Source organism: Crateriforma conspicua (genome assembly GCF_007752935.1).
Classification (GTDB): Bacteria; Planctomycetota; Planctomycetia; order Pirellulales; family Pirellulaceae; genus Crateriforma; species Crateriforma conspicua.
The window spans coordinates 115,343-173,013 of the sequence record NZ_CP036319.1 but is presented as its reverse complement, the minus strand read 5'-3'; the positions used below and the strand labels follow the sequence as shown (position 1 = coordinate 173,013).

Genomic DNA, 57,671 nt, shown 5'->3' with positions numbered 1-57,671 from the left:
CCGGTGTGGCCGTAGCGCCGCAATCAATGCCGCTTGGTTGCTGTTGCGAATCTGCCATGGCTGCAGCGGCGCCGAGGATACCTGGGACGCAATGACCAATTCGTCGCCCGTGGTGATCACGGTGACACGGACACGACGATAAACCGTGGGGCGATCGACGCCAAAGTTTTCCAAGGCGGCCCGCTGTGGCGACCGAATCAACTGGCCGCGGGACAACACAGGTCCACCACGAGGAACGTTTTCACCGGCGCGTCGAATGTTTGCCCCCACGGGGCACGCCATCGCCGCATCCGCCAGCACGATTGAATGCTCGGATTCGATCACATCTTCGCGGCGAATGACCAAGTCCGCTTCGTCGGGTACCACCGCGCCGGTGAAGATCTTTGCGACGCACCCGGGCGCGATGCGGGGCGGCGGACTTCCGGGCAGGGCGTGACCCGAAATCTCCAGTGCAACGCCTTGTTTCCGATCTTCTTCGCGAAGGGCGTAACCATCCATCGCAGACACATCGGCCGCCGGGCTGTCACGATCGGCCGTCACATCGGACGCCAACACACGACCGCAGACGTCATCGACGGCTGAGTCCACCGCAACGACCGACAAGCGATCGGCGACGGCATCAATGGCTTGGCCGGGTGTTTGAAAGCGGAGGTTTGCGTTCATGTCGGATCGGAAGGATTGAAGAAAAGCTTGCCAGTCCTGTGGCCGGTTGATGTTGATCATTCGATCGGCGGGCAGCACCAACGAATCGAAGGAACGCTGGTTCAGCCAGCGAGACAGACTGCGGTGCGGCGTGTGAAGCAAGGCCTGCAGCTGGTCGATAGCAGCAACCGGATAAACACCGACCAGCGGTTGTACCCGTTCGTCGTCGGCATGCACCAGACACGCCGGGTGTGACGCGTTTCGTTCCCAAAGGCCCAACAACGCGGCCAGATCGGCGACCGTCAAACCGGGCATGTCCACCGGCGTGACGAGACAACCCACGGCGTTTTGTGACTTGGCCCAGCGAAGCGCCGCGACGATGCCCGCAACCGGACCTTGATCATCAGCAGCATCGGGCAACGCCAGGAAATCGGGATCAACGTCGCCACCACCCACGACGGCGACCGATGAAGTCAACGCCGCCAATCGCCCGCAAGCATGCTGTAACAGCGTGGACCCATTGGGATGACGCAAGGCAAACTTGTCCGTTCCCAAACGCGACGACCGCCCACCACACAGCACGGCACCCACGATCGGAAACAAATCATCCGAATCCTGGGCCTGGGAACACGAGTCCGTCGTGGCCATCAGCCTCATACGCCTAGGAGGTGGACTTGGGTGAATCACCATCGCTTGCGGACAGCGATTCGTGCTTTGCCAAGACGTCTTCGACCCAAGACTTGGCACGCATCATGGTGGGGAAACCGATCGTCGGTGCGGACAGCATTGCCACATGCCGAAGATCATCCGGGCGGCATCCCGCTTCCAGCGCCTTTCGACAATGGGAATGCGCGGCGCCTTCCAATCCGGCGCCCAAGGAAATGGCCAGCTTGACCAATGCGACTTCGCGATCGGAAAGTGGACCGGCCTCCCGCGAGGCTTTGCCCAACGATTCGTAGGCACGCATGAACTCGGGATGGTCCTCGTGCATCTGCTTATAGCGTTTGGGAATCATTCAGCCGTCCACGTTGGTGTCGCCGGTGACACGGTCCTTGTAGATCGCCAAGCGAGCAAGCGCCAGATCGATATCGACCCTCTCAATCCCATGGGCTTCCATCGCATCGGCAAAGTGGCCGCAAAACTTGGCAAAGTGATAAGCCATGATGCCACGACCGGCGTGCACCTTGGTCAATTCGGCGCCGGTGTATTCGACCGGTCCGTCGAACGCGGACGCCAAGAACTGGAACTGCATCTTCTTCAGCCGTTCCATCGACGTGTCAGCAAAAAAGTGCGCCAGTTCCGGATCGGTCAACACACGAGCGTACATGTCGTCGACGATCGCCTTCATCTGATCGGGGCCGCCGATCCGTTCAAACAGTTGTTGGTTAGTTTCGCCGTTCATCGGATTCCCCTGATGGTTGATCGGACCCCGCGTCCATTTTAGCCGAGACGTTGGTTTCGAAGTGTGCGATTGCGTCCGCAAGCGCGTCCATCGTGTATGGATCGGCCACCACATCGGGGCGCACCCCCAACTGCGACAACGTGTCCGCCGTCACGGGGCTGAGAGCCGCCACTTTGACGTGACCCCAGCGGTGGCCGAGCAATCGATCCACCGAACGCGCCGTCGCGCTGCTGGTGACCGTCACCCAGTCGATCCGACCACCGTGGACATCATCGCACACCGACGACGGCCAATCTTGCACATCTTCGTTGCGGTACGCAGCCACCTGCGACACATTGACCCCCATTTCGCACAGCCGTTGAACCCATGCGTCGTTGCCACGGCTGGCGCGGACGACCAGCCCACGGGCCAGCTTCGAGTCGACCAATAAGTCCACCAACGCGTCGCCGGTGTAATCGTTGGGAACCAGATCGGTATGGATTCGGTGCCCACGAAGTGCCTGGGCCGTTTTTCTTCCGACCGCGGCAATCCGCAGCCCCGCAAGCTTGCGAACGTCGTGCTGCTGACAGAACCGATCCAAAAAGTAGTTCACCCCGTGGACGCTGCAGAAGACCAGAAAATCTTGTCGGTCCAACTGGTCGATCGCCTGATCCAGCTCCGTCATGTCATCCAACGCGCCGACCGCGATCGCGGGTTGGTGACGAACGTCGGCTCCCAACGCCGATAACCGTTGCACCAGCGTGTCGTTGTCGCTTTCGGGCCGCGTCACCAGCACGCGTTTTCCAAACAAAGGGCGTCGATCGAACCAAGACATCGTTTCGGCCAGACGCGTGACATCGCCCACGATCGAAATCACCGGCGGGCGGATTCGTTGCCCGGGCGCCAGACGGTCGGCGACTTCGTCCAAGCGACAATGGATCACCTGTTGATCGGCCAAGCTGCAACGCCGCACGATCGCCACCGGAGTCTCGGCCGACTTTCCGCCGGCGATCAAAGATTCGGACCAGACCTTTGCCGTGGTCACGCCCATGTAAATCACCAAGGTGCCCGGAAAACGGGCCAAGGCAGGCCAATCCAATGCCGACTGTGGCTTCCCCGGTTCTTCGTGTCCCGTGACCAAGGCAACCGCCGACGCGACGCCGCGATGCGTGATCGGAATGCCGGCGTAGGATCCGGCCGCCAATGCGGCGGTGATCCCCGGAACGATCATGAACCGCAGCCCCGCCGATCGTACGGCTTGGATTTCTTCGCCGGTTCGAGCAAACACCGCCGGGTCGCCCCCCTTCAGCCGCACGACGCGCAGACCCGCCGCAGCATGTCGAACGATTTCGGCGTTGATTTCATCTTGGGACCAAATCCGCGACTGGCCGTGTTTGCCGACACAAATCCGGGTGGCCGATGGACGGACGTGACACAACAAATCCGCATTGGCCAGACCGTCGAACAGGACCACGTCACAGCAGGCCAGGGCATCGCGACCGCGAAGCGTCAGCAGTCCCGCATCCCCACATCCGGCGCCGACCAAGGCGACCTGCCAGTCGGCCGAATCCACGTCGCACCGCTGCCCATCATCGCAATTCGTGATCGGGCCGCCGGTGCCGAAGGCCGTATCCGGGCCAACGCCGGTGCGAACACCATCGGCGGCGGCCGGTGGCGGCGTTTCGGGTTGCGGTGGTCGGTTCCGATTCGGATCAGGGCTCATAACCGATAAGTTATGCGTTGTCAGGGTCGTCCCCACCAGTCGTGATTCGCTGGATCGTCACCCCGCCATCGTCCCGTGCCGTCTTCTTTGTCGGCGAATCGCGGAAGCTATGGACAGGTTGGCCGGCGATTGGCATACTTTGGGGCTTGCTCCGCCGATGTTGACCAAGAAAAACGTCAAACGCCTTCCTTCTTCCAACACAAATGCCAAATACCGCCAGCGCCAAGAAACGACTTCGTCAAAACGAGACCCGCCGTCTGCGAAACCGTGCGGCTCGCAGCACCGTGCGTACCTCGATCCGTAAAGTCCGCGAAGCGGTCAAGGCGGGCAACGGTGATGACGCTCAAACCGCCTACCGCGTTGCACAAAAGCAACTGGATCAGGCAGCCGCCAAAAATTTGATCCATCGCAACGCGGCGGCACGCACCAAGGCACGCCTGAACAAATTGGTGAAAACCGTCACCGCCGCCTAAGTTTCGGCATCCATCGCTCGCGACACCGGGAAGCTTTTCGGCTTCCTCTTTCAACCGCGAACGCCAGCAACGATCAGCCGACTCGAACGCTTCCTGCCCCTGGCGGACGCAAAAATGGGTCGGTTTTTTTGCTGCGCCGGCAAAATTTCTTCGCCGCCACATCGCGTGAAAAGTCCCGGCGGCAACCCGCCGGCACCGGTTGCCACGCAAAGGGGCGAACTGTCACGCGAGGCGACAGGCCGACCCCTGAAAAGCCTTGATCTATGATCAGAAAACCAGCGCCGCGTCGCTCAACCGTCGCTTGGTTTCCTGCATCAATGCATCTTCGTCGGCTTCCGTCTCCGCGACGTAGGTCACGCTGAATCTCAGATAGCTGCCCGCGTCGTCCCAAGGCACGGTGACGATCCCGAACTGTTCGATCAGGTGTCGTGTGGCGTCTTCGGCCTTGGCAAAGGTTTCGCCTGATTCCGTTCCGGTGGGCGCCTTGGTGTACAGGAAATAGGTTCCGCCCGGCATTTCGCATTCGAAGCCACAGTCCTTCAGCACGGCCACCAACTTTTCCATCCGGCGGCGATACTTTTCGCGAATCCGTTGGGGGATTGAATCGTCCTCCAAAGCCGCCGCGGCCGCCTTTTGGGTGGCGATGAATTGACCGCTGTCGCTGTTGTCTTTGACATCGGCGAAAGCGGAAACGATTCGCGGGTGCCCGGCGACGAATCCCATCCGCCAACCGATCATGTCGTATCCCTTGCTCATCGAATGAACTTCGATGCCGACGTCCATCGCCCCGGGGGTCTGCAGAAAGCTGCGTGGCGGGCCGTCAAAGGTCAACAGGATGTGGGCGGCATCGTGGACGACGACAAACTGTTTCTCTTTGGCCAGACGAACGACTTTCTCGAAAAACTCCGGCGGAGCGGTTCGCCCGGTCGGTGAATTGGGATAGTTGATCACCAACAGTTTCGCGCGACGATAAATGTCATCAGGCACCGCGTCCAAATCCGGCAGGAATCCGTTTTCGGGCAACAGCGGCAGCTTGAAAACATCGCCGCCATAGTACCGGGTGTGGGTCCCGGCGACCGGATACCCGGGGACGGTCATCAGCGTCACATCACCGGGGTTGATGAAAACCGCGGGCAACATCGCATACGCGGGCTTGCTGCCGATGCAGTGATTGATCTGGCTGGCCGGATCAAGTTCGACACCAAAGTTGCGTTGCATGAACCGCGCCGCGGCTTCCTTGTATTCGCCGACACCGTTGTCGGCATAGCCACGGTTTTCCGTTTTGTCGATTTCCTGGCGCATGACCTCGCGGACCGCCGAATCGGCCATCGAATCGTTTTCGCCGATCCCAAAGTCCAGCAACTTTCGGTCGGGATGGTCCGCCAGGGCTTTTCGCTTGGCACGTTTGATCTTTTCAAACTTGTAGATCTCGGTGTCTTTGCCGTACTTGTTTCCGCCGATGCGATCGGCAAACAGTTCCTGGAAATACGGGTCGGCGGCAACGGATTCGGAAGAAGCGGTCGACATGGCAGCCATGGTTTTGAATCGGGGGATGACACAAATCGGGGCAGGACCGACCCACGCGAGGCCGTCGATCGCCCGAGACGACGAGAGAAGCCCTCAGTCTATTGCGTGCCGAGCTTCCGCCCAGGGGATACTAGCCGCCGGTCAGTGGATTGCCCTCAGTCGACTCGGTCGGATCCAGGACGGGCAGCGGTCCGGTGGACACGTTCTGGTCACCCAATCGTTGCTGAATCGTCCGGATTCGACGAACTTTGCGTTCGCCCAAAATTCCCGTTACGACGGCACCGACAGCAGCAGGCACCAGCGAAACGACCGCGAACCAGCCTTCGAATCCGGACATCACGGTCAGCGACAACCAGCCCGCAAGTGCACCGGTCCCGATGTACTGGGCGCGAATCGATGCGGCGGTCCAGCGTCCGACTGTCGACCGCAGCGGACGCGTCAGCCCCCAACAACAGAGCATCGCGGGTAACGCACCCAAACAGGCGATCAGGCCACCGATGACGATCGCGATCATTCCGTAGACGACGAAGATCGCTAATTCACCGGGGTCATTTTGGACCAAGGCAAAGCCGATCGTGACCATGGCCAGAAGCGCGCCGAACAGCGCCCCCGCGGTGGTCGTCGCACCGATCGCACCCAACAACACGCCTGTCGTACTGACCACCTGTGGATCGAAAGAACCGTCATCCGGGACCGCCAAATGCTGGCCGATCTGATCCGCGTCATCGACGTTGGACACGGCATACGGATTCAGCGGCGTGTCGGGAACAGACATCGAACGGCACCAGAAACCGACGCGAACCGGACTGACGAAACAGCGCCCACCAGCATTCGGTTGACGACCGGCCACCACCTTACTCGAATTGACACTCCGACGCTCGCCCCACCATTCATTCCAGGCACGCAGCGACCATGGCCCCGTCCGATCCGCAGACCTCGACCGATCAACTGCGCAGCCAGTACGAAGAACTTGCCGAGCTGGCCGGATCGCTGGCCCATGAAATCAAGAATCCGCTGTCGATCATCCACATGAACATCGACTTGCTAAGCGAAGACTTGGCAGAACTGGATGGCGCCGAATCCAGACGCTGCCAAGACCGTGTCGACATGGTGCGCGATCAATGCGAGCGAATGGAGGCGTTGCTGCGGGACTTTCTGCGCTACGCTCGTCTGCGCGACATCGACTTGGTCCCCGGCAGCCTGAACGACCAAGTGATCCGTGTGCTGAAGGCCTACCAGGCTCAAGCCGACGCCGGCCACATCCGCATCCACGAGTATTTGGATCCGGACCTTCCCGCGATCTTGCTGCACAGCGATTCGCTTCAATCCGCATTGATCAACTTGGTCAAAAATGCGCTGGAAGCGATGGACGAAGGCGGCGAACTGTGGGCCCGCACCTACACCACTCGCGGCGGCGTCGCGTTGGATTTGATCGACAACGGATGCGGCTTGGAAGACAACACTGTCATGCACATGTTCGAACCGTTCTACAGCACCAAGGAAGGCGGCAGTGGCCTGGGGCTGCCCACAGCACGGAAGATCATCGAAGCGCATGGTGGCCGAATCAGTGTGCAAAGTGAGATCGGACGCGGCACCAAGTTCACGCTGGAATTCCCCGTGCCACCACGCCTGAGCGGCACCGCTTCGTAACGTCCCCGCTGTCGTCTGGACGTCAAGTTCCGCGTGCCCCCGGGCGTGACAACCGTCACAACCGATGCTTTCCGAGACGGGCAAGGTGAAATCCATCCTTTTTCGGCCGGGATGATTTGCCTGCACCGCTCGGTACAAAACGTCGCACCGGAGCCGATGCGGTCACCGCAAACTCGGCACATTCGTTTGCTTCGGATCGATTGGTCGGTGTAATCCCGATGCCGCTGTCAGATTGCTGACACCCAAGCGGTCCTCGTGATGGGGTTTCCGAGCGCACATTCCACGCATCGGACGCTTTGTGCGGATTGTTCGTGCTTGAAGGTGCCGAAACGATGGCGTTGCCGCGCGGATCGCCGCTGCCCGATACGGACAGCGAAAGACCAACCCGCACAACGCTCGCTCCATTGGAAGGCAAGCATGAACATGAAGTTCTTTGCCAGGATCCTGCCGGCACTGGCCGTCTTCGGCCTCGGTAGCCTGGCTTGCAGCGCGAACCATCCCGCCGCGCCCTCGGACTGGCAAACCTTTCTTGCCAACAGTCGCTCCGGATGCGGATGCAACACCGGGCCGTCGGTGATGACCTACGGCCCGACCTATTCCCAGCCATCACCTTACGTCACGTCACCACACGTTGTGTCGCCGGGGCCAGGCTGTTCGACCGGCGATTCGTCGATCGGTGCCTACGGTGGCAGCATCACCGCCACGCCGGGCATGATCAATGGCGGCGCGTCGGCCGGCGTCGGCCCCACGGTGACCGGACCCGCCATGGCCGGAAGCGTCATGGGTGGTTCGGAGGCGTGCGGATCGGCGGGCGTCGGCGGACCATACGGTGGCGGTGTTTATGGCGGCGGCTACGGTGGTTCCATCATCGCGGGCAACGCTTATTCGACCGGCGGTTATGGTTACGGCGCCGCGTGCGCCCCGGCACCCCAACCGATTTATCGCCCGCGGTTTTCGCTGTCCGGCTTTTACGGCGGCTTTGAATTCTTGTGGCTTCGCGCCCACTTCGACCAAAACGTGGCGATGATCATCGACCCGCCGGTGGGCAACCGATTGGTGCCGTTTGATTACAGCTATGACTTTTCACCCCGCGTCTGGCTGGGATGGGAAAACTGCCGGGGCAACGGATTCCGCGCCACGTATTTCCGCTATGAAGACGAAGCGGATATCGAGCAATTCACCGCCGCCGCCGGACAGGTTCCGGTTTACGTGGAAGTCTATGGTGCCGGCGGCAACTTGGCCCGTAACGCCTACGCCGACGCGATCGGCGAAACGCTGACGTCGTCACACCGCTTGGAACTGCAGTCGTTGGACTTGGAAGCAACGCACCTGTTTGAATGGTGTGCGATGCGTGCTCGCATGGGCTTCGGTCTGCGATTGGCGGAGATGGAACAAAATCTTCACGCCCGCGTTTACCTGCCCGATGGCACGCTGGAAGAAATCGTCACCAACGATTTGTCGTTCCGCGGTGTCGGACCGACCGTTTCGATGATGTTCACGCAACCGTTGTGGAAGTCACGATTCTCGCTGTACGGCAACTTGCGCGGTTCGCTGCTGATGGCGGAAACCGAGCAGTACATCTACGAGATGAAGGGCGCTTACACGACCGAGTTGGTCGACATCGCCGAACAACGCGAAATCCTGACGAACCTGGAAATGGGCATCGGCATCCAGTTCGGCCAATCGATTGGTCGCCGTGCAGGCATGTTCGTGCGTGCCGGGTATGAAACCCAAGTGTGGTTCGACGCTGGCGGACCGGTCGATTCGCACAGCACCATTGGGCTGGAAGGCATCACCCTGGGCGCCGGACTTAGCTTCTGATGCACCCGGAGGGTTGCAAGATCGGCAACGCGACGAATCACCGTCACATTGCCGATCAAAGATAACGTTCAAAAACGGCTCGGCGGCGGAACCCGCCCGAGCCGTTTTCTACATTTGGGCGACGGCCTTTTCGACCGGCTGATCCGCCGCTTGTTCGCACGTGGCGGCCAGTTCGAACTGAACCGCCCAACGCCCATCGGCATCGCCGGTCACGATCCAGTGCGGCTGAACACAGACGCTCTGGTGAACCAGTTCGAAACCACCTTCGCTTAGGCTGACCGTTTCGATCGGGAAGGCCCAGATGCCGGATTCACGACCAATCGCCAAATCGACATCCAGCCCCAACCAGCGGTCGGACAACTTCAAACCGCGGACGTTTTTCAGATCCAGCATTTCGCCGAGTTGCCCCAGACGATTGCCGTCGACATCGCTGAAGTAACGATCGTCCGCACCGGCGGGCATCCCGGCGAAATTCAATTCGATCGCGAAGTGCAGCGGGCGTCCCGGCGGCAAGTTTTCCAGCAAGTAAGTGACTTGCATCCGGTCGCTGTTTTCCGACAGCGTTACCGCCTTGGTCATCGTGATCGGAATGCCCCAGGCATTGCCGTCACGACGCATTTGAATCTGAACGCGATCCGACCCGCGCCGCAACTTGGCCTCGAATGGCAGTTCCACGAAATCACCACGCTCGGTCGCTTCGCCACGCATGACGGCTTCCAACGTTGCGTCTTCGTCATAGAAGTGATCCATCAGACTCTTGCGAGCATATCGATCGTACTGCAAACGTTTGTCCAAATCGGCTTGCTTGAAAACAACCCGATCATGGATGCTGGCGGCTTCATCGTCGCCGCCGGTGCTGGGGCCTGCCAAGACTTGGCGGTGATAACTTTCGGGACGCCGCTGGAGCGTGGCCAACAGGTTGTGGCAGATGTCGCGGACGTCCAGTTCGTACATTCGCCCGCCGCGACCCGGTGCAACCCAAGCGCACAGTCGGTTGTTGCTCAGACGCACTTCCTGTTGACCGTCAAAGTTGTAATCGGCCGCGTCGGCTTGAACGGCACCACCACCGACAATGCGATCCAGTTCGTTGTCCGCTGCAATCAAGTGTTGGAAGATCGCATTGCGCAGGTGCGGCAGGTAAACGCCGCCAAAAGCACCGTGCCAGTACGGGCAATTGCACTGGCCGCGATACAAGTCATCGCGGACGGTCGCCAATTCACCGCTGTCACGACCGGCGGCTTCGGCATCGGCCAAACGACCGCTGACGTGCATCATCCGCGAATACATCTCGTTGGTTTCGTCGTACTTGACTTTGAAGTTTCGCCAGTAGCCACCACGGATGAATTGCTGAAGCGATTTCCAGTGCGGGTCGTTCTCCATCTCGTGCTGCAGATCATGCAGCGTGTCCTGCGCGGCCACCGGCAGCGACCATTCGGTCATTTCGCGATAGCTGCAATCGGGCAGATAAGCTCGTCCGGCCGGCGGCGTGTTCTGAACCGCTTCCTGCAGCGTGACGGTGTGCAGCCAATGCGAATTTTCGGTCAACGCGTCAAAGAAGGAACGCAACCAACCCCGGTCGTACACGTGGACCTTGGTATCGGGCCAAGTCCCAAACTTTTCGCCGTCATCGCCAAACGTCAGCACGGCACCCGGGTGACGTGCGGCCACTTCGCGGCAATAGTCGATGGTTTCCGACGGCGGCCGAAACGGGATCGTGTAACGCAGTCGTTCCGAACCCGGGAAGATTCGCAGCACACGCCCTTGGTCTTCGACCAAGAAATAGCTAGTCAGTTCGTCGTCGGCCAGTCCGGCCGCTTTGAAGTGATAGTCGTCCAGCACGGTGTACTGGATGCCGGCATCGACCACATCGCTGGTCAGCGTCGATTCCCAGACCCGCTCGGGCGTCCACATCCCCATCGGTGTCGCCCCAAGATTCCGCTGCAGCCAGTGCGCGTACGCCTGAATTTGGCCCACGCGGTCCCGTGACGGCAACATCGTCAGGATCGGTTCGTACTGGGGACCGCCGACGATTTCGACTCGGCCGGCTTCGACCAACAAACGCAAGCGATCCAAGTACTCCGGATGATGCTCGGCCAACCACAGCATCAACGGGCCGGATGTGTGCAGGGAAATGTTCAGCCGATCATAGGGCTCAAACACATCCAAAAACGGCAGGTAACTGTCCTGATACGCCTGTTCAAAGACGCCATCAAAATTCCCGATCGGCTGGTGATTGTGCAGGACGAGGCAAAGAGATGCGTTCGGTGTCGACATGGCGTCAGGCAAGCACGGGTTGGAACGGGCCGGACAAAATGCCGACCAGAAGTTTCACGATGGACGGATCTGGGATGAACAAAGTCACCGCAACAGAACGAACGAATTGTAGGGCCCCAGCCGGCTGTATCGAACGGTCCAAATGTGGAAATCGATCGGATGAGACGGGTTTTTCCGCTGTCCGACACGACGCATCCGTTACCGACACGACGATCTACTTAACCGGCAAAGACGAACATCGAAGCTATCGGCCGGTGAAGGGTGGAAAATTCAACCTTTTGCCCCGGACCGATGACGATCGTCCGTCGCTAAGACCCTGAATCGATCGCCTACTCGATCTTTACAGTCGCGTTTACGGTCGGCTGTCCGCTACAGCAGGCCGGCAATCGAACAACGCGAAATTCGGCGATCCGAACCGGACAAACAAAGGGACGGACAGACAGTCGACTTCAAAAAACGGCCGAAGACATGCACTCCGATTTTTCTGCGACACCTCTAGAACCGCTAACCAGGCCTACCTAAGCCTCCCAAACCAGCGGTCTTCATGGCTGGTCACGCGGCGGGCTAGACCGATCGTAGGCTGTCGCGTTTGGCCAGACGCTGATAAACGCTGGCCGCTTCTTCGGGCAACATGGTGTTCATCATCGTGCCGCAACCCAGTTCCAAGCCGGCAATGAAACTGGTGCGGGGAATGATGTCCAACGCCCAGTGGAATGCTTCTTCGGCGCCATCCCAGTGGGGCGGGCGAGTGTGCAGCAGGTAGTTGTAAGCGATGCCGGGCCGCCACCGTTCCAGCCAGCTGGTGACACGCCGCGTCAGACGACCGACTTCCATCACCAACGCGTCGCTCAAGTTTTCGAAACGGTCGGCATGCTGGGTGGTGGTGATCCGCACCTGCATCGCAAATGCACTGGCGAAGGGACAGTAGGCGACCAAGTGATCGGTGCGTGCAATCACACGCTCCATTGATTTCATCTCGCTGCGGATCATGTCGCACTGAAGACAGCATCCGGTCTTCGCGTAGTGCGTCATCTTACGCCGCAGGGTGCGTGCGGTTTCGGTAGGCACCTGATTGAAGGCGATCAGCTGGCTGTGGCTATGGTGCAAAGATGCGCCCGCTTGGCGGCCGACGTTCTTGAAAACCAACATGTACCGGATCGCCGGATCCGCCCGCCAAGCCATGAACCGCTGCTTGGATGCCAAAAAGATCTGTCCGGCGTGCTCGGAATCCAGTTGGGTGATTGATTCGATGTGTCGCGGCGATTCGATGATGACTTCATGGCCACCGGCAATGGACACACCACATGCAGGCCAACTGACATCCGCTGCGGGCAACAAGTGTCGGACCTGGACCGAACTTTGATGGCGCCCGACCGCAGGGTATTTGTTCGGGACGACGCGTACGGCCCAATCCGCGGTGGGATCCGAATCCAACACATCATCATCCACCGGACCATCGATTCCCAAGTCAATGTCCGCCGCCGGAATCGAAAAAACTGACGGCGGTGTGGTCGATTCATTGCCCGCACAAAACGGGCATCCCGATGCATCGGCTAGTTCGTGCGGACGCTCGACAAAATCACAGGGCCGGTTTTGTCGGTCCGGTGCGAACAGGACCCACTGTCCCGACAACGCATCAAATCGCGAATGCGTGTCGACGCCACGAAAGGCGTAAGAGGTCGACGTAGAAGGGGGCACAGGAACGGCATCAACAACATCACCAACGGAAGTATCCAAAAGATCTGGTGATTGTTGCCGGCCCATGCCAAGCACCTCAATTAATTGCAGGTCCCCACTGTCTGTGCACCGCGACTGGAGGACTACGCCGCATCATTCCCCCCGCCGGACCCCGATCGTATCACACAATCTCGTCGCGAAAACCATAAAAAAACCGCATGAATTGTTGACAGACCGACTTGGCAATCCTGTTTTCACTGGCCTTTGCGGTTTAGGGAAATTAGGCGTTCGTAAAGCTCGACGTACCGGTCGGCACTCTTCCTCCAGGACCAATCCTGTTTCATCCCCGTCTCAACAATATTTTTCCAATTTTCTGGTTCGTGATAGCGCATATGCAGCGCGCGGCCGATCGCCTGATCAAGCGCCCAGGGTTCAAACGCGTCGACATGAAAACCCGTTGCGGTGCCATCACCCAGCGCTTCTTCGCTGGCGTCGACCACCGTGTCGGCCAGTCCGCCGGTCGGCGTAACGATGGGAACCGTGCCATAGCGCAGACTGTAAAGCTGATTCAGACCACATGGTTCATAGTGACTGGGCATCAAAAACAGATCTGAACCGGCTTCGATCCGGTGTGCCAATTCGTTGCTGAACCCGATGTGCAGTGCAAACCGCCCGGGGTAAGCCGCATGCAGCCGCTGCAGTTCGACTTCGATCGCCGGATCTCCGCTGCCCAAGACAATCCACTGGGTCGGTCGGTCTTCGGCCAAGTGTTGCTTCAACACCGGCAAGATCAGGTCCCAACCTTTCTGATCGGCCAAGCGTCCGACCAAGCCGATCAGCGGCAGATCGCGGTCTTCGAACAGCCCGAACTGCTGCTGCAACGACCATTTGTTTTGCCACTTGCCTTCGGCCCAATCATCGACGCCATAGTTGTGCGGGATCATCGGATCGGTCGTCGGTTCCCAAACGCGACCGTCGATACCGTTGATGATTCCTGAAACGCGATCGTCGATCCCGCGCAGAACCTCATCCAACCCGCGACCGTGCTCGGGCGTACGAATTTCTTTCGCGTACCGGGGGCTGACAGTGGTCACAGCGTCGGCGGTCACGATCCCGGCTTTCATAAAATTCAGCCGCCCAAAGAACTCGAATGACTCCGGCTGGAACTGGGCCCAATCCAAACCGGTGAACGGATACGCGTCGGCGTCAAAGCTGCCTTGGTAGGCCAAATTGTGAATCGTAAAGACCGTGGCGGTGCGTGACGTCCAGGGCATCGGTTCATGGCCGGCGGAGCCTTGTCCCGCCCGCATCAATGCGGGAACCAACCCGGTTTGCCAGTCGTTGCAGTGCACCACATCCAAGGACCAGCCGATGCGAGAGAGCGCGGCGAGTGCCGCGCGGCAAAAGAACGCGAACCGTTCGGCGTTGTCCGGATAATCACCGGCCGCGGTTCCGTACAGTGATTCGCGGTCGAAATACTTGGGCTGGTCGATGAACCAGACCGGGACGTCGGCGCCTGCGATTCCCGATCCAGGCAATTGGCTTTTCAGCAGACGTCCCCCCACCAGCGATTTCGGCCCCATCGGCAAGGCGAAGCTGATGTCGGTCGTTTCGATGGGCAATCCGCACTGACGGATCGACCGAAAGGCGGGCATCACGATCGCACAGCGGTGGCCTTTGGCGGCAACGCGGGAGGGTAGGGCACCGCACACGTCGGCCAGACCGCCGGTCTTGGCAAACGGCACGGCTTCGGTGGTCAGGTAGACAATGTTCAACTTGGATGTCCGTCAGTGATGTTGCGTCAGCGCCGCGTCGGCCTTAATCCTCTGATCGACTCTGGGTCGAAAATACTTCCGTGACACTGATTTTGGGCTCCAGACGCCTATGCCCGACTGTCAGTGTGATCGGATGGGTCAAGCCAGAACACCGGCACCGGTTGTAACGACCGACCCTGCAGACAACATAGTCGCCAAAGTTTACCGCCACCAACCGCAGACGACGTTGGGAATTGACGACGAGCGTGGCCGAAGGCTGGCGTCCGGAAGAATCGGCGGACCGACGCGCCATCGCCCTGCAAGCTAAATTGACTGGACGTGACCGCCGACACTCCAAATCGTGTTCCGGCCGTCTCGGCGAATGCCCCCTTCCATCGCCCATCGAACGGTTGCCGACTCGGAATGCCGACTGACCTGACCCAATATTGGACCGACAATGCCAGGCTGTACGCGCTGCGCAGCGGGTCCAAGGATGCGGACGCCGAACCGCTGGTCCGCCAGGTCCCCGATGGTCGCGTGCTGGCGGATGCCTTGGATCAACCCGATCGTTCTTTTGATCGAAAGACCCTGTTGCGACTGGCCCACACGGTCGCCCGCGGCTTGCAAACCGTCCACCGCTGGAATCGTCCCCATGGCGGGATCACTGCCCGCCGCGTATGGATGACGTCTGATGGCCGGTTTGCATTGCTGGTCGATGTCCGGCCTGACGATGAGCGGTCGATGCCGGATCATGCGGTCGATATTGGTTCGGCTGCGGTCGACACCGCGCCGGCCCCCACTGACGCATTGCCGCCGGATCTAAGGGACGCGTCGGCCTCGCGAGATTTTCTAGATCTGGGCCGTTTGATCGTCCGCCTCCGGTACCCTCAAGCTTGGCCCGGACTTGTCGACGGCCGCGACGTCCCGGAAATCGCGAAAGCCGTCCGGCTTGATGAACAGGGCGATCCGCTGGACCGAATCGTCGCCCATTTGCTGGCATCCAATCCAGACGCACGATTCACTTCCAGCGACGTATTAGTGCGAGCGATTCGTGCCGCCGCCAAAACAACCTCCGAAGGTACCAGCGACGCGCCACCGAAGCCGCCAAAGACGGTCGCCCCATCACCGCAGTTGGTGCCGCATACGGAAGCAACACGAATCTCGGTACCGGAAAGCCCCGCCGTCGTCGATGCCAGTCGCGACGCCCCCGAACCGACAAACCGAGATCCAGCGGCCCCGGCCGTCGTGGATCCAACGGAGGCGGTCACCCCGACGCCCCGCCGGTCCCCCACATCCTCCAATCGTCGTCGCGGCCGATCACGACGCCGGTCACCAATCCCGATTTTGTTGGGCATGTTGGCCATTCCGCTGTTATGCCTTTGCATCGTGCTGGTTTGGCAATCATCCCAGCCGGATCCCGGCGACCGCTCGGCCGCACGTCCACGCGTTTCCCCCGATTTCGTTCCGCCGGTCATCAACCGTTCGACGGCCCGATCCGGGAACGACTCCGATGCAACACCTGGAAACGAAGGCGCGGATTCGGAATTGTTTGCTCCACCGCAACCGACCGAAACCGCTTTCCGCTTGGATGGCCTGCCACCAGGACCGGGAATGTTGATCCATCTTCGCCCGTCCGATTGGATGGCCGACCAGGACGGCCAAGCGGTCATCAAGGCTTTGTCACCGGAATTGTCCGGTGCGATGGACGAATTGGCTGAGCGCACCGGTCGCGCTGCGGAAGAGATTGCTTCGCTGACGATTTCGCTTCATCCGGGCGATTCTGGTCGCCCGGAAATGACGTGGGCGGTCGACTTGGCCACTCCGGTGAACCGGCAAAATTGGGTCGAGCAACTTGGACTTTCGCTGTCGGTGACCGCGACAGGCAAGAAGATTTACAGCGGGGACGATCCCGATTCGGACGCCTATTTCATCCCGGAACACGATGATGTGTCGATGTTGTCACGGTTCACCGTGGGTTCGGTCCCGATGGTCAGCGAAGTCGCGGAGATTGATGGACTGGCGATCTCTTTGCCACGCAACCTTCAATCGGTGTGGCAACACTGCGACCAAACGCAAAGCCTGTCCGTTGTGTTGACACCAAACTTCTTGTTCACCGACGCACGACAGTGGGTCCGTCGCGTTGCACCGTCAGGTCTGACGGAACTGGCACGGTGGATGGTTCCATCGGTCAGCGGCGTGGCGGTCACGATCGATCTACGCGGGGACGACGTTTACTGGGTCACGCGCTGGTCGCCCGCCGGAGGCACGAACGAAGCGACTTTGCTGTCGCAGGTTCGTCGCCGCATGGATCAGTTACCCGCAACTGCGGAAGACTTTTTGATCCGTTCACAGCCGGAAGTCTCGTGGAAGGCGCTGGCCATTCGGCTGCCACGCATGTGGGATTTCGTGCTGCGACACACTCGTTTCGGTTTGGACGACCGACAGGCGGTGGCCGGCGGTTATTTTCCCAAGCACACGCTGGACCAAATCGTCTTGGCCAATTTGTTGGCCCTGCGCACTCCGGATTCGATGCCCGCTGTCGACCCCGCTTCGCCACCGGCGGAATCGCTCTCGCTGAGCGAGTTGCTACAGCGTCCGATGTCGATCGCGTTCGACCAGGAATCGTTGGAGTCGGCGATCGATGTGATTCGAGAGGAATTTACGCGGGATCTTCCACCGGGGACAGATGCGCCGGCGATCGAAATCAAAGGAAACGATCTACGGTTGATGGGCATCACCCAGAATCAACAGATTCGCGATTTCCAAATCGACCGTTTGCCGCTGGCCGACGTCCTGACTCAGTTGGTGTTGTCAGCCAATCCGGATCGAACGGCGACCGGGCCGACCGATCCGAAACAGACGTTGATCTGGATCGCCACTTCCGATTCGCAAAAGATCTTGATCACGACACGGGAATCAGCGGGAAATTACCAGCGGGTTCCCGACCAAACCTTCGGCGATCTGTAGACGACATCTCGGATGACCAACGCGGCGTCGGCGTTTCGGATGTCAGCGCCCACCATTCGTTACCGGCCGGCCGAACTGTCTTTGTGGTTGGGGTTGCTCTTGGCGTCGTCCCACACCAGTCCGACGGTGTGACGCAAAATCGGCAGAATGCACTGCTGTACACCCGTTTGAACGGCGCCGGTTGACCCCGGCAAACAGAAGATCATTGTCCGTCCGATGCGGCCGGCCGTGGCACGGCTGAGCATTGCCGAGGGGCCGATTTCGTCGATCGAAAGCCGACGAAAGTGCTCGCCAAAGCCGGGCAATTCCGCGTCCAGCATTCGCTGTATTGCATCGATCGTCTGGTCGCGTGCGGCCAATCCCGTTCCGCCCGTGGTGACCACCGCCTGGGCATCGCCCTTGGCGATGATTGCGTCCAACAATTCGATCAACTGTTGCGGTTCATCGCGAATCAATTCGCGTTGCACCAACTGATGGCCCGCTGATGTCAGCAAATCGACGATTCGATCCCCGCTGCGATCGTTGTCGCGACTTCGAGTGTCGCTCAGTGTGATGACCGCGACGCGGATCGGGCCGTCGACCGGGACACAACCACAATTTTCGTCGGCGGATCGTTTTTTGTCGCCAGACCCATTCATTCGATTTTTCCCTACCAGTTGGTTTAAGCTGCGTGAACCCACCTAAGCCGATGCATCGGTACAGGTTTCCCGCACGGGGGACTCGGACGACCGGGTCGGGGAATTAGAATCCGGCTTTGATCGGTCCATTGTCACCGATCAACTTCATGCACCTTGCCGGTCTGTTCAACCACGGGGTTTGTTGACGATCGGCTCATTCGAAAAACCGGGCAGCCTCGCCCAAGCACAGGAATCGAATCTTATGAAAATCGCGATGATCGGCACCGGCTATGTGGGGCTGGTAACCGGGACCTGTTTCGCCGACAGCGGCAATGATGTGATCTGCGTCGACATCGACGAGGCAAAGATTCAGGGTCTTCGGGAAGGCAAGATTCCGATCTACGAACCGGGCCTGAGTGACTTGGTTCTGCGAAGCAGCGAAGAAGGCTTGCTGACCTTCACCACCGATCTGGCGGCAGCGGTGCAAGCCTGCCGGATCGTCTATTTGGCCGTCGGTACGCCACCAGCAGCGGACGGCTCGGCCGATTTGACCGCGCTCAAAACGGTCGTCGATTCCATGGCCCCGCATTTGACCGATGACGCCATCGTGGTCACCAAGAGCACCGTTCCGGTGGGCACCAACGAATACATCTTCCGACGATTGAAGGAATTGCTGGGTCGCGAGGTGGATGTGGCCAGCAATCCCGAGTTTTTGAAAGAGGGTGCCGCGATCGAAGACTTCATGAAACCCGATCGCGTCGTCGTCGGTGTGCGGCGGCCAGAGGTCGGCGAAGTCTTGCATGAACTGTACCGACCGTTCCTGCGAACCGACAAACCGTTCCTGACGATGAGCCCCCAGTCGGCCGAACTGACCAAGTACGTTGCCAACGCACTGTTGTCGACCAAGATTTCGTTCATCAACGAAATGGCCAACTTGTGCGAAAAGATGGGTGGCGACATCAACGATGTCCGACGCGGCATCGGCCACGACCAACGCATCGGATTTGCGTTTCTGTTCCCCGGTGTGGGCTATGGCGGCAGCTGTTTTCCGAAAGACGTTCGCGCCTTGGCCAGCATGGCCCGCGACCACGGCTTGAATCCTCGCATCATGGATGCCGTCGATGAAGTCAATTCGGAACAGAAAAAGGTTCTGAAAGACAAAATCGATCAGCACTACGGTGGCAATCTAACTGGCAAGCGGATCGCCGTTTGGGGGTTGGCATTCAAGCCGCGGACCGATGATATCCGCGAAGCTCCCGCACTTACCCTGCTGGATTACCTGCTGGAACAAGGTGCAACGCCACAAGTCCACGACCCCGAAGCATCGGAGAATATTCGGGCGATCTACGGCGACAAGCTGATCTATTGCGAATCGGCAATGGACGCATTGAACGGTGCCGACGCTCTGGCGATCAACACCGAGTGGAAGAATTACCACAACCCGAACTTTTCCGAGATGCGGACCCGCATGAATGGTCACGTCATCTTCGACGGCCGAAACTTGTACGAGCCCGACCAGATGGTCGAACAAGGCTTCACCTATCACAGCATCGGACGAACCGTCGGCGCGGCCGAAAGCGAACCGCTGTCGGCATAACACCAATTGATCAGCCCAGCGCGGCGGCAGTGTCCGCCGCCGCGACCGCGGTCACATTGGCGGAATCTTGTCAACTTCGTGAAATCACTATGCGACGCCATCCGTCGCTATTCTCCTCTTCATCTTTCGAGCTTATTTGCAATGCGTGTCATCGTTACGGGGTCCAGCGGATTGATCGGTTCGGCGGCGGTGCGGCACTGGGATGCCGCCGGCGACGAAGTGATCGGCATCGACAACGATATGCGGTCGACGTTCTTCGGTCCCGACGGCAGCACGCGATGGAATCAAGAGCGTTTGGAATCGGAAACGTCAAACTTCCGCACCGCAGTGTTGGACATTCGCGATCGTGACGGCGTGATGGACCTGTTCAAAAACAGTCCGCCCGATTTGATCATTCACTGCGCGGCACAACCGTCGCACGACAAAGCGGCGGCAATTCCTTTTTTAGATTTCGAAGTCAACGCCGTCGGCACATTGAATCTGCTGGAAGCAACGCGCCAGCATGCACCGGAGGCCGTGTTCTGCCACATGAGCACGAACAAGGTCTATGGAGATGCACCCAATGAATTGCCGCTGAAAGAATTGGACACTCGTTGGGAATACGCTGACGAAAAAGACTACAACGGGATCGACGAATTTTGTCGGATTGACCAAACGATGCACAGCCTGTTCGGCGCCTCCAAAACCGCCGCCGATGTGCTGGCGCAGGAATACGGTCGATACTTTGGTCTGAAAACGGGCACCTTCCGTGGCGGTTGCCTGACCGGCGCCAGCCACAGTGGTGTCGAATTGCACGGGTTTCTTAGTTACCTGGTGCACGTCGCGGTCACCGGAAAGCCCTACACGATTTTCGGTTACAAGGGAAAACAGGTTCGCGATCAGATCGAATGCAGCGATGTGGTCAAAGCTTTTGAAGCATTCGCAAAGAACCCGCGTCCGGGCGAGGTCTACAACATCGGCGGTGGTCGCGACAACGCCGCCAGTGTGCTGGAATGCATCGCCATGATCGAGGATATCAGCGGTCACAAAGTCAATTACACCTTGGGAGAAGAGAATCGAAAGGGCGACCACATCTGTTACATCAGTAATTTGGCCAAGCTACGCCGCGACTATCCGGACTGGGATATTCGCGTCTCGCTGAAGGACATCATCAGCCAAATGATCGCTGCCGAAGAATCGAAGGCGTCTGCAGCAAATGCGACTGGCTAATTGCTGCTTTCAATCGAAATTTAATTTCGAACGCTTCGCGGACGACGGCGCCGCGAAGCGTTTTCTTTTGCGCCTCCCATGCATCGATCCGATCGCCATGTGACGGCCGATTCTGGGGTGGCCTGCACCGAAAAATGGGCCTGTCCTCCCGTTCTGGCATCCCCGGCATTGGTTAGCCAGACGCGATACCGCATTCGCGGAATGCCGGCGGACCAAACCGCCGATTCTGCGTTCATCATGATCACAACGGCCTGATAACCGGCACAACCATCTCGGTCGGTCGCCCTGATGCGGGCCATGATCTGCGGGTCATGCCGGTCGTGACACTCTGTAAGGAGGCGATCGAAATCCGGCAAGCGATTCGGCCGACATCTGTAGAGGGGCGAGATCTTCTGCAACCTAGTCTTGTCCAGTCATTCAGATGTTGGAAGATCCTTTATCGCCGTCGTAGCCGATGCTTTCCGCTGACAGCCTTATTCCGATTAGCGTCGCCACGCTGGTTCCATCGACCACGATGGGTCTGGACCTATTCCAGCGTGATGATGCTGATCGCTGTGTGCTGTACCGTGGCGCGGAATACCCACTGCAGCCCGACGACCTACAGCGGCTACGCGACAAAGGCATTCACCAGCTGTTCATCACCCGTGATTCGCGTAGCCAGTACCAGGAATACCTTCGCGAAATTGCCGCCGGTGGCGATGGTGACCCCGACCAGATTCAGGCCCGCACTTGTGCGATGAACGAGGTCGTTCTGGACGTTCTTGAGAACTCGTTTGCCGCTGGCGATACCAACGAAACCGTATCGGTCGTCCAACAACTCGGTGACATCACGGCACAGGTCGTTTCAACCGATGGGTTCAAAGCCAGTGACCTGTTTGCCGTGCTGCATCATGACTACGCCACCTTCACGCATTCGGCCAACGTCGCGTTCTATGCTGCGATGCTGGGATCCAAGCTGGGCTATGGCGAAGAAGCAGTGTCACAGATCGTTGTCGGCGGGCTGCTGCATGACTTGGGCAAGCTGGACATTGCCGAAAAGATCCTGTGCAAACCCGGTCGCTTGGATGAAGACGAGTTTCGTGTCATCAAACAGCACCCGACCGTAGGCTTTCGCAAACTGGCTCGTCGTGGCGATCTGTCTGAAGGCCAGCTGATGATGGTGTACCAACATCATGAGCGAAACGATGGTCGCGGTTACCCGGTCGGCGTGATGGGCAAAGAGATCCATCCGTGGGCCAAGATCTGTGCCGTGGTCGATGTGTTCGAAGCGCTGACCAGTCAGCGACCCTATCGAACGCCGATGCCTCGAACGAAAGCGTTTGAACTGATCGAACGTGATTCCGGAACCGCTTTTGAAGAGGAGATGGTGAGATGCTGGAAAGCGATTATCTCGCACGGTTCCGACAGCTGACTCGATCGGTTTCCTGGGGAATCGAACTGCCAAGTTCTTGGAAAAACTACTTCCAAGAAAAGGGGCCATCCCCTTCCTATCCGGGTGACGGACGAATGCACCCCAGAATCCGTCTGCGAACGCATGGTGTCGTCTTCTTCGATAATCCGTTGCCGTCGGTCCCGCGGTCCAGTCGCCCGATGGGCGTCTATACCAAAGATTTCTCGCGACAGGGTTGTGGATTTCTGATCAACGAACAACTGTTTCCGGAAGAAGAAATCCGCTTGGTCTTGCCGTCGTTTTGGACCAGGTTGACCGTCGTTCGCGCCCGCCGAATCACGTCGCATTGCTACGAGATCGGTGCAACATTGAATCAGCGGTTTGATCCCGAAGAACGAGCCTTTCAACCCTGTGCGGTTCACGGCCCGTCGTCGCTTCCATCATCGGCAGCGTCGACGGCATCGGTCTGATCTTTCGCCCACCCCACGATCGCCGCGGGTAACACCGTCAAGTTCACTAGAGTTCCCAGAACCAAAGTCGCCGCGACCAACACCCCAAAGGTCGCCGTGGGCACAAAACGGCTGTTGGCCATCACGCCGAATCCGACCACCAAAGCAACGGTCGCCAGCAACATCGCGGCCCCCACCGCCGATCCCGCTGATTCGGACGCGAGTGGTGCATTCATACCCATGCGTCGACAGCGTCGGTAATGATGCAAGAAATGCACCGACCCGTCGATCGACATGCCGATGGATACCGCTGCGATCATCGCGGCCCCTAAGTTCACGCGGCCACCAAGCCATCCCAACGTCGCAAGCACCAGCGTGGCCGGCAAAGCATTGGCGATCACGGCGGTAAGCGACAACCGAACGCTGGCCGTCATCACGGCCAGTAACAACCACACCAAAACAAACGACACGGCGAAGCAGATCCACTGGTCCGCAACCAGTCGGCGCACCAGTGCCGACAGCATCACGTAGTATCCGGTGACCGCGGCCGATTTGTCAGGACGTCCTGACCCTTTAGATGGCGATGGTTGGGAATTTACCCCACCGACCATTCCATGCCATTGCGGCGTCGCGGTGTGCCGCCGGACAACGTCTTGGACACGTCCGATCAGACGCAACTTGATGTCGGCCGGCAATTGCTCGCGACTACGAAGCATGATTCGCAACCGTCGCTGCGACTGAGTCGGTGGAACCAACAACGCATCGGAGAAAGCGGGAAAGGCCGCACGCATCGCCGCCAGACGAATCTCCGGTGTGCCCAAAGACAAAAGCGGAACCGCCATCGCCACACGTTCCGCGTCCGCCATGCTGATCACCTTGGTCAACGATTGGTCGGCAACACGAATGGCACGTAGCTCCGTCTGTAGCGTACGGACGGATTCCAGATAGTCATCGGTGATGATCGCGGGCGCCGGCAATGTGATGTCCCAAACACCGGCACCGCCCAGATCTCGTTCAACTTTGTGGTACGCCTGGACCAGCGGACTGTCGTCACGAAAGTTCTTTAAGAAACTGGTTTCCGTCTCCGTCCGTCTCAACCCGACCAGCGCGATGATTCCTAGAAAGACGGCCGTGGCGACGACGACGCGACGATGCCCGATCGCCCAAGTGACCAATCGGGTTGCCACGTTGACGACCGCACCGGGGCGATGCACCGAAGTGACGCTTTTCCGTCGATGGTCACGCGGCCACAGCGTCAATGCGATCGGGGTGAACATCGCCAAAGCGACCAAGGCCATCAAAGCAGCCACCGCGATCAACCAACCAAAGTCGCGGACCGGACGAATCCCGGACGCCGCCAGCGATGCAAACCCTGCGGCATCGGTCAGGCATGTCCAGGCAACCGGAATCCACAGTCGGTTGATCACCGAAGCCGCCGTGGACGTTGGATCGTCACCCTTTGCTGCAGGCCACTTGTCGATCTGTAGCTTCCAAAGGATCCCGACATGTAAAACGGCAGCCACGACGACCACGGTCACGATGGCGGTCAAGATGGTCGACACCATCGACAATTCGATCCCAGCCAACACTGCCAAAGCACGTGTCACCACCACCGACCAAGCAATGCATGTCACCGAAAGCAACATGAACCGCAGGTTTCGAAGCGTGACCACCATGACCAGCGACAGCAATGCGATCGTCCACGTCGCCAAACGGTCTCCATCCCGCTGCAACAGATCGAACCCCTCGTTCAACAACACCGGTTCGCCCACCAGCACCGGACGACCCTGTGTCGATTCCGCGTTTTTGACAACCGATCGCAGTAAGTGGACCGCTTGATCCGCACGTTCGGGATCCAGAATCGCGACGACCGCCGCCTGGTCACGACCGGCTGAATGCGTGTAACCGCTGAACAAGTCCAAAAAACCGGTCGCTAGTGCATCATCGGGATCGGCCAATGCGGGTCCCGGCGATTCCCCTGCCGAAAACAAGGCCGGTGGCCGCATTGATCGGACGACTCGATTCAATTCGGCAGGCGACAGCACGCCGACGACGCCCGGCACATCGGACACCTTTTCAGTCCAGAAACGGTTGCGTCGCAGCCCCGCATCCGACAGTAACTCGGAATCGTGATAGACCAGCATCACAATCGCATTGCCGCCAAAATCATGCTGCAATCGCTGGTACTGGATCAGCAACGGATCGTCTGCGGCAAACATCGATGCCAATTGGCGATCCATCGTCAAACGCCGCGAGACCGGATAGGCGGCTGCGAACAAAACCAACCCGATCACCGCCAGCGCGATGCGAAGACGAAGCAGCGTCTTACCTATCATCCGCCGTCGCGTCTCCGGTTCAGGGCCAACGATTCGTCGGCGCATCAGCCCGGACGAAACCAATCTTCACGGCTGGGATGATAGATCGCTTGCCCCAAACGACAAGCCCGAGCGGTCGTGGCGGGAACGGACCGCTTGTGGCGTTATCGGGTCGAATCGATGATCCATGACACGCGAATCGGTCGGCCGTTGGCGATTTGATGCGACGTTGTCTGGGCACGATTGCCATCGACAATGGTGACGTCCACGCTCATCTGATTCAATGTCTGACGAACGGGCAGGGCGATTTCGAACGTCCCATCGGCTTGGGCCTGGGTTGTCCACGTCAATTCGCTCAAACCCTGCGCATCGGTCTGGCGAACGAAAACCGTGGCCGTATCGACCGATCGTGTCTGCTGGTCCGTCTGTTCCATGATCACCCCGCGGACCAAGAACGCGTCGCCAATCTCGAAAGACTTACGGACGACAAAAGCATCCGCAGCATCGCCTTTGATGACATAGAAATACTCCACCGCCGCCACGATGGGAAACAAAATCAGAATCGGCAAACCAATTCTCAGCAACCGTCCCCGAGCGACGTCGGATAGCCAAGTCGTCTTTCGTTTCTTTTTGCTTGCGGCAGCTTCGCTGCGAGGTCGTTGTCCAAAGACCTGAAATGAAAACGTGTCTTCGTATTGTCTCAGCAACCGATCAAACGCGGGCTGAATGCCATACAACAGAAACCGCTTGCCCTCGCTTTCGGCGTACAGACGCGTCATGTTCAAACAGGCGACCACGTCGACGCTGGTTTCGCCGATCGCCGTACAGTCGACCACGACGCCCCGTGCAGAATCGCGAATCCGGTGATAGATCGTTTCGCGGGCTCGTTCCAAATCTAAAGCCGACGGCCGATCCGAAAACTCGACGACGACCCTGGGCAGCTTTGCGATCTCATTGCGATTCTTGACGGCGACCATTGTTCGAGCTGCGTTTGGGGTGCTGGACTCAGGGCCCCCCCAATATCAAAGGACTCGCCTGAATTTGATGTGCGTAGCGTTCCTTTGGCGTTAACATTTTGTGAAATTCGGCGTCCAGATTTTCTGACCCTGGTCAAACGTCGAAAAATTCATGTCTTTTTCGCCGGCGGCAACTTCCTGCGGGCACGGTTCCCCCGCAGCCTTTGGCCTGGCACATTGATGGGCCGACGCCACGTGCCACTGGTCGGATCACCGGTCACCACCCCCAAAATCTAAACCTATCCAGCCAAACCCCAGCCAGCCAAACACCGCTGGCTCCATTGGTCCGACACTGCATTGAGTTTCTCCAGCGATTGCCCGCCACGAACCCCGCACAGCCAGATCGGGCCACGATCCAAACCGACGCTGGCACTGGCCGTCTGGATCGGCGGAATCCTGATGGCCCAGGCCGGCGTGATGTGGTTCAATCCGTCCAGCTTCGTCGACGATCCCGACGCCTACCGGCGGATCGCCTGGACGCTGGATCAATCCGGCGTTTTTGGTGTGATGTGGCCGGAAAGTGAAGCCAAACCGACCGCCTTCCGACCGCCGCTTTATCCGATCTTGCTATCGACGATCACGACCAAGGCAAGCGATGCAACGATCGCGGCGTTACCACGATGGCGAATCGGAACGCTGCACCTTTTGCTAAACGCGATCACGCTGATCTGCGTCGCTGCAATCTCCGCGGAGCATTTCGGTCGTATATCCGCTGGACTTGCCTGCCTGTTGATCGGCGTTGACCCGATTCTGATGCGTCAATCAACGTTGGTCATGACCGAACCTTTGGCAACGGCGCTGACCGCGTGGACGCTTTGGTGGTGGATGCGTCGCCCGGCCGAAACCGCCGGATCACGATGGGTCCGATCTCTGATCATCGCTTCTACATTGGGACTGGCCTTTCTGTGTCGCCCCACGTTTTTGGTGTGGGCATTCTTGTTGGCATCGGTTGCATGGATCGAACTACCGCGCCGCACAGCAATCATTCGCTGCGGCGTTATCGCAGCGGTGATGCTGGTGACCGTGGGTGCTTGGACTTATCGAAACCTTCGTGTGATGGGCCATCCCGTTTGGGCGACGACACACGGCGGATACACGATCTTGCTTGGTAACAATCGATTCTTTTACGACTATCTATCGGAACCGTTCTCATGGACCGCGTGGGACGCGACACCCTTTTTGAATGCGTACAGTGATCGCCATGACGCAAGCCTTTCGACGGCTGACCTTTGGCAGATCCCACCGGAATCCGTCTCGCCGTTACCAGAGAACGCATCGGAGTTCGACGAAGACCGCTGGGCGGGCGATGTTGCCAAAGCCACCATCACATCACGGCCGGCCATGTTCGCTTGGGCATGTGGCGTCCGGCTGATGCGGCTATGGAGTCCCGTTCCTCTGTCGACCCGCGACCGATCGACACTCGGGTTGGCGGTCATCAGCGCGTACTACGTTATCTTCGGGGTGCTGTTTCTGGTTTCGATGGTACGGCACAAGGGACGGCTATTCGGTGCCCCCTGGTTGGCCATTTGGGCCATGGTGTTGGCTCTGTCGGCGGTGCATTCGGTGTACTGGAGCAACCTGCGCATGCGAACGCCCGCCATGCCGGGACTTGCGGTTATCGCCGCCGGATCGATCGCTCTGACCCGACGGGAGGACGACCGCTGATGTGGCCCACCACCGAGGGCGTGCGAACGCTGGTCGATGCCGAACATGATCTGATTCGCGGCCTGGCCGGAATGATGGTCGACCAATTGGTCGCCGAAGGCCAGCAACGCGCCGCACCTTACGAGTACGACATCCCATTGTTTGACCAATGGGATTGGCGACAACGACTGTGGATTCTGGACCAAGTCGTTCGGCCGATGCTTGGTTCCGATCCTGCACCGGACGCGGCGGCAATCTGGGAAGCCGCCATCGAAGCGATTTTTGCCGAGGCCGGGGACTTGATCGGCATGGAAATCGGCGGCGATGACACGCCCCAACGTTGGCGTCAGTCGGTCGTCGCACTGGCCCACCAAAAAGGCATTGATATCGCTGCCGTGGTGGAAAATGACGTCGGCCGCTGGAATGACGAATTGGCACGGCTTCGCGAATGCATCTTTGGACCGCCCAATTACTGGCGGGCCGAACGTTTCCGTGATGGTGCCTTCGAAGACACCCAACGATTTCTTTGCCAACGAGGATTGCCGCCCGACTTCCTGGCGCGAATCCCGCCGCTACTGTCCATCGAAGAAACTCAAGAAGTCATCGATCGTCTGCAGTCGATCATTTTTCGCGATCGATGAATTTCGCCCGACACTAACGTTTTTTGTCGGCGACTGATCCACAGTTTCGATCAAGCCATTTCAGGCACAAGCCACCGACCACGGTCGACATCGACTCGCCCCATGTCCACCAACTTGGCAATCCGGCCAGCCAATCAATCACCAACTGCAGCACCCCCAACAACACCGTTCCCGCTGCGGCAAGCGCGATCAATGGTCGGTATCGCGTCAGGTCCGATGCCACAACCAGCAAGACGGCACCCACAAATCCATACATCAGTGACAGATGACGGGCCAGGTAGAACGTCAACGGCGAATCGGGGAACGGATCAAACCCAAGGAAAACTGAGATCTGGGTGATCCAGTGCGCCGGCATCACGGCGGCACCGAATGCGAACAGGCTGACACCTCCGACCGCTTGCAGAAACCATTTCAGCGGTTTGTCGCTCATGACCAGGGCGGTGTGGGGGTGGAATCCGGAATAACCATGCGGTCGTAAACTTCATCAGGCAACGAGACGGCTTTGCGGACACGCAAATCGGCCAGCACCCAACGGGTTTGCACACGAGCCAAAATCATGCGATCCGCTGGACGGCAAATCAAGTACTTTCGCCGAATCGCCATTCGCATCTTTTCGCTGATCCAGGTGCGAATCACCAACTGGTCGCCTACCAGGGCGGCGGCGCGATAGGTCACTTCGTGCTGACGCACCACCCATCCGAATCCGCGTTTCAACTCCGCCGCGGCATCCCATCCGGTCGACGCCGAATGATCCCGCGCCGCCCACAGTGTCCACTGCAAATACCGCAGATTGTGAACGTGTTCCTGGGCATCAATTTCATCCTGTTCGACGACATGGTGCAGATCAAAAACCGACGGCATACCTCTGGTCCGTTTGCGGTAAACTGGAAAAATTCGCCTCGAGCGAATTCCCTGATGCGGAATCCTCCCGGTGCGTGGCCCCAATCGAACGTGCCCGACGTCTTTCGCCCAGGGGGGCGGTCGATCGCCGTATCGCGCACGGTTTGACCATTAAGACGGCTGTTCAAACGACTAAACTGGCTACTGAAGGGGCGCGGCATGATGGGCCGAACAGCTTGCCAGAGGCGGGAATCCATGGTGTCTCGACATTCACTTATCCGCGAACCGCTCGTCCCATTTCGTTTCTGACTTCAACCGCAATCCACCGGAACCCACGGAGCCATCAATGACATTTGCCCCGTCCATTCGATCAATCGGCGTCGCGCTGTTGGTGCTGCTTGCCGCCGGGGGTTGTGACTCCTATGCCCAATCGTCTCGTTCAGGATCGGCACGAGTGAATCAATCGCAAATCAAATCTGACGGAAACTTTTCCGAAGTCGTCACACTGGCCGGCGGCTGTTTCTGGTGCACCGAAGCGGTCTACGAACAATTTCAACAGTCAGGAAAAGTCGGCGAGGTTGTTTCCGGCTATATAGGCGGCACCAAGGCGGAAGCCAACTACGAAGCCGTGTGCAGTTACAAGCGTCCGATCCCCGGCAAACCGCTGCACGCCGAGGCCGTCCAGGTCCACTATGACCCAGACAAGATCAGTTTCGAAGAAATCTTGGAAGTCTTTTTCAAGACGCATGACCCGACCAGTCTGTACCAACAAGGCGCCGACAAGGGACCGCAATATCGGACCAGCATCTTTTATCACAACGATGAACAGAAAGCTGCGGCCAAGGCCTACATCGACAAGCTGAATAAGGAAAAGGTGTATCGCAGAGAGGTCGTCACTTTGCTGGAAGACGGCACCGGAAAGTCCGAAACCAGCACGTTTTATCCGGCCGAGGAGTACCACCAAGATTACTTTCGGCGAAATCCCTACCAAGGCTACTGCCAAATGGTCGTCAGCCAAAAGGTTCGCAAGACTCGCAACTTGTTCGAAGACAAGTTGAAGTTGGATCCTTGATTCGTGAAGACGCCTCTGCTATCTCCGGTGCGATCCCTTGTTTTCTTTGCCGTCGGATTTTCGGTGGCTTCGGCAGGCCTGGTCGCCCAAGGTCAAGTCGTTCAGCTGCCGACGTTCCGTACATTCAGCCACAGCGGCAGCGTTCTGGTGCCCGATGGCGGGACAGCGGTTTTGGGTGGCAATTCATCCGCGTTCCGGTCACGATCACTACGAGGCAACGGGCAATCGTCGGCACGATCCTTTGGCGGCGGTTCGGTGACTGCGACGATCATCGATTTAGACGCGATGGATCGAAAAATGCGTGGACTCGATTCGACCGCTCGTCGAACTGACGTGACACCGGCGGATCACGTCGAACGAATCGAGGAGGGAAAATCGCTGGTCCGTTACGCCCGAAAGATGGCGTCGATGGGCAAGCTTAGCCAAGCCCGCATGGCCTATAAAATGGCCATCGGCAAACTGGACGGCCGGCTGGCCGAATTGGCCGCCGCCGAATCGCGGCGGCTTCTGCAACCGTGACGCGATCGGCCACCATTTCTTGACGTTTTTTGCCACGGCGAATCCTGATCGATGGCGAATTCTGACGTCGACATTGGTTCGCTGTATCCTAGGCGATTCCATCAAAGATCCAGCTGCGATCGAATCTTTCCCACCTTGGATGAACCGCCTGCCATGAGAACCCACCGACGCCGATTGATCACGCTGGCCGCATCGGGCGGTCTGCTGGCAGCGATGGCCGACTTGATTCCCACTTCAATTGCATCGGCCGAACCGAAATTGCCAAAAGGTCCGGAAACGGCAGGCATCGGGATCGCGCTGAACACCAGTACCATCCGCGGACAAAAACTGGACATTCGCCGACAAATCGACGTCACCGCCGCGGCCGGCTACGACGGAATCGAACCTTGGATTCGTGATCTTCGGAAATACGTCGATGATGGTGGCGATTTGGATTCACTGAAACGTCAGATCGATGATGCGGGGCTGAAGGTCGTCAGCGCGATCGGGTTTGCACAATGGATCGTCGACGATCCCGAACAACGCGCCGCCGGTTTGGCCGAAGCCCGTCGTGACATGGAATTGGTCCGCGCGATTGGCGGGACCCACATGGCGGCACCACCGGTCGGCGTTCATCGTCCCAAACCCGGTGATGCGATCCCCAGCTTGAAAACCATCGCCCAGCGTTATCACGATTTGTTGGACGTCGGCGCGGATGTCGGCGTCATCCCGATGTTGGAATTGTGGGGCTTCTCGCCGGTCCTGGGATCGCTGGGTGACTTGGCGTACGTGTCGGCCGGCGCGATGCATCCGGACGCGTGTGTGCTGCCGGATTTCTATCACATTTACAAAGGCGGCAATGACTTTGCCGGCTTGGGAATGATCGAAGCCTCTCGGATGCCGGTTTTTCACATCAATGATTATCCCGACCAACCGGGTATCAGTGAGATTGCCGATAAAGACCGTGTCTTTCCTGGTGATGGCGTCTGTCCACTGGTGTCGATCATCGCCGGTCTGATCGATCGTGGCTTTTGTGGGACTTTTTCACTGGAGCTTTTCAATCCAGACTACTGGAAACGAGACGCGGCCGATGTTGCCCGCGAAGGCTACGAAAAATCACAAAAGGTTTTGGCGGCGGCCGTTGCCGAAAGCGAACTATCCAAGGAGTCCTAGTCGTATGTCACTGATGGCCAACGCAATCGCCGAAAGCGGCCAGCACTGTATGAATTACGCTCGACAGTTGCTGCAAGATATCCCCGCCTCGCAGTTCGCACGATTCGCAAGATTGGGTGACACCGTGGTGGCGTCCAATCATCCGGCGTTCATTTTCGGTCACCTAAGTTTGTACGGTTCGCGCGTGGTGAATGAACTGGGCGGCGATGCGTCGGCCGTCATGCCAACCGATCGATACAACGAACTGTTTTCGCCCGTGGCGGAATGCGTCGACGATCCTGACGGAACGATTTATCCACCCATGGATGAAATCACCGAACGGTTCTTTGCCAGTTACACTTCCGCGGTCGATGCGCTTCGCCAGGCTGATGACGCAACCCTGTCGGCGGTCAATCCGAACGAACGTGGTCGCGCCAAGTTTGCGACAATGGGATCCATGCACGCGTTCTATTTGGGCGGGCACTTGATGATCCACCTGGGCCAGCTAAGTGCTTGGCGGCGGATGCAGGGCCTGGGTCAAGCCAGCAAACCCGCTTTTGCAAGCGGTTCGCCAAAGAGTTGATGTCTGCGGGCAATGGAACTTTCCTTTCAACACTGAAGTCCAAACGATGCTACGAGTCCCCTTTGTCGCCCTGTGTGCCATGTTTCTCGGTGTGACCACGGCCCGGTCGTTTGAACCGAACTATGACGAAGCCAAGATTCCGCAGTACCAACTGCCGGACCCATTGTCGTCATCCGACGGTGCGTCAATCACGTCGTCGCAGCAATGGGAAAGTGTCGGACGCCCGGCAACGTTGAAGCTTTTCCAAGACCACGTCTATGGCGTGTCACCCGACCCGGTGCAACAAAACGTGACGGTGCAGGGCAAGGTCGTTAGCCGCAAAGATGATGCGTTGGGCGGCCGGGCGATTCGTCGTGAAATCGATGTGACGGTGACCCACAACAACGCCTCGCTGACGATGCAAATGCTGGTCTACACCCCGGCATCGTCACAGGGCCCCGTGCCGACATTCTTGGGCTTGAATTTTCAAGGCAATCATTCGGTTGATCCGGATCCGGCGATTCGTATACCCGACAGTTGGATGCGCAATCGCAACAACGGCACGACCGACGGTAACCGTGCAACCGAAGCCGGCCGCGGTGTCGCCGCCGACCGCTGGCCGATCGAAACCATTGTTGGCCGAGGTTACGGCTTGGCGACGATCTATTACGGCGACATCGATCCCGATCAAGACGACGGTTTTCAAAACGGTATCCACGGTCTGTTCGCCGATTGGAATGCTTCAGCCGATCCACAGACACGCTGGGGCAGCATCGCCGGTTGGGCATTCGGCCTAAGTCGGGCTTTGGACTTTTTGGAAACCGACGCACAAGTGGATGCCCGAAACGTGATCGTGATCGGGCACTCGCGACTGGGCAAAACTGCGCTTTGGGCCGGGGCGACCGACCCCCGTTTTGCGATGGTGATCAGCAATGATTCCGGATGCGGCGGTGCAGCATTGTCGCGTCGTGCGTTTGGCGAAACGGTCGGTCGCATCAATCAGTCGTTTCCGCATTGGTTCAACGATCGCTTTCAAGACTACAACGAAAACGAATCCGCATTGCCGGTGGACCAGCATCAACTGCTGGCGTTGATCGCCCCGCGGCCACTGTGCGTTGCCAGTGCGACCGAAGATCGCTGGGCGGACCCCCATGGCGAATTTTTGTCCTGCGTCCATGCCAGCCCGGTCTATCGACTTTACGGCGTCAGCGGCATCGGCTTGGCCAGCGATTCGGTGGACATGCCAAGTCCCGAACAGCCCCTGCAATACGGACACATCAGCTATCACCTGCGTATCGGCAAACACGACTTGGCCGAATATGATTGGCTGCGATATCTGGATTTCGCGGACAAGCATCTGATGAAACGTTAATGCCACTGCCGATCGATGAAGTGCTGTCCAGGATCGTTTCATCGATCCAAGCGGCAAGGCCTGTGGTTCTGAAAGCCCCGCCGGGTGCCGGCAAAACAACCGGTATTCCGCCGGTGTTGCTGAAAGAAGGGATTCAACAGTTCGGTCAAATCTTGCTGATCCAGCCACGGCGTTTGGCCGCGCGGAGCGCGGCCAGTCGGATCGCATCGACGTTGGGTGAAACGGTCGGTGACCGTATTGGTTACCACGTGCGTTTTGACCGTCGCATCGGGGCACGCACCGAGCTGGTTGCGATGACGCCGGGCATGCTTTTGCGGCGACTCAATGACGATCCGCTTTTGGATTCGGTCGGCTGCGTCTTGCTGGATGAATTTCACGAGCGGTCGTTGGAATTGGATCTATGCCTGGGCATGCTGCACCGGATTCGAACCACGCTGCGGGATGACCTGCGGTTGTTCGTCATGTCGGCGACCCTGGATCCCGATCCCATCGTTGACTTTTTGGGCGAAGGCGACGCGGTGGTCAGCCAAGGCCGATCATTTCCGGTGGAAATCCGCTATCGGCCGATGCAGTCGCGTCAGCGAACCGAAGATGCCGTGGCCGATTTGTTGCCCGAGGTCCGCGATGCCACCGATGGCGATGTCCTGGTATTCCTTCCGGGTGTGGGCGAAATCAAACGTACATCCCGACGCCTAGCCCACGTAGCATCGACACTGGGTTACGAGGTTGCCGAACTGTACGGCGATCTGTCGCCGGAGCAACAGGATCGCGTGCTTCGACCGGGCGATCGTCGCAAAGTGGTGTTGTCGACCAATGTCGCTGAAACTTCCGTGACGATACCGGGCGTGACCGCGGTCATCGACGGCGGTCAAGCCAAAGTCATGACGTTTCATGCAGCGGTCGGATTGCCGCGACTGCAGCAACAACCCATTTCAATGGCGTCGGCGGATCAACGTGCCGGCCGAGCAGGGCGTACCCAACCGGGAATTGCCTATCGACTGTGGCCCGAAGCGATGAATCGGTCCCGTCCCGCCTACGATGTCCCCGAAAGTCGGCGAAGCGATCTTTGTCAGACCGTCTTGATTTTGGCGCGTTGGGGAGAGATCGACGTCGCGTCGTTTCCATGGATCGACCCGCCACCGTCGAAATCGGTCGATCAAGCAAAAGCGCTGCTTCGCCAGTTGGATGCGATTGATCAAGACGGCAAGATCACGTCCGATGGCTATCGCATGTCAAACATGCCGTTGCACCCGAGGCTGTCGAAACTGATTCAATCCGGGCATCGCTGGGATGTGCTATGGCCCGCTTGTCTGACCGCCGCGATGCTAAGCGAACGCCCGTCGCTGGGGAATGCTGATTCTGGATCAAATTCGCAAGACGGATCGGCTTCCGGCGAAGCATCCGTATCCAACGGCTGGCCGGAAAACGATTTGGCCGACACCATCGATCGCTTACAAACACTGTCGAGCCAGAAGACGCAACGTTCCAGCGTCGAAGCCCAGGTCGTTCGTGTCGCACGCCGATTGGAAAAGATCGCTCGTAGCGATCGTGATGCGGCCCCCGCCCACAACGAATCGGCGGCCAAACTGCCGGTGGGTCAACGTTTGGGCAGGGCGTTGCTATCGGCGTTTCCCGACCGGATCGCTCGGCGTCGTGACACGGCAAGTGCCCAAGGTGTGATGATCGGAGGTCGCGGCGTGCGTTTGATGCCGTCCAGCACCGTCGCAAATTCCGCGTTGTTCCTGTGCATCGACGTCGACAGTGGCGATACGGAGGCCAAAGTTCGATCGGCGGTCGGCATCCAACTGGATTGGCTGGACGACGAGCGGGTTTCGCAAGTCGACGAAGCCGAATTCGATCCATCAACCGAATCCCTGGTGATGCGACGAAGAACCTATGTCCAAGACCTATTGATCAACGAAACCCCTATCCAGTGCGTTCCCAATGAATCCACCGCCGAGGTTTTGCTAAGCGAGTATCTGAAGCGATACGGCTGGTGCCCACCCGATTGCCACAACAGCGTCAACGAATTCGTTGCACGTGTTGAATTCCTGCAGAAAAACGCTCCGGTACTTGAACTGCCGCCGATCGGCCGTGAACAGATTGAACCAACCCTACGAATGCTATGTGCACAACACATTCGACTCTCGTCGGTTGTCGATGCGTCATGGATTGATTTTATGCGAGCGGCCTATACCTACGAACAACTGCGACAGATTGACCAAAACGCTCCTGACAGCCTGACCGTTCCCGGCGGATCACAACGCAAAATCGACTATTCCGAAGCGGATCGCCCCACCATGTCCGTCAAGCCGCAGGAATTGTTCGGATGGACCGAATCGCCCCGATTGGCAATGTCCCGTGTGGCGTTACGATTTCAGCTTCTCGCCCCCAACGGCCGACCACAGCAACTGACCGACGACTTGGCCAGTTTTTGGAAGAACACCTATCCGCAAGTCCGCAAAGACCTGCGAGGGCGATATCCCAAACATCATTGGCCCGAGGACCCGTTGACGGCAACGGCCACACGAAACGGATTGAAGCCACGCTGATACCTGTGGCGTTCATCGTCATGGCGTTATCGGAGGCATCCCGTTGACCGAACTGATCGCACGAAAGCTACGACACGTCGCCCCGGACACGAATCGCGTGTTGCTGGATGATGTCGAAATCCGGGTCTGCGGTTCGGATCGAATCGGATTGGCCGGCCCCAGTGGCAGTGGAAAATCCACGCTACTTCGCAGCCTTGCTTTGTTGGAATGCCGCACGACAGGGTCGATCGATCTGGACGGAACCCGAATCCAACAAGGTGACGTGCCGCGATATCGACGTGACGTCGCCTACTTGGCTCAGCGACCAGGCTTTGTGGCCGGCACGGTCGAAGACAACCTGCGTCTGCCGTTTCAATTCCATGCGGCCGACCAGGCTCATTCCGCCAACCAGAAGTTTGACCGATCCGCGGCGGTGGATCGCTTGAAGGCGTTCGGTCGTTCCGACGCTTTTCTAGATCAAGATGTCGCAACCCTAAGCGGCGGCGAACGTCAGATTGCATCTTTGATTCGGAGCCTGCTGATCAATCCAAGAATCTTGTTGCTGGATGAGCCGACGTCGGCGCTCGATGCCGACGCCGCCACCGTCGTTGAAAACGTGATGCAAGATTGGCTGCAAGCATCGGGTGACCGCGCATGGGTCTGGATCAGTCACGACACGAGCCAATTGAAACGGGTCGCCGACGGGACTTGGACGATGAATGAAGGAAAGTTGCGATGACCGGCCTGTTATTGTTGTCCGATGCAACAGCGACGGCACCGACGTTGGATTGGTGGCAGGTCGCGATCGCCGCTTTGCTGTTGGCGGTCAACGGTCTGATTTCTTGGTGGCTGCGTTTGAAACTGGAACGCAAGATCTTGGTCGGAGCCGTTCGGCTGTGCGTTCAGCTGGGTCTGTTGGGGCTGATCCTTCACCAGATTTTCAGCCTGACGCATCTGTTGCCCGTGTTGGCATTGGCGTCGGCGATGACCGTGATTGCGGGGGTGTCCGCGGTCGGACGAGTCACCGACCGGTTTCGTGGCATCTATCCAACAGCCATCTTTTCGGTTTGGGCCAGCAGTTGGCTGATCACGGCGATCACGGTGTTGCTGATCGTACGACCACAACCATGGTTCAGTCCCGCCGTATTGATTCCGCTGCTAGGCATGGTCCTGGGGAATTCGCTGACGGGCATTTCCTTGGGGATGGACCGATTCCTATCCGAACTGAATCATCGTCGTGATGAAATCGAAATGCGATTGGCATTGGGCGCCGATCGGTATGAGGCGACTCAGGCCGTGATGGCACATGCAACGGGTGCTTCAATGATTCCGATCTTGAACACCATGTCGGTTGCCGGAATCGTCAGCATCCCCGGCATGATGACCGGACAATTGCTGGCCGGTGCGCCGCCACTTCAGGCGGTCGCCTATCAAATCACGATCATGTTCGTGATCGCATCAACAATCGCGTTGGGTGTCATCACAGCACTCAGCCTTACCGTTCGCCGCCTGACCACACCCTGGCATCAAATCGACTGGCACGCACGACAATCGGCAAAATCACCGCGTCGGCGGTCGCGGTCATAAGAATCAAGATTTAGAACTGGAAATAGACGAAGGGCCGAAACCCTTGGGGCGCGTACAAAACCAGACTCCAAAGGAATATCGCCGTCACCACCGGTGAATACCAACGATCCGCCGGCAACCTTCGCGGACGCCGCCATCCCGCGGCCCAGCAAGCGTGTTCAATCACCATGACGCCGATCATCAGCAGGGGCAGCGGTGGGAACCAGTCAATCCCCGCGGTCGGCCATGACATTCGTCCCAAGATGCTCATGGCGCTAGACACGTCGGGACTGCGGAATAGAACCCAACCGACCAAAACGACCATTGTGGTCAGCCCCCACCCCACGCCGCGAGACAATCGAAATCGTGTGGTGGACATCCGGTGAACGGCCAGCCCCAAACCATGCCAGATTCCCCACAAAGCGAATGTCCACGCCGCACCGTGCCACAACCCACCCAGTGTCATCGTGACCATCAAGTTCACATAAGTCCGGCTGCGTCCCAGGCGGTTTCCGCCCAACGGAATGTAAAGATAATCCCGCAACCAACGTGACAATGTCATGTGCCAACGTCGCCAAAACTGGGCCATGTTTGACGACAGGTACGGGTGTCGGAAGTTGGGTGGAAACCGGTACCCCATCATCTTGGCGGCTCCGGTCGCCATGTCGGTGTAGCCTGAAAAGTCATAATAGATCTGACCGGCATACGCCACGACGGCGATCCATAGGGTCACCGTGCTGTACAGATCCGGTCCTGCAAAGACGACATCAACCGCTTCCCCCATCCGATCAGCGATCAAGATCTTTTTCACGGCGCCGCGCAACAGTTGCTGAAATCCCCCGTACATCCGCCGTTTCGAAAACGTCGGACGCACCGCCAGTTGTGGCAACAGTTCCTTTGCGCGAACAATCGGTCCGGCGACCAATTGCGGAAAGAACGCAACGTACAGGGCGAAATTCAAGAAATTTGATGTCGCCCGCAGCCTTCGCCGATAAACGTCGATCGTGTAGCTGAGAGTTTGAAATGTATAGAAGGAGATCCCGACCGGCAAAATGATCTGCAACGTCTGGGATCCCCATCCCCAGTGCCCCCATACATCGGCCAGTGATTCGATGAAGAAGTTGTAGTATTTAAAAAACCCCAGCACGCCCAAGTTGACACACAAACTGGTCAACAGAAACAAGCGCCGAATGCTTTGTGATTGGGAACGATCGATCTGCCGGGCGGCGATGAAATCGACCACCGTGGACAGAATCAAAAGACCGCAGAACCGATAATCCCAATAGGCATAAAAGTAATAGCTGGCTGCAAGTAGAATTGCATTGCGCAGTGTGACGCGACGTGTCGCCCAGACCAGTGCGATCACCAATGCCAGAAAGATCGGAAATTCCAGTCGCGTGAATCCCACCGATGACCGTCCTTTCTATCGTTCCGGTGTCGCAATCACGTCTTGTGTCAACGCAACATGCTGGGCGATTCGCTGGGCAATCAACTGATAGCCGTGGGCATTCAAATGTCCCACGCCGATCTGTCCGTTATGGAATCCATGCGGCCAGTCACCCGAATCGGCTGCGTCAATCAAATCGTTCGTCACGTCCAACCAGTGCAGCCTGGTGTCGGAAGCCGCGGCGCGCAACAAGCGAATGTGGTCCGGATGATCCAACGAACGCACGACGCGACCATTCACGATCTCGGGACGTCGAGGCGCGTGAACGATCAAAACGGGGCGATTGGTGGACTCGGCCAATGCCTGCATGGCCTTCTGCCAATCGACGCGTTCGTTTTCCGAGGCGACCGTCGGGAAATGGCCGGGAACGTCGCCCTTCGCGACGGGGCCTACCGTCCATCGCCAACGTCGAATGTTGGCCCCATCGTCCTGCGTTAGAACGTGCCTGGCCGCTTGAATGACGAAAGCGGGAAGCAGGGCGGCCCACGCGTTTTTTGACGCCGGGGCGGTACCATCGGTTTCGGTATTGTTTCGACCGATATCGGGCGAGGTCGTGTCGTGCTGTTGCAGCACGGCCAAGTCTTCCCAGTCGACCATCAAAATAACATGCGCGTCGATTCCAAGGGATGCTTCGGTTCGCGGAATCTGTTCGATCCAGACGGCCGCGTCTTCACCGCTGCGTGCTAGCGGATAAACGGCCACCGAACCATGGGGATCGATCGCCCGTTCGATGGCCGCAAACAACTTGTTCGAATCATCGACCGCAACGCCTTCGGCTTGGCTGTCGCCCCAAAGTGCGATACGTCGACGCACCGACGGGCCATCGGCCAATCGTGTTCGGCCGGGCATTCCGTGGGGCCCGATGTGCGTGTTCGCATAACCTTCGCTCCGCCAGCGATAGACCGCGTCCTCGGGCAGGGTCCAGGTCTTGCGAACCGGATCCATGGTCAGCGGAACATAGCTGCGGACGAACCACGGTGATGTCACCGCGATGATCAGAGTGCCGAAAAAAAGGCCGATCAACCAACGGCTGATCAGCCTTTTCGAAAACGCAATCATGACTTACCAACAAGCATCGGCAGGCAACGACGATCAGCCTTCGTCAGACACACTGACCTTGGTCATCTTGTCACCCTGTTCGATGGCATCGACGACGTCTTGGCCTTCGATGACCTTGCCGAACACGCTGTGACGATTGTCCAAGTGCGGTTGGGCTTCGTGGGTGATGAAGAACTGCGATCCGTTGGTGTTGGGACCCGCATTGGCCATCGACAAAACACCGGGTCCGTCGTGCTTCAATTCAGGATGAAACTCGTCTTCGAATTGATAGCCCGGTCCGCCGGTGCCGGTGCCTTGGGGACACCCGCCTTGGATCATGAAGTTCGGAATCACGCGGTGAAACGTCAGACCGTCGTAGAAGTTCTTGGCACACAGGTCTTCGAAATTCTTCACCGTGTTGGGGGTCTTGTCGGCGAACAATTCGATCTTGATGGTGCCCTTATCGGTTTCGAAGGTGGCAACTTTCATGGTGTCAGTTCGTGTTGTTGGGAATGAAGTATCGAGAGAGCAATATTTTGGGGGCGCTTCGGCGTGGCCGGGTGACCGCGATCACTTGGCCACGCCTTTGCGTTGGACATTACAAAATGCAGTGTTGAAAGGATTCAACAGCGACTACGGGGCATCCGTTTCGACTTCGATGCTGAAGTCGTCTTCGCCCATTTCGAGATCGCCGGCATCGATGTCGCCCATATCGGTATCGAACCCGGTGCCTTCCAGCGGAACATCGTAGGTGGTGCCGTCGGGCATAATCAATTCGGCCGAAGCGACGTCTTCGCCCTGTTGTTCGATTGCCAACTGGGCATCCGATTTGGAGCCGACGATGTCGACGATCATTCGGTTTTCGCCCGGATTGTCTTGGGCGTACTGGGCCGTTTCCTGCAGATTGATTGACGCCGATTCGATGTCGCCAACGTTGTCCTGGATGACCGGATTGTCGCTCAGCTGTTCGACGATCGCCATGCCGGCAAATTCGGTGAACTTGGATGCAAAGAAGTAGCCGCCGCCACAGCATGCGAGGGCACCCACCAACAACAGCGCCGCCAAGATGCCCAAGACCCACAGCCAGGTGTTGGATTTTTTGGCCGGCGGTTGCTGATAACCGGCGCCTGGGTTCTGGTTTCCGAACGGATCATTGGGCGCGTTGGACATAACGTGACAATCCTTGCGTGTTTGCCTTGACCGAAAAAGAAAAGGCCGTGCGTAAAATTTGGTTCTGATTTGAAGAGCAACGTTGACAGCGAACGCCTTCACCGGCGCTGCACCCGGTCATCATCGCATTTGACCGTTGACCCGATCATCATGCGACTATCGTTGTCGTTCTTCACCGTAGCGGTCATTAGAACGGAACGGTTCGGCCAGGAACAGTCGATGCGGCGCTGCGAATTGTCCCCGAAATTGGAGTGATTCGGCGGCATTGAACATGACTTTGGGCAATTCCGATAAAATGCGTCAGCGTTGTTTCTGTGACGGCCCATCGCTCGCACCCGCCACGGCCGAATCGGCCGATCCCGCTTGGCCGGGACGACGGCCCCCGTTTTCGGCCGCACTCCCAGGGACTTGGCTTCGGTGGCCGAGCACCAACATTTCCCAAGACCATGAATTCACATCTCTCTTTCCGCTGGCCGCGGGACCGCCGACATCGGCAGAGTCCGCGATGTCAGTCACCACTGTTGTTTGTCCTGAGTCTTTTCTGCCTTGCCTGTCCTTCGGTGTCGGCCGACGACGCAGATTCGGCAAAGCCGGACGATCGATTGACCGTCGATGTCGTGGCCGGTCGCACCGCCGATGAATGTGTGGGCGAATTGGATTCAACCGAGCGAACGGATCGGTTGCGGGCGTTGCGATCCTTGGCCCCCATGGGCGTCTCCGTCGCGCCGCAGGTTGGCCGATGCCTGGAACACGACGATCCCGCGATGCGATACCTGGCGTGCAGCATTCTGGGCGACTGGGGCCCGGAAGCGGTCAAGCCGTTCGGCGACACTCTGAAACGTATCGTCAAAACGGACCCGATGAAGTCGACGCAGATGGCTGCGGCCTACGCGTTGTGCCGTGGTGGTGAGATGCAGCAGTACCTGGCGACACTGACCGATCGCTTGGAATATCCCGAACGTGGCATGGCGTGCTGTGCGGCGGAACTGATCGGCCGGTTGGGTCCCGATGCCAAAGACGCCGTGCCCGCGTTGCAGAAGGCTTACCAGACACACAAGCCCGGCGGTGGCGGTGACTATCACATTGGCGGTGCCGCCAAAAACGCACTTCGCAAATTGGGAGCGGTGGACTGATGAAACTAACACCAATCATTCAACGGTTCGTCGCCGCCTGTTTGTTTCTGTCGGGTGCAGGACAAGCAGCCATCGCCGACGACCGCCCCAACATTGTGTGGATCAGTTGCGAAGACATCTCACCGAACCTCGGTTGCTATGGCGATCCGCACGCGATCACGCCCAACTTGGATCGTTTGGCGGCCGAAGGCGTCCGGTTCGATCATGCGTTCACGACCGCCGGCGTCTGCGCCGTGGTCCGCAGCAGCATCATCACGGGGATGTACCCGCCGTCGATCGGTTCCCAACACATGCGCAGCCGGATCATTTTGCCGCCGGGTGTCCGACCGTTTCCGGAACTGATGCGGGCCGTGGGATACTTCACGACCAATCGTGAAAAGACCGATTATCAATTCGAACCCACACCAGCGATTTGGGACCGCCAGGGCAAGAAGCATCAAGACTGGCGGGAACGCCCCGATCCGGATCAGCCTTTCTTTTCAGTGATCAACTTCACCGTGTCGCACGAGAGCCAAGTGCGTCATGGCGAAAAGCGTCACGCCGAAGTCATCGACGAAATCGGCGAAGCCAACCGTCACGATCCCATCGAATGCGCCGACACGATGCCCGATTACATGCCCAACACGCCGGCGGCGCGGAAGAACTGGGCTTGGTATCACGACAACATCACGTTGATGGACAAGATGGCCGGCGAAGTGCTGGACCGTTTGGAACAAGACGGCTTGGCGGACAACACGCTGGTGTTCTTTTGGAGCGACCACGGCATGGGGCTGCCGCGTGGCAAACGTTGGATCTATGACACCGGAACGCTGGTGCCCGTGATCGCCCGCTGGCCGGATCATTTGGACGCCGGCGGCCGTCGTCCTGATTTGGTCACACTGATGGACTTGGTACCGACCACGTTGCAAGCCGCCGGGGTGGAAGTCCCCGACTACATGCACGGTCGCACGTTGTTCACGGCAGACCAAAGCGACGATGTCAGCAAAGAACCGCCGTACATCTTTTTGCACCGTGACCGGATGGACGAAGTCTACGAGCTTCAACGAGGTGCCCGCGATCGACGCTGGAAGTACATCCGTAACTATCATCCGGATCGTCCGTATTCCCAGCGTTTGGACTACATGGACGAAATGCCGATGATGCAAGATTGGCGTCGGATGAATGCGGCCGGCCGGTTGTCCGGCGGCCAAGCCAACTGGTTCCAACTGCCCAAGCCGATCGAGGAACTGTACGACACCGAAAAAGACCCGTGGGAATTGAATAACTTGGCGGAGCTGCCTCAATATGCGGATCGGTTGGCGCGGATGCGACAGGCCACCGAGCGATGGCAGACACGCATCGGCGACACCGGAATGATCCCCGAAGCGGTATTGATGGAGGAAATGAAGCCGGGGGGCAAAATGCCGCGAACGCTTCCGCCGGAAATCGAGTTCACCGATGGGAAAGTCCACTTGCGAAGCCCCACCGAAGGCGGTTCGCTGGTCTATCGCATCCGCACGGGGGACCAGTGGTCCGGTTGGCAGTTGTACGTCGGACCGATCGACGCGCCGGCGGTACCGCTGCAGGCGATGGCGTGTCGTGCGGGTCTGCGCGACAGCAAACTGTCCGACTGGCGACCAACGGATCGCTAGGGCTGGGACCAGACCGCCACGTTGTAACGGACCCGCTTTCACGTTACCCGGCAGCCTAGGGGAGACCATGTTCCCTAGGCGCCGGTCATGGGGACCAGACTACCCACGCTTGAAATTTCGGCTATTTTATGGTTCCGCTTGGAAGTATGGCCCCGCTGGTCGATTCTGAGCCACACCGGGCATCGGTTGGGTAGAACCGTGTTCATATTGAGTGTGCTTCATTTGTGTCGGGTTTGACGACATAAGGCGGCACAGACAGGTCAAACTCGTTCTGATTCACCAAGGGGGAATCAATCTTATGACCAAGTGCAAGTTGGAATACATCTGGCTGGATGGCTATCAGCCGACCCAAACGCTTCGCAGCAAGACCAAGATCGAAGACGATTTCAGTGGCAAGCTGGAAGACGCGAAGGTTTGGAGCTTCGACGGAAGCAGCACCGAACAAGCCAGTGGTGGCTCGTCGGACTTGTTGCTCAAACCCGTCTACATCGTCCCCGATCCGGGCCGCATCGGCACCGGTTTCCTGGTGATGTGCGAAGTTTTGAACTCCGACGGAACCCCGCACCGCACCAACGGTCGCAGCACGATCCACGACGACGACAACGATTTCTGGTTCGGTTTCGAACAGGAATACACGCTGTGGAATCCGGAAACGGACAAGCCGCTGGGCTTCCCCTCCGAAGGCTACCCCGGACCGCAAGGCCCGTACTACTGCAGCGTCGGTGGCGGTCGTGCAGTCGGACGCGAAGTCGTCGAAGAACACTTGGAACTGTGCTTGCAAGCCGGCCTGAACGTCGAAGGCATCAACGCCGAAGTGATGATGGGCCAGTGGGAATTCCAAATCTTTGCCAAGGGTGCCAAGGAAGCCGGGGACCAAATCTGGCTTGCCCGCTACCTGTTGGATCGCACCGCCGAAAATCACGGCCTGACGATCAATTACGAGCCCAAACCGGTCAAGGGTGACTGGAACGGCAGCGGCATGCACGCGAACTTCAGCAACACGACCCTGCGGACCTGCGGCAGCCAAGACGTGTACGAAGCGATCTGCCAAGCTTTCGAGCCGCGGATCAAGGAACACATCGACGTTTACGGTGCCGACAACGATCAACGTTTGACCGGTTTGCACGAAACCCAGTCGATCGACAAATTCAGCTACGGCGTTTCGGACCGTGGTGCTTCGATCCGGATCCCGATCGGAACCGTCGAAAGCGGATGGAAGGGCTGGTTGGAAGACCGTCGCCCGGCATCCAACGCCGACCCGTACATGGTCGCCAGCGCGATCATCGCGACCGTCAAGAGCGCCGCGGTTCCCGCGTAAGCGACCGCGTTTGACGACGTCGAACATCTGTCAGGCCCGATCGCGTGATAGCAACGCGATCGGGCCTTTTTTTGTTGACCGACCATGCCATCATGCCCGCTGCGTGAATCACCCCGTCGCACGATACAATGAAGCAGGCACGGCCGACCCAGTCGGACCCGGCAGACATGCCGGCCTGGCCGACAAGACCGGCCCGGCGTTTCGGTATGTGACATAAAACGGCAAAAACTGCCGACGTCGCTTCGAAACACCGTCGCCCACCCCACGTCGCTCAATCGATCTGCTGAACTTCACGCCATGACCGTCGAACCGTCGATCATCTTGTCGGGAACCGATCCCGATCTGCCGACCAAATTGCCGTCGGGACTGCAGCGTTACACGGGCCTGAAAGAAATGGCGCGGGGCGGCAGCGCGATTCTTCGCAGCGGCTTTGACCGTATCGTCGGTCGTACCGTGGCTATCAAGACACTGCTGCCGGAAACCAAGAACGACCGCAAGGAACGGCGACGGTTCCTGCGAGAAGCCCGCGTGACTGCACAATTGCAGCACCCAAACACCGTGCCCGTCTACGAGATCGGCAACGATCTGATGTACGGAATTTTCTTCGTGATGAAACGAATCTCGGGGGAAAACTTCTTCGAAATCCTGAAGCGAATCGCCCGCAGGGACGAAGCCACGGTCGAAGCGTTCCCGTTGCGCCGGCGACTGGATGTCGTCGCCGACACCTGCCAGGCACTTGCCTATGCACACGCACGTGGCGTCATTCACCGTGACGTCAAACCGGAGAACATCTGGGTCGGAAACTTCGGCGAAGTCATCCTGCTGGACTGGGGAACCGCCAAGGTCTGGGGACACGCCGACGACAACGAACCGATCCGGAAAAGCACACTGGCGCAGAAACCCGACCAGGAAGACCAACAACTGACCACGCTGACCGGTGGCGGCCAGCGTCCCGGCACGCCGCTTTATATGTCACCGGAGCAGGTGTCCGGTAATCGTGGCATTGATGAACGATCGGACATCTTCAGCGTCGGCGTGGTCCTTTACGAAATGCTGGCCCTGCGGGAACCTTTCCGTGGCCGAAACATTGACGAAACGTTTGATAACATCCGCAGCAAGGACGTTCCCCCGCCCAGCGAAACCGCGCCGGATCGTCAAATTCCGGCCTTGGCGGATCAGGTCGTCATGAAAGCCATCCAAAAGCGCCCCGGCGACCGATATCAATCGATGCGTGATTTGATCGCGGCGATCGGTGAAATCCGCGACCAGGAAATCCACGAGCCCCAGGACCCATAGTCAGTTGTGCGGAATCACCGGAGCGGTTTGGACGGATCCGAACCAGCGAATCGACCCTGACCAACTGTTGCGAATGACGCAGCAGATCGCGCATCGCGGGCCGGACGATTCGCAGACTTGGCGGGACGATCATCACATCGACGCACGTGGAAAAGCGTTGGGCGTTGGCCTGGGTTTTCGACGGTTGTCCATCATCGATTTGGCGGGCGCCCGACAACCGATGGCTTGCGAAGATCAATCGATCCACATGGTCTTCAACGGTGAAATCTATAACTACCAAACGTTGCGTTTGCGCTTGGAAGGCGCCGGGCACCGCTTTGCCACCAATGGCGATGGCGAAAGCATTCTGCACTTGTTCGAAGACCTGGGCCCCGATTGCTTTGCCCAGCTGAACGGGATGTTCGCGATCGCGTTGTGGGACGCGCGGCAACACCGCTTGGTTCTGGCTCGCGACCGCATCGGTCAAAAACCGCTGTACTACGCCGTCAAAGACGGACGCCTGGTGTTCGGCAGCGAACTGAAATGCCTGGCCGCGGTCGACGGTGTCTGTGACGAACTGGATCTAGGATCGATCGACCAATACTTGACGTATCAATACGTTCCACACCCGAACACGATCTGGAAAGGCGTTCGCAAGTTGCCACCGGGTCATTACGCGGTGTTCCAGGACGGACGCCTGAGCGTTCACCCCTACTGGACGTACGACCCGTCGAAGCAGGCCGACATCAGCCGCACCGATGCGATCGATCGTTTACAGGAATTGCTGTCCGATTCGGTACGACTGCGAATGCGTAGCGATGTTCCGTTTGGTTCGTTCTTGTCCGGTGGTATCGATTCGTCACTGATCACGGCGATCGCTCAACAGCATTCCGACCAACCGTTGCGGACGTTCAGCATCGGTTTCCCGGTCGCCGACTTTGACGAAACGCATTATGCCGACATGGTCGCCCGCCACCTGGGAACCCGGCATGAAAAGTTCGTGGTTCAGCCCAGCGGCGTTGATGTGCTGGACAAATTGGTTTGGCACTACGACGAACCGTTTGGTGATTCCAGTGCCGTCCCGACGTGGTATCTGTCCGAACTGACCAAGCAACACGTGACCGTCGCCTTGTCCGGCGACGGTGGTGACGAGTTGTTCGCGGGCTATGAACGTTACCATGCATTGCACCTGAGCGAACGATTACCACGATTGTTTCCCATCCATCGGTTGCCGGGGTTTTCGCTGATCCAACGATTGCCCGATTCGGGGCGTCGACGCAGCCTGGTCCGCCGGGCCAAACGCTTTGCCGAAGCGTTGGGACATTCGTCCCCACAGCGGTACATGAACTGGCTACAGATCTTTTCGTTCACAATGCGGGCCCAGTTGTACAACGATTCGTTTTTGGATCGATTGCCGCCCGATGATCCCATCGAATTTCTGCTGGCGGCTTGGGATCGCAGCGAAGGTCGCGACCTGATGACACGGGCATCGACCAGCGATGTGGTCACCTATTTGCCATGCGATCTGATGACCAAGGTGGACATCGCTGCGATGGCCCACGGGCTGGAGGTCCGGCAACCGATGCTGGATTACCGGCTGGTGGAGTTTGCCGCTTCGGTGCCGATCGAACTGAAGCGTCGGGGCAGCCGTGGAAAGATTTTGCTGCAAGACGCATTCGGATCGCTAATTCCTGAACAGATCTTTACGCGAAAAAAAATGGGATTCGGCGTCCCCATCGCGACTTGGTTTCGCAACGAATTGAAACCCATGGTCCACGACACGCTGTTGGCCGACGATGCCCGGGTATCCCAGTTCCTGCGACATGATGCGGTTGCCGACTTGGTTGCCGCCCATGAAAACCATCGCCAAAACCACTGTTACCGGCTTTGGAATCTGCTGTTTTTGGAACTTTGGCTACGGCGTTGGACGTAGCGGGATCTCCGCCGCAGAAATCCGAATCGGCGAAATTTTGGCCCGATGTGACGGCGGCCGAACCAAAACCGAAATTGGCCCGGGGCTAACGTCGGGCAATCTGCCGTCAAGGCGGTACAAGCGGTATTTGACGAACATCTGAAAATCTGGCCAATCTGTGTTCGCGTGACCGGGGTTCGTCGTACTAGACTTTCGCCCTAGGCGGATCTGATTTCAACATTCAACACCATCGCGACTTTCGTGCGGAAAGGGCGCGCGCCTTCGGCGTGTGCGGTTCACGGATCGTCGGTCGCGTTTTAGCCGTTTCTCGTCTCCGTCTTCTTTATGTCCACCGAATCTGAATCATCGTGGCAATCCCAATCCCAGTCATCGCCGGGGGACACCGCGGCTGATGCCCACCCACACGGCCCGGCTTCCCAACCGCTGCCCCGATTGATCGATTACGACCCGGGCGAATTTTTCGACGAATTGGTCAACGACCGATCGATCGCGCGGCCCGATACCGAAGTCCTGGTCGACATGATCAATCGGATTTCGGGGGAAACCTTGGCGCGGCGGCAGCGGGCCATCGAACGGGCGATGTACCGGATGGGAATCACATTCACGGTTTACAGTGATTCTCGTGGGACGGAAAAGATCATGCCGTTCGACATCATTCCACGCGTGGTGCCGGCGATTCTTTGGCACCATATCGAAGCCGGATTGAAACAGCGGATCGGTGCGCTCAATCGATTCCTGTCGGACATCTATGGTCCCCAGAACATCGTCAATGACGGGGTGATCCCACGTGAATTGGTCGACACGTCCAAAGACTTTCGGCCGCAGTGCATGGGATTAACGCCGCCCAACGGCGTTTGGTGCCACATCACCGGCACGGATTTGATTCGCGATTCCAGCGGGACAGTGTACGTGCTGGAAGACAACCTGCGGTGCCCATCGGGTGTCTCGTACGTGCTGCAAAACCGCGCGGTGATGAAGAAAAACTTTCCCCAGTTGTTCGACGCCAGTCGAGTCCGACCGGTCAATGATTACCCGGCACGACTGTACAACACGCTGGTGTCGATGGCGCCCGAAGGCGTTCGCAACCCGGTCGTCGCCGTCTTGACCCCGGGTGTCTACAACAGCGCCTATTACGAGCATTCGTTCTTGGCCCAACAGATGGGCGTCGAATTGGTCGAAGGCCGCGATCTGATGGTCAAAGACGATCGCGTTTACATGCGGACCACCGAAGGGTTGCAACAAGTCCACGTCCTGTATCGACGTGTGGACGACATGTTTTTGGACCCCGAGGTCTTTCGCGAAGACTCGGTGTTGGGCGTTGCCGGTTTGATGCGGGCATACCGTGCGGGCAACATCGCGTTGGCCAACGCACCGGGAACGGGCATCGCCGACGACAAGGTGATCTACGCCTATGTACCGAAAATGATCGACTACTACTTGGGCGAAACACCGATTCTGGAGAACGTTCCCACCTACGTTTGTCTGGACGAAGACGACCGACGTCACGTGCTGGATAACCTGGACACGCTGGTCGTCAAAGCGGCGAACGAATCGGGCGGCTATGGCATCTTGATCGGGCCACATGCGACGCCGGCCGAACGCGAAAAGTTTGGCGAATTGATCCGCGAAAATCCGCGTAACTACATCGCGCAGCCCACACTTTCGCTCTCGCGGGTTCCGACCTTGGTGGGTGAATCGTTGGAAGGACGCCACGTGGATTTGCGTCCCTACATTTTGTGTCGATCACCGACCGATGTGGATGTGATTCCCGGCGGGCTGACCCGTGTGGCACTGAAGCGTGGATCGTTGGTCGTCAATTCATCGCAAGGCGGCGGCAGCAAAGACACGTGGGTCGTTGCCAATCCCGGCGAAGAAACCGCAAGCACCTGATCCATTCGCTCCGATCACCGTGGCGCCCGCCCCGGCCGCCATTTTTTTGTTCGCCCCAAGAACCGCCAATTACAGATACCGACGGGTCCATGCTCGCACGCGTTGCCGAATCGATTTACTGGATGTCCCGCCAGATGGAACGGGCCGAAAACCTGTCACGGTTTTTGGAAGTCACGTTGAACTTCATCTTGGATCAACCCGAAAACTTGGTGGATCCATGGGAACCCTTGGTCCAGGTGACCGGCGACACGCAATGGTATTCCGAGCACTATTCGCGTTTTGATCGGCCATCGGTGATCCACTTCTTGGCCTTCGACGATCGCTATCCCAATTCAATGCTTTCGTCGCTGCGGTACGCACGCGAAAACGCGCGAGGCGTTCGCGAAACGCTGTCCAGCGAAACGTTCGAACAGATCAATGACTTTTACCATTTCGTCAACGATGCGGCGCTGCAAAAGGTTGAACCGACTGCCGACTTTTTCGATCAAGTCCGCCAACAAGCGCTGCTTTGGAATGGCATCTTGGATGGAACGATGTCCCACGACATCGGATGGCACTTTGCCAATTTCGGACGGCTGATCGAACGCGCCGACAAAACGTCGCGAATCTTGGACGTCAAATATTTCAATCTGCTACCACGCGTCGACGATGTCGGTACCGCGGTCGATGACATCCAGTGGTCCGCATTGCTGTTGGCGATCAGCGGTTTCGAAGCCTATCGCCGCGAACATCACTTGATCGACATCGAAAAAGTCGTCGACTTCTTCATCTTCAACCGTCGGTTTCCTCGATCCATTCTTTCCTGTGTCGCGGGGGCCGATTGGTCGCTTTCGCAAATCGAAGACGCCTGTTCGTCGGCCCATCCGCGATCGGCCAAACAAGCATCGTTGGGGCTGCGTCACCGATTGGCCAACACCAATGTCAAAGAAGTTTTGGCCGGTGGGATGCATCAATTCATTGACACGCTGCAACTTGAATTAAACGACATCGGCGAAGCTCTCAACCAAGACTACTTTCAGGTAACGTTACACGCATGACCATTCGCGTCGCTCTGCACCACCAGACCAAGTATCAGTATGACCGTTCGATCGGTCTGGGCCCGCAACTGGTTCGGCTGAAGCCCGCCTATCATGCGCGGACTCCGATCATCGCGTACAGCCAGCGGGTGTCCCCGGCGGATCATTTCGTCAACTGGCAACAAGATCCGTTCGGCAACCCGATCGGCCGCTACGTCTTTGAAAAGCCGGCCGATCACTTAGAAGTGACGGTCGATTTCATCGCCGACATGACGGTCATCAACCCCTTCGACTTTTTCGTTGAAGATGAATTCGAAGCATGGCCCTTTGATTACGACGAAGTGCGACGCAAACAGCTGTTGCCATACCTGGAACAGCCGCCGATGACGCCGCTGTTCTCACAGTGGGTTGGTGAATTGCCGACGTCGGCCGACCGCGTGATCGACTACCTGGTCGACGTCAATCAGCGACTGGAACGTCGCATCGATTACACGGTGCGAATGGAACCGGGCGTCCAATCGGCCGAAGAAACACTGGAACTTGCGCGTGGTTCGTGTCGGGATTCCGCTTGGCTGTTGGTTCAAACATTGCGACACGTCGGTCTGGCGGCTCGGTTCGTCTCAGGCTATCTGATCCAATTGGCGTCGGATCTGCCTTCGCTGGACGGACCTTCCGGACCCACCGAAGACTTTTGCGATCTGCACGCATGGACCGAGGTTTATCTGCCCGGCGCCGGTTGGGTCGGGATGGATCCGACCAGCGGGCTGTTTGCCGGGGAAGGGCATATTCCGCTGGCCTGCACGCCCTTCTTCAGTGACGCCGCTCCCATCACCGGTGCACACGAACCATGCGAGGTCGAATTCTCGTTTGACATGTCGGTTCGCCGTGTTCACGAAGATCCACGCGTCACCAAGCCGTACAGCGAAAAGCAATGGCAACAGATCATGGCGACCGGCGATCGCTTTGATGAAATCATGCAGGAAAGCGATCTGCGTTTGACCATGGGCGGCGAACCCACGTTCGTGTCCATCGACGACATGGACGACCCGCAGTGGAACACCGATGCGGTGGGCGAAGACAAACGCGTGCTTAGCAACGTGCTGTTGCGACGATTGCAGAAGCACTTTGGCAACGGATCGCTGCTGCACTATGGCCAGGGCAAATGGTACCCCGGTGAATCATTGCCGCGGTGGGCGTTGACTTGCATGTGGCGCAAGGACGGCCATCCGATTTGGAAAGATCAACAGTGGCTGGCCGACGAAGGCGTCGACTACGGACACACCGTTCAAGATGCCAAGCGATTCATTTACACCTTGGCGCGAGAATTGAACATCAGCGCCAAGATGACGTTCCCGGTCTTCGAAGACACGTTTCACTACCTGTGGCGTGAAAACCGATTGCCGGTGGATGTCGACACGTCCGAACCCAAGCTGAAGGACCCCAACGAACGGGCGATGATGATTCGAACGTTCCAACACGGGCTTGGCAAACCGATCGGCTTTACGCTGCCGCTGCGGCGCGCTTGGTGGCAGGCACGCCCGGGTTGGATGGGCGGGCGATGGCCGGTTCGGTCGGAAAAGGTGTATTTGATTCCGGGCGATTCACCGATCGGATTGCGTTTGCCGTTGGACACATTGCCGGTCAGCAGTATCAGCACGAACGCATTCTATTCCGCACCGTATGATCCCACCGCCATCAACGGGCCACTGCCGACGATGCAGCGTGGCATGAAAGGAGTCTCCGCAGATCCGCTGCGCGAGATCCGTCAAGAAATGCCAGCTCGAGGTGGCGAAAACGGATTCGGCGGTGGTGGTGGACCGCTGGGGCCCGGCAGCGGTGGACCAGGCGGCCAACCGATCAATGAACAAGTCATCGACGAAATCGACGAAGACGATGATTTGCCGACCAGCGAAGACGTCGTTCACACCGCGTTGTGTATTGAATGTCGGCACGGTCGATTGCACGTTTTCATGCCGCCGGTCAATCGCATGGAAGACTACTTGGATTTGATCAACGCGATCGAACAAACATGCGAGCGTTTGCAGTTGCCCGTGATCATCGAAGGCTATCTGCCCCCACCGGACAGTCGTGTGGAGTACTACAAGATCACGCCGGATCCCGGGGTGATCGAAGTCAACACCCAGCCGACCAAGACATGGCGTGAATTGGCCCATTTGACCGAAACGCTTTACGAAGAAGCACGGTTGAGCCGTCTGGGCACCGAGAAGTTTGATTTGGACGGTCTGCACACCGGCACCGGTGGCGGCAACCACATCGTCATGGGCGGATCGAATCCGTCGGAAAGTCCGTTCCTGCGACGTCCCGACGTGCTGTCCAGCATGATCGCGTTTTGGAACAATCACCCCAGCTTGTCCTATCTGTTCAGTGGTCGATTCATCGGACCGACCAGCCAGGCGCCACGGGCCGACGAAGGTCGAATCGATGCGGCCTATCAATTGGAAATGGCCTTGGCCCAGGTGCCCCAACGCTGGGACAGCACACCGCCATGGTTGACCGACCGCTTGTTCCGTGACTTGTTGACCGATTTGACGGGCAACACCCACCGTGCGGAAATCTGTATCGACAAGCTTTATTCACCCGACAGTGTGACCGGCCGTTTGGGCCTGATCGAACTGCGTGGGTTTGAAATGCCGCCACACGCACGGATGAGCCTTGCCCAGCAATTGCTGATCCGGGGATTGGTTTTGGCGTTCTGGCAACAACCGTATCGGGAAAAACTGTCGCACTGGGGCACGTCGCTGCACGACCGATTCATGTTGCCGCACTTTGTCTGGAGCGATTTCCTGGACGTGCTGCGTTTCATGAAGCACCGCGGCTTGGGCTTGGAACCGGATTGGTTCGGAACGCATTACGAGTTTCGATTCCCCCGGATCGGCGAAGTCACTTACGAAAATGTTTCGCTGACCTTACGCAACGCGATCGAACCCTGGTACGTGATGGGCGAGGAACCGGGAGCCAGCGGCACCACACGATTTGTCGACAGCAGCGTGGAACGCATGGAAGTCAGAGCGGAAAACTTTGACCCCAGTCGCCACGCGCTGTTGTGCAACGGCTTGCGAGTCCCCATGCATGCCACGGGGATCCAAGGCACCTATGTCACCGGTATTCGGTACCGGGCGTGGCAACCGCCGCGGTGTTTGCACCCCACGATCGGGATCCATTCACCCCTGCGGTTCGAAGTGGTCAACATCAATACCGCCGCATCGATCGGGGGATGCACCTACCATGTCGTTCATCCGGGCGGTCGCGGCACCGACAGTTTCCCGGTCAACAGCGTGGAAGCGGAATCACGACGCGCATCTCGATTTGACACCGAGTCGCTGACCGGCGGCATGATCCAGTTGCCACCGATGCCACCGATCGGCAGCGATGAAGCCTATCCGGTGACCTTTGATCTGTTACGAGCCAGTTGTGGGTTGGGCTTGGCGTAGGACAAAAAATTGTTCGACAAGTCCTGACGACGTGAAATCCTGGTTCGCTATAGTGCGACTTTTAGGAAGGCGATCCCAGATCGCATCCCGATGACTCGTTCCAGGCGGACCCTTCGTGGAACTACAGGCGACCGGACCCTTGAATCTTGCCGATTATCTTCCCGGCGGTGCGCTCTTTGACGGCTGCAAATCGGCCGACGGCAGCGTCCGTCGCGGCTGGCAGCCGATCGTCGATTGGTCCACCCAGATCGGCCCGGCCGGCTTGGACAAGCGGACCAGCCAGCTGGAAATGATGATCCGTGACAGCGGGGCAACGTTTCGTTCGGCCGCCGAAACCGCCAGTGTCACGACCGACGGCGAACGCAGCCCCGGCCGACCATGGAAATTGGCGACCGTCCCCCACGCGATCGATGCGTCGTCCTGGTCATTCGTCGAAGTCGGGCTGCAGCAACGTGCCCGGTTGTTGGAAGCCGTTTTGGATGACCTTCTGGGGCCGCAAACGTTGATCCGCCAGCGGATCTTGCCGCCGGAATTGCTTTGGAAAAACCCGTCCTTTCGCCGGGTCTATCACGGATTGCCGGTCGCAGTCGACGACACGGGCCAAGCCCAGCGTTTGATCGTCACGGGCACCGATTTGGCACGCGGTGTGGACGGATCCTGGTGGGTGGTCGGTGATCGCACCCGGGCCCCCAGCGGTCTGGGCTATCTGCTGGAAAACCGTGTCGTCACGTCACAGACGTTGTCCAATCTGATTCGACAATGCAACGTCCGTCGGGTGGCCGCGTTCTTCGTCAAGTTACGGTCACGGTTGCAGTCCTTGGCGCCGCGGATGCACGAAAATCCCCGGATCGCTTTGTTGACCCCGGGGGAAAAGAGCTATCGGTATTTCGAGGACGCCTATCTGGCCCGCTACTTGGGGTACATGCTGGTCCAGGGCAGCGATTTGGCGGTCCGTGGTGACCGGCTGAATTTCCGCACCTTGGGCGGGCTGGTTCCGATCGAAGTCGTTTGGCGACACGTTTCGGATCGACAATGCGATCCGCTGGAATTGGATCCGCATTCGGCGCAGGGCGTCACCGGTTTGTTGCGGATGGTGCGACGCGGCAGTGTGGCGATCGGCAATGCGATCGGCAGTGCTCTGGTCCAGATGCCGGCGTTGTTGCCATTCTTGCCGGCCGCGTGCAAACACTTGCTGGGTGAAGACCTAAAACTGCCCAGTATCGACACGTATTGGTGCGGCGGTTTGAAGGAGCGCGAACACGTCCTGGCAAACTTGGACCAATTCATGATTCGCCCGGCATTTGTCATCGATCGTGAACCGCCCCAATTTGCCGGCAGTCTGTCGTCGGATCAAAAAGCGGAATTGGCCAGTCGCATCCGGGCCAACCCGGCGGCGTTTGTCGCCCAACAAACGATGAACCATGCGACGACGCCGGTTTGGCACGAAGGCCGGTTCCGTTCGTGGCATTTTTCATTGCGTTCGTTTCAGATTCTGGACGGGGATCAAGTCGAAGTTCTGCCGGGCGGTCTGGCTCGAGCCGATCCGGAAGAAAACCGGATGTTCCGATCGCCCACCTCAGGCCAATTGACGATGGATTGTTGGGTCGTCGACGAACAGCCCGCCGCGTGGGACGTGTCGTTGTTGCCCGATCCGAATTCTCGGCTTGAACTTCAGCGGGGCGGCAGCGATCTATCCAGCCGCGTTGCGGAGCATTTGTTTTGGCTCGGTCGTTATGTCGAACGCTGCGAATCGATCGCTCGCCTGCTGCGAACCACCTTGCGACGCCTGGCGGGCGAAGGCAGCACGTCACGACAAAGCGAGATCCCGCAGTTGATCGCTGCGTTGGCGGGTATCGGCCAAATCGAACCCGATTATGCGATCGACGAATTGGGTGGATCGTTTCCGTCGTTGGAAACCGTGTTGCCCGAAAGTGTGTTCGACACGATCCAACCCGAAGGCCTTCAGTCCGCCGCCAAGTTGGTCGTGTCCAATGCCACGGCGGTTCGC

At 58.4% G+C, this 57,671-nt stretch carries 47 protein-coding genes (2 of these 47 running past the window's edge); 28 read left to right on the top strand and 19 right to left on the bottom strand.

The window, feature by feature from the left end:
- The 4 genes in view from Mal65_RS00595 to cobA are tightly spaced (at most 13 nt apart) and all read right to left on the bottom strand, a layout consistent with a single transcriptional unit that may run on beyond the window.
- Window positions 1-1,290, bottom strand: the 5' portion of a protein-coding gene (locus tag Mal65_RS00595; protein WP_165700984.1) for a molybdopterin-binding protein. The gene continues 552 nt to the left of window position 1, outside the view; 1,290 of the gene's 1,842 nt are visible here — the first part of the coding sequence; it begins with the start codon at window positions 1,288-1,290; its stop codon lies beyond the left edge, outside the window.
- Between the two features lie 13 nt (window positions 1,291-1,303).
- Window positions 1,304-1,657, bottom strand: a complete 354-nt coding sequence (locus Mal65_RS00590; RefSeq protein WP_174820112.1) for a carboxymuconolactone decarboxylase family protein — start codon at window positions 1,655-1,657, stop codon at window positions 1,304-1,306.
- Complete coding sequence (locus Mal65_RS00585; protein WP_145292697.1) at window positions 1,658-2,044, bottom strand: group I truncated hemoglobin; 387 nt, start codon at window positions 2,042-2,044, stop codon at window positions 1,658-1,660. It abuts the gene before it with no gap.
- Window positions 2,028-3,746, bottom strand: coding sequence for a uroporphyrinogen-III C-methyltransferase (cobA, locus tag Mal65_RS00580; protein WP_145292695.1), 1,719 nt, complete (start codon window positions 3,744-3,746; stop codon window positions 2,028-2,030). Before cobA ends, Mal65_RS00585 begins: the two co-directional genes overlap by 17 nt.
- Before the next feature lie 203 nt (window positions 3,747-3,949).
- Here cobA and rpsT point away from each other — a divergent pair, with 203 nt between their 5' ends.
- Window positions 3,950-4,219 (top strand): 30S ribosomal protein S20, encoded by a 270-nt coding sequence (rpsT, locus tag Mal65_RS00575; protein WP_145292693.1) that lies wholly within the window; start codon window positions 3,950-3,952, stop codon window positions 4,217-4,219.
- 267 nt (window positions 4,220-4,486) lie between these two features.
- On the opposite strand, the gene Mal65_RS00570 is transcribed toward rpsT, so the two are convergent.
- Entirely contained in the window at window positions 4,487-5,746 is a 1,260-nt protein-coding gene (locus Mal65_RS00570) for an LL-diaminopimelate aminotransferase (protein WP_145292691.1), read from the bottom strand.
- A 130-nt stretch (window positions 5,747-5,876) separates the two neighbouring features.
- Window positions 5,877-6,521, bottom strand: coding sequence for a hypothetical protein (locus Mal65_RS00565; protein ID WP_145292689.1), 645 nt, complete (start codon window positions 6,519-6,521; stop codon window positions 5,877-5,879).
- A 137-nt stretch (window positions 6,522-6,658) separates the two neighbouring features.
- On the opposite strand from Mal65_RS00565, the gene Mal65_RS00560 reads away from it, so the two are divergent.
- Window positions 6,659-7,396 (top strand): sensor histidine kinase, encoded by a 738-nt coding sequence (locus Mal65_RS00560; RefSeq protein ID WP_145292687.1) that lies wholly within the window; start codon window positions 6,659-6,661, stop codon window positions 7,394-7,396.
- Between the two features lie 417 nt (window positions 7,397-7,813).
- Window positions 7,814-9,217, top strand: coding sequence for an Lpg1974 family pore-forming outer membrane protein (locus Mal65_RS00555; protein ID WP_145292684.1), 1,404 nt, complete (start codon window positions 7,814-7,816; stop codon window positions 9,215-9,217).
- A gap of 108 nt (window positions 9,218-9,325) precedes the next feature.
- Here the strand turns inward: Mal65_RS00555 and Mal65_RS00550 are convergent, their stop codons facing one another.
- The 3 genes from Mal65_RS00550 to glgA form a co-directional block, all read right to left on the bottom strand.
- Window positions 9,326-11,491, bottom strand: a complete 2,166-nt coding sequence (locus Mal65_RS00550; protein WP_145292682.1) for an alpha-amylase/4-alpha-glucanotransferase domain-containing protein — start codon at window positions 11,489-11,491, stop codon at window positions 9,326-9,328.
- A gap of 564 nt (window positions 11,492-12,055) precedes the next feature.
- On the bottom strand, window positions 12,056-13,189 hold the full coding sequence (locus Mal65_RS00545; protein WP_165700983.1) for a galactose-1-phosphate uridylyltransferase: 1,134 nt from the start codon (window positions 13,187-13,189) through the stop codon (window positions 12,056-12,058).
- 233 nt (window positions 13,190-13,422) lie between these two features.
- Complete coding sequence (glgA, locus tag Mal65_RS00540; RefSeq protein WP_145292679.1) at window positions 13,423-14,943, bottom strand: glycogen synthase GlgA; 1,521 nt, start codon at window positions 14,941-14,943, stop codon at window positions 13,423-13,425.
- Between the two features lie 402 nt (window positions 14,944-15,345).
- Between glgA and Mal65_RS00535 the strand changes: the two genes are divergently transcribed.
- A complete protein-coding gene (locus Mal65_RS00535) occupies window positions 15,346-17,889 on the top strand; it encodes a serine/threonine-protein kinase (protein ID WP_145292677.1) in 2,544 nt (847 codons plus the stop codon).
- A 59-nt stretch (window positions 17,890-17,948) separates the two neighbouring features.
- Here Mal65_RS00535 and Mal65_RS00530 read toward each other — a convergent pair whose 3' ends face one another.
- The gene (locus tag Mal65_RS00530; RefSeq protein WP_145292675.1) at window positions 17,949-18,527 is read right to left on the bottom strand and encodes a MogA/MoaB family molybdenum cofactor biosynthesis protein; all 579 of its coding nucleotides are present in this window, start codon (window positions 18,525-18,527) and stop codon (window positions 17,949-17,951) included.
- Between the two features lie 241 nt (window positions 18,528-18,768).
- Here Mal65_RS00530 and Mal65_RS00525 point away from each other — a divergent pair, with 241 nt between their 5' ends.
- The 5 genes from Mal65_RS00525 (at window position 18,769) to Mal65_RS00510 (ending at window position 23,172) form a co-directional block, all read left to right on the top strand.
- The gene (locus Mal65_RS00525) at window positions 18,769-20,103 is read left to right on the top strand and encodes a UDP-glucose dehydrogenase family protein (protein WP_145292673.1); all 1,335 of its coding nucleotides are present in this window, start codon (window positions 18,769-18,771) and stop codon (window positions 20,101-20,103) included.
- A gap of 141 nt (window positions 20,104-20,244) precedes the next feature.
- Window positions 20,245-21,312 (top strand): NAD-dependent epimerase/dehydratase family protein, encoded by a 1,068-nt coding sequence (locus Mal65_RS00520; RefSeq protein ID WP_145292671.1) that lies wholly within the window; start codon window positions 20,245-20,247, stop codon window positions 21,310-21,312.
- Between the two features lie 78 nt (window positions 21,313-21,390).
- Window positions 21,391-21,567 (top strand): hypothetical protein, encoded by a 177-nt coding sequence (locus tag Mal65_RS26280; RefSeq protein ID WP_165700982.1) that lies wholly within the window; start codon window positions 21,391-21,393, stop codon window positions 21,565-21,567.
- A gap of 199 nt (window positions 21,568-21,766) precedes the next feature.
- Window positions 21,767-22,723 carry an HD-GYP domain-containing protein gene (locus Mal65_RS00515; RefSeq protein ID WP_145292669.1) on the top strand — a complete coding sequence of 319 codons (957 nt, stop codon included), beginning with the start codon at window positions 21,767-21,769 and terminating at the stop codon, window positions 22,721-22,723.
- On the top strand, window positions 22,684-23,172 hold the full coding sequence (locus Mal65_RS00510) for a PilZ domain-containing protein (RefSeq protein WP_145292667.1): 489 nt from the start codon (window positions 22,684-22,686) through the stop codon (window positions 23,170-23,172). Before Mal65_RS00515 ends, Mal65_RS00510 begins: the two co-directional genes overlap by 40 nt.
- Here Mal65_RS00510 and Mal65_RS00505 read toward each other — a convergent pair.
- Window positions 23,121-25,487 (bottom strand): efflux RND transporter permease subunit, encoded by a 2,367-nt coding sequence (locus Mal65_RS00505; RefSeq protein WP_165700981.1) that lies wholly within the window; start codon window positions 25,485-25,487, stop codon window positions 23,121-23,123. The genes Mal65_RS00510 and Mal65_RS00505 overlap by 52 nt on opposite strands.
- Before the next feature lie 143 nt (window positions 25,488-25,630).
- Window positions 25,631-26,443: a hypothetical protein gene (locus tag Mal65_RS00500; RefSeq protein ID WP_145292663.1), complete on the bottom strand. Its 813-nt coding sequence runs from the start codon at window positions 26,441-26,443 to the stop codon at window positions 25,631-25,633.
- 336 nt (window positions 26,444-26,779) lie between these two features.
- Between Mal65_RS00500 and Mal65_RS00495 the strand changes: the two genes are divergently transcribed.
- Both Mal65_RS00495 and Mal65_RS00490 read left to right on the top strand, forming a co-directional pair.
- On the top strand, window positions 26,780-28,147 hold the full coding sequence (locus tag Mal65_RS00495; RefSeq protein ID WP_145292661.1) for a glycosyltransferase family 39 protein: 1,368 nt from the start codon (window positions 26,780-26,782) through the stop codon (window positions 28,145-28,147).
- Complete coding sequence (locus Mal65_RS00490) at window positions 28,147-28,767, top strand: hypothetical protein (protein WP_145292659.1); 621 nt, start codon at window positions 28,147-28,149, stop codon at window positions 28,765-28,767. The genes Mal65_RS00495 and Mal65_RS00490 overlap by 1 nt, the downstream gene beginning before the upstream one ends.
- A 13-nt stretch (window positions 28,768-28,780) precedes the next feature.
- Here the strand turns inward: Mal65_RS00490 and Mal65_RS00485 are convergent, their stop codons facing one another.
- Together Mal65_RS00485 and Mal65_RS00480 are read right to left on the bottom strand one after the other, a co-directional pair.
- Window positions 28,781-29,197, bottom strand: coding sequence for a hypothetical protein (locus Mal65_RS00485; protein ID WP_145292657.1), 417 nt, complete (start codon window positions 29,195-29,197; stop codon window positions 28,781-28,783).
- Entirely contained in the window at window positions 29,194-29,628 is a 435-nt protein-coding gene (locus tag Mal65_RS00480) for an acyl-CoA thioesterase (RefSeq protein ID WP_145292655.1), read from the bottom strand. Before Mal65_RS00480 ends, Mal65_RS00485 begins: the two co-directional genes overlap by 4 nt.
- Window positions 29,629-29,953: 325 nt before the next feature.
- Between Mal65_RS00480 and msrA the strand changes: the two genes are divergently transcribed.
- From msrA to Mal65_RS00440, 8 genes are all read left to right on the top strand, one after another.
- Complete coding sequence (msrA, locus tag Mal65_RS00475) at window positions 29,954-30,679, top strand: peptide-methionine (S)-S-oxide reductase MsrA (protein ID WP_145292653.1); 726 nt, start codon at window positions 29,954-29,956, stop codon at window positions 30,677-30,679.
- Between the two features lie 3 nt (window positions 30,680-30,682).
- Entirely contained in the window at window positions 30,683-31,198 is a 516-nt protein-coding gene (locus Mal65_RS00470; protein ID WP_145292651.1) for a hypothetical protein, read from the top strand.
- Between the two features lie 297 nt (window positions 31,199-31,495).
- Complete coding sequence (locus Mal65_RS00465) at window positions 31,496-32,350, top strand: sugar phosphate isomerase/epimerase family protein (protein ID WP_145304513.1); 855 nt, start codon at window positions 31,496-31,498, stop codon at window positions 32,348-32,350.
- Between the two features lie 4 nt (window positions 32,351-32,354).
- Window positions 32,355-32,912, top strand: coding sequence for a DinB family protein (locus Mal65_RS00460; protein ID WP_196784465.1), 558 nt, complete (start codon window positions 32,355-32,357; stop codon window positions 32,910-32,912).
- Window positions 32,913-32,958: 46 nt separating this feature from the next.
- On the top strand, window positions 32,959-34,263 hold the full coding sequence (locus Mal65_RS00455; RefSeq protein ID WP_145292649.1) for a glucuronyl esterase domain-containing protein: 1,305 nt from the start codon (window positions 32,959-32,961) through the stop codon (window positions 34,261-34,263).
- The gene (hrpB, locus tag Mal65_RS00450; RefSeq protein ID WP_145292647.1) at window positions 34,263-36,815 is read left to right on the top strand and encodes an ATP-dependent helicase HrpB; all 2,553 of its coding nucleotides are present in this window, start codon (window positions 34,263-34,265) and stop codon (window positions 36,813-36,815) included. Before Mal65_RS00455 ends, hrpB begins: the two co-directional genes overlap by 1 nt.
- 43 nt (window positions 36,816-36,858) lie before the next feature.
- On the top strand, window positions 36,859-37,533 hold the full coding sequence (locus Mal65_RS00445; protein WP_165700979.1) for an ABC transporter ATP-binding protein: 675 nt from the start codon (window positions 36,859-36,861) through the stop codon (window positions 37,531-37,533).
- On the top strand, window positions 37,530-38,381 hold the full coding sequence (locus tag Mal65_RS00440; RefSeq protein ID WP_145292643.1) for an ABC transporter permease: 852 nt from the start codon (window positions 37,530-37,532) through the stop codon (window positions 38,379-38,381). The genes Mal65_RS00445 and Mal65_RS00440 overlap by 4 nt, the downstream gene beginning before the upstream one ends.
- A 10-nt stretch (window positions 38,382-38,391) precedes the next feature.
- Here the strand turns inward: Mal65_RS00440 and Mal65_RS00435 are convergent, their stop codons facing one another.
- The 5 genes from Mal65_RS00435 to Mal65_RS26275 form a co-directional block, all read right to left on the bottom strand.
- On the bottom strand, window positions 38,392-39,768 hold the full coding sequence (locus Mal65_RS00435; RefSeq protein ID WP_145292642.1) for an MBOAT family O-acyltransferase: 1,377 nt from the start codon (window positions 39,766-39,768) through the stop codon (window positions 38,392-38,394).
- 15 nt (window positions 39,769-39,783) lie between these two features.
- Window positions 39,784-40,866: a hypothetical protein gene (locus Mal65_RS00430; RefSeq protein ID WP_146441012.1), complete on the bottom strand. Its 1,083-nt coding sequence runs from the start codon at window positions 40,864-40,866 to the stop codon at window positions 39,784-39,786.
- Between the two features lie 33 nt (window positions 40,867-40,899).
- Window positions 40,900-41,334, bottom strand: coding sequence for a peptidylprolyl isomerase (locus Mal65_RS00425; RefSeq protein WP_145292638.1), 435 nt, complete (start codon window positions 41,332-41,334; stop codon window positions 40,900-40,902).
- Window positions 41,335-41,478: 144 nt separating this feature from the next.
- Entirely contained in the window at window positions 41,479-42,015 is a 537-nt protein-coding gene (locus Mal65_RS00420) for a hypothetical protein (protein WP_145292636.1), read from the bottom strand.
- A 300-nt stretch (window positions 42,016-42,315) separates the two neighbouring features.
- On the bottom strand, window positions 42,316-42,531 hold the full coding sequence (locus Mal65_RS26275; protein ID WP_165700978.1) for a hypothetical protein: 216 nt from the start codon (window positions 42,529-42,531) through the stop codon (window positions 42,316-42,318).
- A 44-nt stretch (window positions 42,532-42,575) separates the two neighbouring features.
- Between Mal65_RS26275 and Mal65_RS00415 the strand changes: the two genes are divergently transcribed.
- From Mal65_RS00415 to Mal65_RS00375, 9 genes are all read left to right on the top strand, one after another.
- Window positions 42,576-43,148 carry a HEAT repeat domain-containing protein gene (locus tag Mal65_RS00415; RefSeq protein WP_165700977.1) on the top strand — a complete coding sequence of 191 codons (573 nt, stop codon included), beginning with the start codon at window positions 42,576-42,578 and terminating at the stop codon, window positions 43,146-43,148.
- Complete coding sequence (locus Mal65_RS00410; protein WP_145292632.1) at window positions 43,148-44,779, top strand: sulfatase family protein; 1,632 nt, start codon at window positions 43,148-43,150, stop codon at window positions 44,777-44,779. The genes Mal65_RS00415 and Mal65_RS00410 overlap by 1 nt, the downstream gene beginning before the upstream one ends.
- A gap of 298 nt (window positions 44,780-45,077) precedes the next feature.
- The gene (locus Mal65_RS00405; RefSeq protein WP_145292630.1) at window positions 45,078-46,097 is read left to right on the top strand and encodes a glutamine synthetase beta-grasp domain-containing protein; all 1,020 of its coding nucleotides are present in this window, start codon (window positions 45,078-45,080) and stop codon (window positions 46,095-46,097) included.
- A gap of 297 nt (window positions 46,098-46,394) precedes the next feature.
- Window positions 46,395-47,393, top strand: a complete 999-nt coding sequence (locus Mal65_RS00400) for a serine/threonine protein kinase (RefSeq protein ID WP_145292628.1) — start codon at window positions 46,395-46,397, stop codon at window positions 47,391-47,393.
- 4 nt (window positions 47,394-47,397) lie between these two features.
- Window positions 47,398-49,305: an asparagine synthase (glutamine-hydrolyzing) gene (gene asnB / locus Mal65_RS00395; protein ID WP_145292626.1), complete on the top strand. Its 1,908-nt coding sequence runs from the start codon at window positions 47,398-47,400 to the stop codon at window positions 49,303-49,305.
- A gap of 324 nt (window positions 49,306-49,629) precedes the next feature.
- Window positions 49,630-51,195, top strand: coding sequence for a circularly permuted type 2 ATP-grasp protein (locus Mal65_RS00390; RefSeq protein WP_145292624.1), 1,566 nt, complete (start codon window positions 49,630-49,632; stop codon window positions 51,193-51,195).
- An 89-nt stretch (window positions 51,196-51,284) separates the two neighbouring features.
- Complete coding sequence (locus Mal65_RS00385; protein ID WP_145292622.1) at window positions 51,285-52,232, top strand: alpha-E domain-containing protein; 948 nt, start codon at window positions 51,285-51,287, stop codon at window positions 52,230-52,232.
- Window positions 52,229-55,663 (top strand): transglutaminase family protein, encoded by a 3,435-nt coding sequence (locus Mal65_RS00380; RefSeq protein ID WP_145292620.1) that lies wholly within the window; start codon window positions 52,229-52,231, stop codon window positions 55,661-55,663. Before Mal65_RS00385 ends, Mal65_RS00380 begins: the two co-directional genes overlap by 4 nt.
- Before the next feature lie 139 nt (window positions 55,664-55,802).
- Window positions 55,803-57,671, top strand: partial view of a circularly permuted type 2 ATP-grasp protein gene (locus Mal65_RS00375; RefSeq protein WP_145292618.1) — the 5' portion only. Its footprint extends 834 nt past the window's final position; the window shows 1,869 of its 2,703 coding nt (coding positions 1-1,869); its start codon is at window positions 55,803-55,805; its stop codon lies beyond the right edge, outside the window.

What these genes read in the sequence shown, in the direction of transcription:
- Mal65_RS00555 (WP_145292684.1), top strand. Translation starts at nt 7,814, where the DNA reads ATGAACATGAAGTTCTTTGCCAGGATCCTGCCGGCACTGGCCGTCTTC.
- msrA (WP_145292653.1), top strand. Translation starts at nt 29,954, where the DNA reads ATGACATTTGCCCCGTCCATTCGATCAATCGGCGTCGCGCTGTTGGTG.
- Mal65_RS26280 (WP_165700982.1), top strand. Translation starts at nt 21,391, where the DNA reads ATGCATCGATCCGATCGCCATGTGACGGCCGATTCTGGGGTGGCCTGC.
- Mal65_RS00550 (WP_145292682.1), bottom strand. Translation starts at nt 11,491, where the DNA reads ATGTCGACACCGAACGCATCTCTTTGCCTCGTCCTGCACAATCACCAG.
- Mal65_RS00520 (WP_145292671.1), top strand. Translation starts at nt 20,245, where the DNA reads ATGCGTGTCATCGTTACGGGGTCCAGCGGATTGATCGGTTCGGCGGCG.
- Mal65_RS00505 (WP_165700981.1), bottom strand. Translation starts at nt 25,487, where the DNA reads ATGATAGGTAAGACGCTGCTTCGTCTTCGCATCGCGCTGGCGGTGATC.
- Mal65_RS00380 (WP_145292620.1), top strand. Translation starts at nt 52,229, where the DNA reads ATGACCATTCGCGTCGCTCTGCACCACCAGACCAAGTATCAGTATGAC.
- Mal65_RS00530 (WP_145292675.1), bottom strand. Translation starts at nt 18,527, where the DNA reads ATGAATGGGTCTGGCGACAAAAAACGATCCGCCGACGAAAATTGTGGT.
- Mal65_RS00525 (WP_145292673.1), top strand. Translation starts at nt 18,769, where the DNA reads ATGAAAATCGCGATGATCGGCACCGGCTATGTGGGGCTGGTAACCGGG.
- Mal65_RS00565 (WP_145292689.1), bottom strand. Translation starts at nt 6,521, where the DNA reads ATGTCTGTTCCCGACACGCCGCTGAATCCGTATGCCGTGTCCAACGTC.
- Mal65_RS00485 (WP_145292657.1), bottom strand. Translation starts at nt 29,197, where the DNA reads ATGAGCGACAAACCGCTGAAATGGTTTCTGCAAGCGGTCGGAGGTGTC.
- Mal65_RS00400 (WP_145292628.1), top strand. Translation starts at nt 46,395, where the DNA reads ATGACCGTCGAACCGTCGATCATCTTGTCGGGAACCGATCCCGATCTG.
- Mal65_RS00440 (WP_145292643.1), top strand. Translation starts at nt 37,530, where the DNA reads ATGACCGGCCTGTTATTGTTGTCCGATGCAACAGCGACGGCACCGACG.
- rpsT (WP_145292693.1), top strand. Translation starts at nt 3,950, where the DNA reads ATGCCAAATACCGCCAGCGCCAAGAAACGACTTCGTCAAAACGAGACC.
- Mal65_RS00535 (WP_145292677.1), top strand. Translation starts at nt 15,346, where the DNA reads ATGCCGACTGACCTGACCCAATATTGGACCGACAATGCCAGGCTGTAC.
- Mal65_RS00585 (WP_145292697.1), bottom strand. Translation starts at nt 2,044, where the DNA reads ATGAACGGCGAAACTAACCAACAACTGTTTGAACGGATCGGCGGCCCC.
- Mal65_RS00455 (WP_145292649.1), top strand. Translation starts at nt 32,959, where the DNA reads ATGCTACGAGTCCCCTTTGTCGCCCTGTGTGCCATGTTTCTCGGTGTG.
- Mal65_RS00425 (WP_145292638.1), bottom strand. Translation starts at nt 41,334, where the DNA reads ATGAAAGTTGCCACCTTCGAAACCGATAAGGGCACCATCAAGATCGAA.
- cobA (WP_145292695.1), bottom strand. Translation starts at nt 3,746, where the DNA reads ATGAGCCCTGATCCGAATCGGAACCGACCACCGCAACCCGAAACGCCG.
- Mal65_RS00405 (WP_145292630.1), top strand. Translation starts at nt 45,078, where the DNA reads ATGACCAAGTGCAAGTTGGAATACATCTGGCTGGATGGCTATCAGCCG.
- Mal65_RS00385 (WP_145292622.1), top strand. Translation starts at nt 51,285, where the DNA reads ATGCTCGCACGCGTTGCCGAATCGATTTACTGGATGTCCCGCCAGATG.
- hrpB (WP_145292647.1), top strand. Translation starts at nt 34,263, where the DNA reads ATGCCACTGCCGATCGATGAAGTGCTGTCCAGGATCGTTTCATCGATC.
- Mal65_RS00390 (WP_145292624.1), top strand. Translation starts at nt 49,630, where the DNA reads ATGTCCACCGAATCTGAATCATCGTGGCAATCCCAATCCCAGTCATCG.
- Mal65_RS00460 (WP_196784465.1), top strand. Translation starts at nt 32,355, where the DNA reads ATGTCACTGATGGCCAACGCAATCGCCGAAAGCGGCCAGCACTGTATG.
- Mal65_RS00590 (WP_174820112.1), bottom strand. Translation starts at nt 1,657, where the DNA reads ATGATTCCCAAACGCTATAAGCAGATGCACGAGGACCATCCCGAGTTC.
- Mal65_RS00570 (WP_145292691.1), bottom strand. Translation starts at nt 5,746, where the DNA reads ATGTCGACCGCTTCTTCCGAATCCGTTGCCGCCGACCCGTATTTCCAG.
- Mal65_RS00420 (WP_145292636.1), bottom strand. Translation starts at nt 42,015, where the DNA reads ATGTCCAACGCGCCCAATGATCCGTTCGGAAACCAGAACCCAGGCGCC.
- Mal65_RS00515 (WP_145292669.1), top strand. Translation starts at nt 21,767, where the DNA reads ATGCTTTCCGCTGACAGCCTTATTCCGATTAGCGTCGCCACGCTGGTT.
- Mal65_RS00490 (WP_145292659.1), top strand. Translation starts at nt 28,147, where the DNA reads ATGTGGCCCACCACCGAGGGCGTGCGAACGCTGGTCGATGCCGAACAT.
- Mal65_RS00510 (WP_145292667.1), top strand. Translation starts at nt 22,684, where the DNA reads ATGCTGGAAAGCGATTATCTCGCACGGTTCCGACAGCTGACTCGATCG.
- Mal65_RS00560 (WP_145292687.1), top strand. Translation starts at nt 6,659, where the DNA reads ATGGCCCCGTCCGATCCGCAGACCTCGACCGATCAACTGCGCAGCCAG.
- Mal65_RS00430 (WP_146441012.1), bottom strand. Translation starts at nt 40,866, where the DNA reads ATGATTGCGTTTTCGAAAAGGCTGATCAGCCGTTGGTTGATCGGCCTT.
- Mal65_RS00500 (WP_145292663.1), bottom strand. Translation starts at nt 26,443, where the DNA reads ATGGTCGCCGTCAAGAATCGCAATGAGATCGCAAAGCTGCCCAGGGTC.
- Mal65_RS00410 (WP_145292632.1), top strand. Translation starts at nt 43,148, where the DNA reads ATGAAACTAACACCAATCATTCAACGGTTCGTCGCCGCCTGTTTGTTT.
- Mal65_RS00480 (WP_145292655.1), bottom strand. Translation starts at nt 29,628, where the DNA reads ATGCCGTCGGTTTTTGATCTGCACCATGTCGTCGAACAGGATGAAATT.